This window comes from Rhodanobacter sp. IGA1.0 (assembly GCF_040208325.1).
Taxonomy (GTDB): domain Bacteria; phylum Pseudomonadota; class Gammaproteobacteria; order Xanthomonadales; family Rhodanobacteraceae; genus Rhodanobacter; species Rhodanobacter spathiphylli.
On sequence record NZ_CP157948.1, the window covers coordinates 3,060,620 to 3,118,290 of the forward strand.

Consider the following 57,671-nt stretch of genomic DNA (forward strand, 5'->3'; position numbering starts at 1 on the left):
CGCGGCAGTTGATCCTTCTTCCGGCCCTTCTGGTAAACCTCGACGACTGGCCGCCGCTTCCACTGCCTGGGCGTGCCGTCAAATTCGAAGACACCCGAATTTACCTGCGCGTCGCTGGGCACGAGCGGAGCGAATTTGTCCGGGGATTGTGTTCTCAATTCCCAAATCGACATGTTCAAGCCCTTCTGTACGGGAAAACTCCCGCGATCATGTCCGCACGCATACTCTGCAGCTCGGCCCGGCCGGCAGCCGCCCCGTCAGTGCGTCGACCGAGCAGGCGCGCCGCGACCGTGGCGTGATAGAGCTTGCTGTGAATGGGATCATGTGCTTTCGCCTTTTCCAGGCCTGCGATGTTGGCGCCAGGCGCCCTGGGCAGGAATACGCCATTGTCCGCATCGTCGATGCCGATCCGCCAGTCGAACAAGTATTTGCGAGAGAACTTGGCGAGCCTGTGAGTTCGCGAGACGATGTGATGCGCATCCGTGCCTGGAACAATCTCGCCACGCGCGAGCTGGATGTTGCCAGAAAGCGCCATGCTGTGGTCACCGTTGGCCACTACATCCGCCTGCAATCGCCTGACGGAGACTGGCAGTTTGGTCACGCCATTCTTGTCAAGAACCAGGGATTTGCTTTAGCAAGTGCGCGCGAATTGCGTACCTGGTAGCAATTGACTGCCGAATCACCGCCAAGTACCGCGTTCGACATCAGCGTGAGTTCCATCATTTCATCAGCGGCCAAGCTCAATACGCCTATGGCCGCCCTGGCGGTTCCCTCCTCCATCTCATTCTCTCCAGTTTTTTTGTTCAAACCCGATGGTTACCCGAGCAGCCATCACCATCGCGTTTGATGCCGTGCCGGACCTCGGCTTGTGATCAATCCACAACTTTGGGAAGGCTGGAACCGCCAATGCGAGCTGACGGAGAAGGAGGTGAAGCAGGCCTTCGATGTGGATTGAAGCCGACATCTGGCGGCGGACGGATAGGCCCGGGGATGGATGCCCCGGACTTTTCATGCGTGACCGAAGAGGCCGATCACTACCTGTCGAAGCAAAGTCGCCAGCTCGGCTTGGTCATGCCTGCCAGGCGACTTGACCGGCATCGCCAATCAGCCGGCCTGACTGAACGCCGATCGTCGAGGGCGGATCGGCGCTTCGCTTCGACATGTCGCCGCGACGTTCGATGAGCGTAGACGCGCCATCGAGCCGATACGCGCCATTGGGCTTGATGGAGAAGACGCAATGGTCGGCAGCGGCTAGCGGTATTGCCACCCGGCTTGGTTGGCCGATCGAGTCGTTACGCCGCGCTTTTGACTGCTGATCACTTCGCCTGACTACGCCGGGAGTCCGTTGCAGGCGGGCCACTCGCCCTACCAGATGACGACCGGAGTCAATCGACCACGTCCGCCCGCAATTTGGGCTTTCGTGTTCGTGTTCGTGTTCGTGTTCGTGTCGAAGGATGATTGCGATCCGGTACCGGTCAACGGATGTTGCCGGAAAGCGGAAACCGCGTTCACCCGTGGCCAGAGCAAGCTCATGCAGCTGCCTGAGAACAGTACGACCACGGCTTTTTTACGCGAATTTTATGCTGTTGCCGCATGGCGCTATGCCGTTGTTACAGCCTGACGCCCAGACTGCGCGCCTGATCCGTTCCAGGTACTGCAGATGTTCCAGCTCGCCGCTCCTCACGTCGCACCGGCTTCTGCCGAAGCCCGCGCCACCGACCAGCGCGCATGAGCAACTCTCCGCAGAAACGCCGCCTCGCCGCGCTGGCGCTCGGCGCCGTGGGCGTGGTCTACGGTGACATCGGCACCAGCCCGCTGTACACGCTGAAGGAAGTGTTCGGCGCCCATGGCGTGCCGGCCTCTGCGGCAAATGTGCTGGGCGCGCTGAGCCTGGTGTTCTGGTCGCTGATCATCGTGGTGTCGATCAAGTACCTGCTGTTCATCATGCGCGCCGACAACCGCGGCGAGGGCGGCATCATGGCCTTGCTGGCGCTGGCCCAGCGCAGCGCGCGCCACGTGCCACGCCTGCGCATGAGCCTGATTGCGCTGGGCCTGTTCGGGGCTGCGCTGTTCTACGGCGACGGCGTGATTACCCCGGCGATCTCGGTGCTGTCGGCGGTCGAGGGGCTGAAAGTGGCCGCGCCCGCGCTTGAACGCTGGGTGGTGCCGATCACCATCGGCGTCATCGTCGGCCTGTTCTGGCTGCAGAAGCACGGCACCCACCGCATCGGCGCCGTGTTCGGCCCGGTCTGCGCGGTCTGGTTCCTCAGCATCGCCGGGCTCGGCGTGCTGGGTATCGCCCGCAACCCGGAAGTCCTGCTGGCGCTCAGCCCGCGCTACGGCTTCGACTTCTTTCTGCGCAATCAGGCCGAAGCCTTCTTCGCGCTGGGAGCGGTGGTGCTGGCGGTCACCGGCACGGAGGCGCTGTATGCGGACATGGGCCATTTCGGCAAGCGGCCGATCCAGCTGGCCTGGTTCACCTTCGTGTTGCCGGCGCTGGTGCTGAACTACTTCGGCCAGGGCGCGCTGATCCTGCACGACCCCGCTGCGGTGGCCAATCCGTTCTACCACCTGGTACCGCGGTCCATGCTGTACCCGATGATCGCGCTGGCGACCGCGGCCACCGTGATCGCCTCGCAGGCGGTGATCTCCGGTGCATTCTCGATGACGCGCGAGGCGATGCAGCTGGGCTACATGCCACGCATGCCCGTCGTGCACACGTCACACGAGATGGCGGGGCAGATCTTCGTGCCGTGGATCAACCGGGTCCTGCTGGTCCTGATCGTGGCGGCCGTGCTCGGCTTCCGCTCGTCGGACAACCTGGGCGCCGCCTACGGCATCGCGGTCACCGGCACCATGGTCATCACCACCCTGCTGGCCCTGGTGGTGGCGCGCCATCAGTGGCGCTGGCCTCTTCCCGCGGTGCTCGCCACCGGCGCCTGCCTGCTCACCGTGGACCTTGGCTTCTTCAGCGCCAACCTGGTCAAGGTCGAGCACGGCGGCTGGTTTCCACTGGCGCTGGGCCTGGGCGTTTTCGTGGCGATGACCACCTGGCGCCGCGGGCGCGAGCTGGTGGTGCGCGAAATCCAGCAGGGCGGCCTGGCGCTGGCGCCGTTCATCCGCAACCTGGCGGATCACCCGGCGATACGGGTGCCCGGCACGGCCGTGTTCCTTACCGCCAACCCCGAGTCGATCCCCAGCTCACTGCTGCACAACCTCAAGCACAACAAGGTATTGCACGAACGCAACGTGCTGCTCACGGTGGAGACCCTGGATACGCCCCGGGCCGACCCGGCCGAATGGTTCGAATGGACGGCGCTGGGCGAAGGATTCATCCGACTGCGCTTGCGCTTCGGCTTCGGCGAGGACCCGGATGTACCGCTGCGGCTGGCGCAATGCGGCCCGGCCGGCCTGCCGTTCGACATGATGGAAACCACCTTCTTCGTGTCGCGCGAGACCGTGGTGGCGGGCCGCCACGCCCACGGCATGGCGGCGTGGCGTGACCGCCTGTTCGCCTTCATGGCGCACAATGCGCTGTCCGCGACGGCGTTCTTCCAGATTCCTGGCAACCGGCGCATCGAGCTCGGATCGGAGGTGGAGATATGACGCGACGCCAACCAGCACCCCCCGCACCGGGGCGCCTGCTGCATGCATGAGCCGGCGTCACGCCGCCGGCGCGGTTCGGTCGTGGCCGACTACCTGTTTGCCACGATGGTCACGCTGGCGGCCTTTGCGCTGGCCTTCGTCGCCGACCGCTACCTGTCGATCGCCAACCTGTCGCTGATCCTGCTGACCGCGGTGCTTGCCGTTGCGGTGCGCAAGCGCATGGCCGTGGCCGTCTATACCGCCGTGCTCTGTTTCATCGGCGACAACTTCTTCTTCACCCGGCCGCGCCACACGCTGGCAGTCGCCAGCGCCGACGACGTGCTGGCGATCGGCCTGTTCCTGATCGTCGCCCTGGTCTGCAGCCGCATGGCCACCCGGCTGTCCAGCCAGGTCGTCTCGCTGCGTGCCGCCCAGCTGCGGGCACGCACGCTGTTGCAGCTTGGCAAGCAACTGGCAGCCGCCGCCGATGCAGCAGGGATTCGCCAGGTTGGTTCGCAGGCGCTGACGCAAGCCATCGGTGCGACGGCACGCATGCAGCCTGCCGCCGGGGACCCCGCCGCCAAGGTTGCGTCCGTCGACCCCGGCGCCGGTCTCGACGGCGAATGGGTGATTCCGTTGATCGTTGGCGCGCATGACCATGGTGCGGTCGTGTTTGCGGCGCATGAGCCGGGCGAACCCGATGCCGAGCGGCGCGAGCTGGCCGTGGCCATGGGCCAGGACATCGCCTTGGCACTGGAACGCGCCAGGCTGGCCGACGAGCTGGAGCAGGCCCGCGTGCAAGGCGAGACGGAGCGCCTGCGCAATGCCCTGCTCTCCTCGGTCTCGCACGATCTGCGTTCGCCGCTGGCCTGCATGATCGGCGCCGCCGACACCCTGGCCATGTACGAAACACAGTTGCCGCGGGGCGAACGGCAGGAGTTGTTGCAGGCGATCCTGCACGAGGGCCAGCGGCTCGATCGCTACATCCAGAACCTGCTGGACATGACCCGGCTGGGCCACGGCACCCTGAAACTGCATCGTGACTGGGTCGATGTGACCGAAGTGGTGGTTGCCGCCACCGACCGGCTGCACCGGCTGTTTCCGGAACAGCCGGTGCAGACCGGGCTGCCGCCGGATACGGTGTTGCTCTACGTGCATCCGGCACTGATCGAGCAGGCCCTGTTCAACGTGCTGGAGAACGCCGCGCACTTCTCCCCGCCGGGCGAGGCCGTGCGCATCGAGGCCGGCGCCATGGGCGAGCAGCTGCGGATCGACGTGATCGACCGCGGCCCCGGCATTCCGCCGGACGAGCGCGCGCGCATCTTCGACATGTTCTGTTCGGTCTCGCGTGGCGACCGCGGCAACAAGGGCACCGGGCTGGGACTGTCGATCTGCCGCGGCATGATCGGCGCGCATGGCGGCAGCGTGGAAGCCTTGCCCACGGCCGGTGGCGGCACCACCATCCGCATCATCCTGCCACTGCCACCTGCACCGGAGACCAGCACTTGAACACTGCCGCGCCACGCGTGCTGGTGATCGATGACGAGAGGCAGATCCGCCGCTTCCTCGACATCGGCCTGCGCGCCGAGGGATATCAGGTGCTGCTGGCGGCCAACGCCGCGGAAGGTCTTGCACTCGCCACCACCCAAGCGCCCGACCTGGTCATCCTCGACCTGGGCCTGCCCGACCGCGAAGGCCACGAAGTGCTGGCCGAGTTGCGCCAGTGGAGCTCGGTGCCGGTGCTGATGCTGTCCGTGCGCAACGCCGAGAGCGAGAAGGTGCGCGCGCTGGACAACGGCGCCAACGACTATGTGACCAAGCCGTTCGGCATGCAGGAGCTGATGGCCCGGCTGCGCGCCCTGCTGCGCCACCATCCCGCAACCGCCGCGACCGACGTGCCGCCGCGGTATGACGACGGCCATCTGGCGATCGACCTGGCTCGACGTGAAGTCAGCCTCGATGGCCAAGGGGTCGCGTTGACGCGCAAGGAATACGCCGTGCTCGCGCTGCTGCTGCGCCACGCCGGCCGCGTGGTCAGCCAGCAGCAGTTGCTGCGCGAGGTATGGGGGGCCAGCCACGTGCAGGACACCCACTACCTGCGCATCGTGCTGGGCCGCCTGCGCCAGAAGCTGGGCGATGATCCGGCCGCGCCGCGCTGGCTGAAGACCGAACCGGGCGTGGGATACCGCTTCCTGGAAGGCAGCGGCGAATCGCCGCCTGGCTGAAGTCGTGCAGACCGGCAGCGTCCCTGCCGCACCCACCGGCTCGCGGCCTCGCTGCTTGCCTACATCTCGATCTCTTCGCCGCCAAGGTCCGTGATCATCCGCTCGGCCTGCCGCACCAGCACCTGCGACGATTCCTTGTAGCGGTTCGCGATCTCGCGGATGCCGTCCGCGCAGCCGAGGAAGGCATCGACGACGTCCGGGTCGAAGTGCGTTCCGCGCCCTTCGCGGATGACCTGCACCGCCTCTTCATGGGATATCGCCCGCTTGTAGACGCGCTTGTTGATCAGTGCGTCGTACACGTCCGCCACGGCCATCAGCCTCGCCGAAATGGGAATCTCCTCCCCCTTCAGGCCCTTCGGGTAGCCGCTGCCATCCCACCATTCCTGATGGCTGTAGGCGATCTCCTTGGCATAACGCAGGAAGCCGATCTCCTCGCCGATGGCGAGTTCCGCGTTGGCAATGGCGTTGCCGCCCAGCGTGGTGTGCATCTTCATGATTTCGAATTCGTCCGGCGTCAGCTTGCCCGCCTTGAGCAGAATCCGGTCGGGAATGCCGATCTTGCCGATATCGTGCAGCGGTGCCGACTTGAACAGCAGGTCGATCGTGCCCTCGGTCAGGAAGGCGGCGAAACGCGGGTGACGGGCGAGCTTCTGCGCCAGCAGCTTCACGTAATGCTGGGTGCGCAGGATGTGGTTGCCGGTGTCGTTGTCGCGGGTTTCGGCCAGCGATGCCAGGGCGCGGATCGTCACCTCCTGGATCATCGTGACTTCCCGCGTGCGCCGCTGCACCTCGCGCTCCAGAAACTCGCTCTTGTACTTCAGGAAGTCGCGCGCCGCCTTGAGCTGCAAATGGTTGCGCACGCGCGACTGCACCAGCGGCGGACTGATCGGCTTGGTGATGTAGTCGACGGCGCCCAGCTCCAGGCCGCGACGCTCTTCCTCGACCGAGCTCATCGCGGTCAGGAAGATCACCGGGATGTCCCGCGTCCGCGGGTCCGTCCGAAGCTGCCGCAGCACTTCGTAGCCGTCCATCTCCGGCATCATGATGTCGAGCAGGATCAGGTCCGGCGGCGTCGACGCCTGCGCCAGCTGCAATCCGCGCGCACCACCAGGGGCGACCTTCACCTTGAACTCCCCGCGCAGCACCTCGCTGATCAGGGCGAGGTTTTCCGCGGTATCGTCGATGACCAGCACGACTTCCCGAGTTTCCGATTCGCTCATTGCCTGTCTCCGTTGCTTCGCGGCTGCATTCCCTGAGACCCTGTCTAACATACACCCGAGGGCTCCGGGGAAAGAATCTGTGTTCGGCGAGTCACTGCGAAAGCGCGTCGAGCGCCGTCAGCGCCGCATCGAAGTCGAACGCCGATATGGCGCGCGCCACGTCGTGAAAGACGGATGAATGTGACGCCCCGACGGTGAGGCCGAGGATCTCCTCGATCACCGCAGTGGCCTCCGCGTCGCCATCGAGCAGCAGGATGCGCAGGCGCTGGATCAGTCCCTGCAGGTACTCCGGGTCTGCACCGGCCGACGCGGCCAGCGCCTCCGGTTCGTGCGTGGTCAGGACGGCCAGCCCGGCCAGGACCTCGTCCAGTTCCACGCAGGTGCGCCGCAACAGATCGGCGATGCGGTCCGGCTCCGCATCGTCGATACAGGCAAGCTCGAGTGCGGCGGCACACGCCTGCAGCTCGCGTGCGCCCAGGGTCCCGGCGAGGCCCTTCAGGGTATGCGCCGCCCGCTGCCGATCGACCGGGTCACCCTGCTCCGACGCCTTCACGAAGCGCGTCTCGAAATCCCGCTGACCGTCGCGAAACATCGTCAGCAGCCGCGTGTACAGCGCCACGTCGTCCATCGCCGCGGCGAGGCCGGCCTTCGCGTCGATGCCCGGCAACGGCGGCAGCCGGCCGGCAGTCGGAGCGCTGATGGCGGACGACGCGATGCCCTGCGCCGGCACGGTGCCCTTCCGCGCGACCACCGACGAAGCAGCCGGCCTGATCCACTTCGCCAGCGTCGCGAACATGTCGGCGACGCGCAGCGGCTTGGCGATGTGGTCGATCATGCCGGCATCGATGACCTTCTCGCGGTCGCCGATCATCGCGTTGGCGGTCATCGCGATGATCGGCATGCCCGCCAGCGCCGGCTGGGCGCGGATGGCCCGGCTGGCTTCGTAGCCGTCCATCACCGGCATCTGGCAGTCCATCAGCACCGCGTCGAAACGGCTGTCCCGGCCAAGGATGTCGAGCGCCTCCTGGCCGTGGCCGGCAACCACCACCTCCATCCCGGCCTGGGCCAGGATCTCCCTGGCCAGTTCCTGATTGACGTCGTTGTCCTCCACCAGCAGCACGCGGGCGCCACGCAGCTGACGCAAGGCCTCGCTGTTGCGTTCGGCCTTGCGATGGACGCGGGAATCGACCACCCGGCCTTTGCCCAGCGCCTCGACCACGGCGTCGAACAGCGACGAGAAGGTCACCGGCTTGGTCAGCACGGCCTGCACCCGAACCCCGCTTTTCGCCGCGGCATCGAGTGCTTCATCGCGACCATGGGCGGTCACCATGATGACCGCGGGGAAGGAAGTCATGGCCGTGTATTCCTGCAGGCGGCGAATGGCTTCCACGCCATCCATCGTCGGCATTTTCCAGTCCATCAGCACCACGTCGTAGGGATGGCCGCCGGCTGCCGCTGCAGCTTCGGCAATCATCACCAGTGCCTGGCCACCACCGCTGGCGGTATCGACGTCCACGCCGAACTCGGCGGCTATCGTTGCCAGGATCTCCCGTGCCACGGGGTTGTCGTCGACGATCAGCAAGCGCAATCCGTTGAGATCGTCGGCATACAGTTCGGGGCGAAGCGAGGGCATGGCCTGCACACCCAGCAGCGCATGAAAATGGAAGGTCGAGCCCTGGCCCGGCTCGCTGTCGACCCATATCTCGCCACCCATCATGCCGACCAGCCTGCGCGAAATGGCCAGACCGAGGCCGCTGCCGCCATATTTGCGCGTGGTCGAGCTGTCAGCCTGGGAGAACGACCTGAACAGCGCCGAGACCTGCTCGCTGGTCATGCCGATCCCCGAATCGCGCACCTGGAAATGCAGTTCGACCTGGTCACCCCTCTGGGCAACCCTCTCGACACTGACCACGACCGCGCCCTTCTCGGTGAACTTGACCGCGTTGTTGCCCAGGTTGACCAGCACCTGCCCCAGCCGCAGCGGATCGCCGACCAGCGCGGTGGGCACGTCCGGCGCGATTTCGAACAGCAATTCGAGGTTGCGCTGCTCGGCTTTCAGGCCGACCAGGTTGGCAAGGTTGTCCATCACGTCCTCCAGGCGGAAGTCGACCGACTCCATGGTCATCTTGCCCGCCTCGATCTTCGAGAAGTCGAGGATGTCGTTGATCACCCCCAGCAGGTTCTCGGCGGCGCGGTGGACCTTCTCGATGTAGTTGCGCTGGCGCGGGTCCAGCGCGGTCTGCAGGGCCAGGTAGGACATGCCGATGATCGCGTTCATCGGCGTACGTATCTCGTGGCTCATGTTGGCAAGGAAGTCGCTCTTGGCGCGGGTCGCCTCCTCGGCGATGTCCCTCGCCCGCAGCACCTCGCCCTGGACGCGCTTGCGCTCGGTAATGTCGACCAGCCAGCCGATGATGCCGTCCTCGCCATCGAATGACAGCGGAACATAGGTACCCTGCATGTCGCGAATGCTGCCGTCGCGGACAAACAGGTGGGTCTCCGCGTTCCTGGCAAAGCCGTCGCGCCGGATGATCTCCATCAGGTCTTCGCGTTCGCGCAAGTCCACATACAGACGACGCCAGTCGTCGCCCGGGCCGAGGCCGAAGGTCTTCATGAACCGCGGATTGGCGAACTTGATCTTCCCGTCCACCGAGAAGTCGATATTGATCGGACTGGTGTCGAGGATCTTCTGGAGACGCTCGCGCTCACCCGCCAGCTTGACGGTCTGCTCGCCGACCTTGGCCTCCAGTTCGTCGGCAAAGCGACGCAGCGCCTCGCTCGCGCGAACCTCGATGGTGTTGTCCACGCCGACGGTGGCCACGCCCACTGGCGCCTTTTCACCCGACACCTCGATGGGGAACCGCACCAGCTGGTGGTGTCTGGTCTCGCCCTGGGCATCGGTGAAGCTGATGTCGAATCGCGCGGGCTCGCGCTTCCGCAGCACTTCGTCACGCTGCCGCTCGCGTTGAACCCGATGCTCCGACTCGGTGGTTTCGTAGCCCGCGGCATCGACGAAGATGTCGAGCAGCGGCGCGATCGCATCGAATCGCGAGTTGGTCTGCACATACCTTCCATCGGCGGCCTGGATGCACATGTAGGCGGGGGCGTTGCTGAAAAAACTGGCGAGGCGTGCCTCGCTGCCTTGCATGTCGCGTCGCAGGCGTGCGTCGCGATACGACAGCAGCAGCAACAAGGTCACCGCGGTCGCCGCCAGGGCGTAGACCCAGAACGCCGCGAACCGGGAAGGCCGATACGCTTCGGACTCGTCGATTTCCACGATCAGGCCAAGATTCATTTCCCGCAACCATTGGCCCGCCCCCACCACCGGCACCCGACGGTAGTCGAGGTAGTCGTCCATGAACCAGCTTTCGCCGCCGTTCGAGGCCAGGACTGCCTGCGCCAGCTGCGTCGGCGGATCGCTGTCCAGCGGAAGCGGCAGCTTGCCCGATGTCGCCGGGCGGTCCGATGGCACGCGAGCGTACAACCGGCTGACATGATTGCCCTGCGGCGTCGACAGGTTTCCCTGGAAAGCCGACTCGAAGCGGCTCGGCGTGCGCAAGCGCGCATCGCGACCGATCAGCATCGCCTCGCCGGTCTCCCCCTGCCAGCCTGCCGCCAGCAGGGGGAACAGCAACTTGCGCGGGTTGGAGCCAAGGCAGAAGTAGCCCAGCACCTGCGGCCCGTCAGCCACGGTGCGACAGGCCAGTTGCACGAAGTCGCGGTCGCCTGCGGCCTTCGCCTGCGGTGACAGCTTGGTCGCGCGGAACGGCGCGGACACGGCAAAGCCGTCGGCGGCGAGCCTGGGCAGCATCGCGGTCAGCACTTGCGAGGTGTCGCCGACATGCACCGGCTCATCCACGGCGAGGATCTTTCCCGCGGGGCTGTAGAGCACGTAGATCCTGAAGCCGTACTGGGTCTGGCGCCGGGCCGCCCAGGCGGCGGCCATCGAGCGCGCGCCGGCATCTGCCGGACTCCGCGAAAGTGCCCGGGTGAGGGCGACCAGCTCGGGGTCCTTCACGATGGCAGAGGTAGCCTCGATCTGGTTTCTGTACAGCACCTGCAGCAGATCGGCCGCGGCATCGAGGCTGGCCTTGAGCTGGGAGCGCACCGACTGCTGGTCGAGCACGCGAATCCGGTTGGCCGCCACGACGCTGAACAGCACGATGACGATCGCGCTCGACGCGGCGACCAGGGGCAACCAGTTGCGGAACGCGGTGACGCGATTGCCGCGCTCCCGAACGAACGAAATCACTTCCGGCAGGGACTTCATTGGTGGCCCGGGCCCGCGAGCACACCCGTTGCGAAACCCGCGACCGTCGTGTCGGACACGGCCACCGCCACGGCGGCTGCGCTGCCAGGGATGATGCGCGTCGGCGTGACGCGGCCCATCGACAGGATCGGGACAGCCTTTCCTCGCAGCTTCGTGCCCATGTGACCTCCCCGCAACGCGACCGAGATTGCATGCGCGATCGTGTCACGCGCGCTGCCACTCCACGTTCACATGCCGGTCGTGCATGCGCCATGAAAGTGGGGCTGCGCGCAGCACCCACGCCGGCGCGAGCTCAGGCCGACAGGTGCTCGTACACGATGACCGCGCCCACGCCGATCAGGATGATGCCGCCGATCACCTCGGCGCGTCGACCCACCATCGCACCGAGCACGCGACCCAGCATGATGCCCAGCGTGACCATGGTGAACGTGCACAGGCCAATCACCACGGCAACCACGGCGATCGGCGTGTCGACGAAGGCAAGGCCCACGCCCACCGCCAGCGCGTCGATGCTGGTGGACAGGCCGGTCAGTGCGAGGCCGACGAAGCCATGCTTTCTGGTTTCGTCCACGGGCTCGTCCGCCTCCGGCTTCACGCCGTTCCAGATCATGTGCAGGCCCAGCGCCAGCAGCAGGGCGAACGCGGCCCAGTGGTCCCAGGCCTGGATATAGCGCGAGGCGCCCCGGCCCAGCAGCCAGCCGACGACCGGCGTGATCGCCTCGATGACACCGAAGATCAGACCGGCGCGCATGGCCTGGGACAGCCGCGGGCGCGCCATGCCCGCGCCCTTGCCGATCGCCGCGGCGAACGCGTCGGTGGACATGGCGAAGCCGAGCAGCAGGATGGAAACGGGATTCATGCAATGCCTTGTGGTCGGGCCAGGCGCAACGGCAGCACGACGCGCCCGACCTCCGTGGCGCCGTGAACCGCTGGTCTCGCCAACCGGGATCGGTGTCCTCGCCACGGCGGATGGACGCCGAGCATGTTGACGAAGACGCCTCGTCGCGACGAGGCAGGCTACTCCCCAAGGGGTATGGATGAGCCGGGATGTCCGGCACAACCGTCGGCAAGGGTAACACGGCGGCCGGGGCTGTCGGCATTCCACGCTACAATTGCCGGTTCGCGTCCCCAACGACACATCTCCATGTCCAGCCATCTCCAGGAAACCCGCCGTCGCCGTACCTTCGCCATCGTCAGCCATCCTGACGCGGGCAAGACCACGCTGACCGAAAAACTGCTGCTGTTCGGCGGCGCGATCCAGCTGGCGGGCTCGGTGAAGAGCCGCAAGACGTCGCGCAGCGCCACCTCGGACTGGATGGCGCTGGAGAAGGAGCGCGGGATTTCGGTGACCTCGTCGGTGATGCAGTTCCCTTACGAGGGCAAGATCGTCAACCTGCTCGACACGCCGGGACACGCGGACTTCTCCGAGGACACCTACCGCGTGCTGACCGCGGTGGACTCGGCGCTGATGGTGATCGACTGCGCCAAGGGCGTGGAGGAACGCACGATCAAGCTGATGGAGGTGTGCCGCCTGCGCGACACGCCGATCATGACTTTCATCAACAAGCTCGACCGCGAGGGCCGCTCGCCGATCGAGCTGCTGGACGAGGTGGAGTCGGTGCTGGGCATCGCCTGCGCCCCGCTGACCTGGCCGATCGGCATGGGCAAGCGGCTGAAGGGCGTGTACCACCTGGCGCTGGACGAGGTCCACGTGTTCGAGCAGGGCAAGAATTTCACCCGGCAGGATTCCACCATCTTCAAGAGCCTGGACGCGCCGGGCCTGGTCGAGCGGATCGGCGAGGAAGCCATGCGCGAACTGCGCGAGGAACTCGAGCTGGTGCAGGGCGCGGCGCCCTCGTTCGACCTCGACGAATACCTGGCCGGCCGGCAGACGCCGGTGTTCTTCGGCTCGGCGGTGAACAATTTCGGCGTGCAGCTGCTGCTGGACTTCTTCGTCGAGCACGCGCCGTCGCCGCAGCCGCGCGACACCACCTCGCGGACGATCGAGCCGGAAGAGGAAAAACTGTCCGGCTTCGTGTTCAAGATCCAGGCCAACATGGACCCGGCTCACCGCGACCGCGTGGCCTTCATGCGCGTGTGTTCGGGCACCTACAACGCCGGCATGAAGATGGTGCAGACGCGCACCGGCAAGGAAGTGCGCATCGCCAATGCGCTGACCTTCATGGCCAGTGATCGCGAGATCGTCGAAACGGCCTACCCCGGCGACGTGATCGGCCTGCACAACCACGGCACCATCACCATCGGCGACACCTTCACCGAGGGCGAACAGGTTTCCTTCACCGGCATCCCCAACTTCGCCCCCGAACTGTTCCGTCGCGCCCGGCTGCGCGATCCGCTGAAGATGAAGGCGCTGCAGAAGGGCCTGGCGCAGCTGTCCGAGGAGGGCGCGACCCAGTTCTTCCGCCCCCTGATGTCGAACGACCTGATCCTGGGTGCGGTCGGCGTGCTGCAGTTCGAGGTGGTCGCCTATCGGCTGAAGGACGAGTACAACGTCGACGCCACCTTCGAGCCGGTCACCGTCAGCACCGCGCGCTGGGTGCACTGCGACGACGAGAAGAAGCTGGACGAGTTCCGCGAGAAGAACGCGATGAACCTGGCCATCGACGGCGCCGGCGAACTGGTCTACATCGCGCCGACCCGGGTCAACCTGCAGCTGGCGCAGGAGCGCTGGCCACAGGTGCGCTTCGCCAACACGCGCGAGCACGCGGCGGCCGTCGACGTCTGAATTCCCGGCGGCATGACGGTCGTCACTGGGCAACCCGGCGACTGACCGCTAACCTGCGCTGATTCCAACCGGGGGAAACCAGCACATGCCGCAGCCAGCCATCGCCTTCGTCACGCCCGCCGATGCACCTCCGTGGAAACGCTGGCTGGTGTATTCGGCCGGTGCGCGCATCGTGATCTTCATCGCGCTGTTCATCGCGCTGAGTTTTGCCGCTGGCGCCGTGCTGCACCTGCTGGGTCTGGGCAAGGCCTCACCGCCGCTGGAACGCGCGTTCGGCCAGTTCGTCATCCGCGCCCTGATCCCGCTGCTGGTTTACCTGATCCTGGTGAAATGGATCGAGCGCCGGCGCATGCGCGAACTGGCGCCAGCCACGCTGCTGCCGCAAGGCCTGCTGGGCGTGGCGTTCGGCGTGGTGCTTTTCAGCATCATCGTCGGCGTGATGTACCTGCTGGGCAGCTACCAGGTGACCGGCACCAACCCGGATGCGGCATGGTTGCCGGCCCTGCTGGTGGTGGGGCTGGGTGCGGGCATCGGCGAGGAGATCATGTTCCGCGGCGTGCTGTTCCGCATCGTCGAGGAAGGCATGGGCACCTGGGCCGCGCTGATCATCTCGGCGCTGTTCTTCGGCGCCGTGCACCTGGGCAATCCCGGCGCCACGCTGTGGAGTTCACTGGCGATCGCGATCGAGGCCGGCCTGCTGTTCGGCCTGCTGTACCACGTGACCCGCTCGCTGCCGCTGTGCATGGGCCTGCACGCGGCGTGGAACTTCACCCAGGGCACGATCTACGGCATCCCCGTTTCGGGCACTGACGCTGACGGCTGGCTGGTATCCACCCGCAGCGGCCCGGACTGGCTCAGCGGCGGCGTGTTCGGGGCCGAGGCTTCGGTGGTCGCGCTCGCGCTGTGTTCACTGTGCACGGTGGGCCTGCTGGTGATGGCCCTGCGTCGGGGTTCGATCGTTCCGTTGCGCTCACGCCGCTGAGCGGCAGGCGGCGAAACCGGTGGCTGGCCCGGAGCTGAATTCGCCACGGCACGCGGTTGGGGTTTGGTCGGCGTAGCGGCTACCCTGAGGACGGGTCGCCGACCGGCGACCCCACCTCGCCGGTATCGGACACCGCCATGGCCACCCACAATTCGCAGCAGCCCGGTTACCGCAGGAAGATCTCGTGGCTGGCCAACCAGCCACTGACGCGCAAGATGATGCTGGCCATCGGCCTGCTGCTGGGCGTGTTCCTGGTCGCCAACGTGGTGACCCTGCACTCCCTGCAGACGCAGGAGAGCAACCGGCGCTGGGCCGGCCACACCTATCAGGCCCTGCTGCAGATCGACACGGTGCAACGCGCCGCGCAGACCGCCCAGGTGGGCGCGCGCGGCTTTCTGCTGACGGGGTCGGACAACGAGCTCGCATTGTTCCGGAAGTCCACGCGCGAGCTGGACCTGCGCATTCGCGGGTTGCGCCAGCTGGTGGCGGACAACCCCCTGCAGCAGGGCCGGCTCGACGCCGTGGCCGCCATGGCCGGCCGCTGGCAACGCCAGGTGGTCGATCTGGGCATCACACCGTTGCAGCGGCTGGACCCGGGCGCCCCGGACGCCGCCCTGGAACGTCAGCGCATCCAGGCCGGATACATCGCCGGGCGCACCGTGCGCGTCGAGGAGATATCCGCGGTGCTGGACCAGATGGCCGACGAGGAAAGCCGTCTGCTGGCCCTGCGCAACCAGCAGCTGGACCTGACCCTGCGCAACACCAAGGCGCTGAACGCGCTTTCCATCCTGCTCGGCATCCTGCTCGGCATCACCGTCATCCGGCTGACCTCGCAACTGGTGATCCGCCCGCTGCGGCGCCTCACCGACCAGATGACCCAGCTGTCCCACCACAACCACGACTTCGAGATACGCCGGCTGGATCGCCGCGACGAGGTGGGCGAGATCGCCCGCGCGCTGCAGGTGTTCAAGCAGATGTCGCTGGACACCGCGGCGCGCTCCTGGATCCGCTCCAGGGTGGCGGACATTTCCCAGGTGCTGCTGCAGGCCACCACCCACAAGGACTTCGCCCAGTGGCTGACCAGCGAAGTGGTGCCGCTGTGCAACGCGGGCCTGGGACTGTTCTACTCGTTCGATGACGCGCGTCATCGGCTGGACCTGCTGGGCAGTTACGGCTTGCGCCTCAGCAACCGGTCCGCCGACCAGTACATGCCCGGCGAGGGCCTCGTCGGGCAGTGCGCGGTGGATCGCAAGGCGATCATCCTGGACCAGGTGCCGGCCGACTACCTGCACATCGATTCGGGCAGCGGCGAGGCGGTGCCCACCCATCTCGCGATCCTGCCGGTGATCTATCGCGAAACCCTGATCGGCGTGCTGGAACTGGCCAGCTTCGCGGCGCTGACCGCCCTGCAGAGGCAGCTGCTGGACGAGTTGCTGCCGATCGTGGCGCTGGCGCTGGAGAACCTCAACCAGGCCGTGCATACCCAGGACCTGCTGCAGCAGACGCAGGAACAGGCGGACGAGCTGCGCCTGTCCGAGCTGGTGATGCGCCAGCAGAAGGAGGTGCTGCACGAAAGCAACGCCACGCTGCAGGCGAAGACCGCCGAGCTGGAGGAGCAGTCGAAGCGCCTGATCGCCTCCGAGGAGGAACAACGCGTGCAGGCCGAGGAGCTGCGCTCCTCCAACGAAGAGCTGCGCGACATGACGGACAGCCTGAACCGGCAGAAGGTCGTGCTGGAGGAGTTGCAGCAGGAAACCGCGGAAAAGGCGGCCGAGCTGGCGCGAGCCAGCCAGTACAAGTCGGAATTCCTGGCCAACATGTCGCATGAGCTGCGCACGCCGCTGAACAGCCTGCTGATCCTGTCGCGCAGCCTCGCCGACAACGACACCGGCAACCTCGACGACGAGCAGATCGAATCGGCGCAGATCATCCACGACGCCGGCAACAGCCTGCTGCACCTGATCAACGACATCCTGGACCTGTCCAAGGTCGAGGCCGGCAAGATGGAGCTGATGGTCGAGGAGGTTTCCCTCGCCGAGCTGGGCAGGCGCTTGCAGCGCAACTTCACCCATGTCGCCAGCAACAAGCAGCTCGGCTTCGAGATGACGATCGACCCGGGGTTGCCCGACGTCATCGCCACCGATGGCGGCAAGGTCGAGCAGATCGCCAACAACCTGCTCAGCAATGCGTTCAAGTTCACCGCCAGCGGGGCGGTGACACTGCACATCGGCCGTCCGCAGGCTGACCTGGAAATGCCTGCGGCGCTGTCCGGCCAGCCGCTGCTGGCGATCACCGTGAGCGACACCGGCATCGGCATTCCGCCGGACAAGCTCGAGCGCATCTTCAACGCGTTCGAGCAGGTCGACGCCAGCACCAGCCGCCAATTCGGCGGTACCGGCCTGGGCCTGGCGATCTCGCGCAAGATGGCGCAACTGCTGGGTGGCGACGTGGTGCTGCGCAGCGACGCCGGACGCGGCAGCCAGTTCACCCTGTTGCTGCCGGAAACCCCGCCGGCCACCACTGCACCCGTCGTCGAGACGGAAGCCGCCCACGCGACGCAAGCCCGTCGCATCGCCCCGCCGGCGCTGCTGCCCGCCGCCATCGAGGACGACCGGCAGTCGCTGCTGCCGGGCCAGGTCACCATCCTGGTGATCGAGGATGACCCCGCTTTCGTGCGCATCCTGATCGACCTGATCCATCGCCGGGGCTATCGGGCGCTGGCCGCGCTGGACGGCGAATCCGGCCTGCAGCTGGCGCGCGAACATCACCCGTCGGGCATCCTGCTGGACGTGTCACTGCCGGTGATGGACGGCTGGACGGTGCTCGATCGGCTCAAGGTGGATGAGGCAACGCGCTCGATCCCCGTCCATTTCGTGTCGGTCAGCGACGTCGGCAGGCGCGGCATGGAACGGGGCGCGGTCGGCTTCCTGACCAAGCCGGTCAGTCGCGAGGCGATTGCCGAGGCCCTGGATCGCCTGCTGCGCTTCGGCGAGGGCAAGCGCCGCCGGTTGCTGGTGGTGGAGGATGACGCCGCCTCGCGCAAGGCCATCCGCACCGCGCTGCGTGGCCACCACGTGGAGCTCGATGAGGCGGATTCGGCCGAGGACGCGCTGCCGAAGATCGCCGAGGTCAGCTACGACTGCATCGTGCTGGACCTGGGCTTGCCGGGCATGTCGGGCCTGGAGTTGATGGAGCACCTGTCGGACCGACCGGAAGCGATGCCGCCGGTAGTGGTGTACTCGGGGCGCGAACTGGACCCGGCCGAACAGCTGAAACTGCGCCGGTACGCCGACGCCATCGTGCTCAAGGGCGCCCGTTCCAGCGAACGCCTGCTGCAGGAAGTGGGCGCCTTCCTGCAGGACATCCCGCGACCCGCAGCGACGCCCGCAACGACGGAGGCGGCTCCGACAGCCACGCTGGCCGGCCACCGCGTGCTGCTGGTGGACGACGACATGCGCAACCTGTTCGCGCTGTCCAAGGTGCTGCGCGGCTGGGGCCTGCAGGTCGAGATGGCCCAAGACGGCTACAAGGCGCTGGCCGCCTTGCAGACCGGCGAGCGGCCCGACCTGATCCTGATGGACATCATGATGCCGGGCATGGACGGCTATGCGACGATACGCAACATCCGCGACATGGCCGACTTCACGACGCTGCCGATCATCGCCGTGACGGCGAAGGCGATGACCGGCGACCGCGAGCTGTGCCTGCAGATGGGCGCCAACGACTATCTGTCCAAACCGATCGACATCGACAAGCTCGCCATCATGCTGCGCCATTGGCTGACGAGCGAGCCATCGTGAGCGCCAGCCGCGAGAGGCCGCAGCAAGCGCTGCCCGGCAGCAGCGCACTGGTGGAAGAAGACCGGGTTTACGCGGAACCACGACCGCATCGGCTACGGTGCCCTTCCGGACGCGGGGAGCAGCGGGCATGACCAGCGAATCGATGAAGCCGAAGATCCTGATCGTCGACGACACGCCGGCGAACCTGGTGGCGATGCGCCGCCTGCTCGCGCACAGCGGCGCGCAACTGTTCGAGGCGACCAGCGGCAACCAGGCGCTGGCGCTGTGCCTGGATCACGAGTTCGCGCTGATCCTGCTCGACGTCAACATGCCGGACATGGACGGTTTCGAGGTGGCCAGCCTGCTCGGCGACACCGAGCACCTCAGCGGGACGCCGATCATCTTCGTCACCGCCGCCTACGCCGACGACCTGAACCGGCTCAAGGGGTACCACTCCGGCGCGGTGGATTACATCGCCAAACCGATCAACGACGTGATCCTGCAGTCCAAGGTGCGCGTTTTCCTGGAGCTCCATTCCGCGCGGATGAAACTGCGCGAGGCGATGGCCGAGCTGGCCGATCGCAACGAGGAGCTGCAACGCGAGATCACCGAGCGCAAGCTGATCGAAACCATGGTGCGCCACCAGGCCAGCCACGACCCGCTCACCGGCCTGCCCAACCGCATCCTGTTCCGTGACCGCCTGCAGGGAGCGATCCAGCGCGCCAACCGGCACCACATCAGCTTCGCCTTGGCCTGCATCGACATTGACGGGTTCAAGGGCGTCAACGATCGCCACGGCCACGCCGCCGGCGACGCGCTGCTGCAGGAGATCGCCAGTCGCCTGCCCACGCACCTGCGCAGCAACGACACCGTGGCCCGCCTGGGCGGCGACGAGTTCGCACTGGTGCTGGAGGAAATCGACGACCCGCAGATGGCGCTGCAGTTGTGCGAGAAACTCTGCGCCGCACTGGGCGAGCCCTACAGCCTGCGCGTCAACGGCGAGCGGGTCGAGGTTCGCGTCGGCGCCAGCATCGGCATCGCGCCATACACCCCGAGCGGACAGGCCGATGCGGAAGAGCAACTGATGCAGGCGGCGGACAACGCCATGTACGAAGCCAAGCGCAACGGCAAGAACCGCTGCGTGCTGGCAAGGACGTGAAACGCACCGCGCCACCCGTCAGGTGGCGCGGCGATCTTTCAGACCTGGCGATCTTTCGGACTTAGTGGCCGGCCGAATTCTGCGGACGGATCTTGAGTGCGCGCAGCTCGTCGGTGTCGAAGTCATCCACCGAGATGAACTCGAACACGCCTTCGCGCACGCGACGCAGCAGGCCCGCTTCGGCCTCGGAGATCACCCCGGCCTGCTGCGCCTCGGCGAGCTGGCCCAGATAGTCGTGCGCGGCGAACTGGCCCGACTTCAGCGCCTTGCCGAACTTGCGGTCGACCGGCTCGGCGGCGATCACGTCAGGCAGCAACGCCTTCATGCGGCCGATCGTGTTGTTCGCCGTGGGCGTGGTGTAGACCCAGGCGGTGAGGCGTTCGAGAGCCTCGTTCGGCGCGGTGAGCAGCGCGGCCACGCGACGGCCCAGGCGATCGGACGGCGGCACTTCGCGACGACCCAGCGGGAACACCAGCACGCGCAGCAGCCATGCCACCGGGCGCACCGGGAAGTTGCGGATCGCGCCATCCAGCGCGTTCTGGATCAACCACATGCACTGGTGGAAACCCCAGGCCAGGAACGGGCGATCCGCTTCCGGCCGGCCGTTGTCCTCGTACTGCTTGAGCATGGCGCTGGCGATGTACAGGTAGCTGAGCACGTCGCCCAGGCGTGCGGACAGCTTCTCCTTGAACTTCAGCTTGCCGCCCAGCACGCCCATGAACACGTCGGCGCACAGCGCCAGCGCGGCGGAGTAGCGATCCAGCTTGCGGTAGTAGCGGCGCGTATAGGCGTCGCCGGCGGTCTCGCCGATGCTGGCGCCACTCAGGCCCATCGCCAGGCTGCGCACCGCGTTGGAGATGCCGAAGCCGATGTGGCCGAACAGCAGGCGATCGAACACCTTCAGCTGCTCGCCGCGATCGACGATCGACAGCGCCTGCATTTCCTTCAGCACGTAAGGATGGCAGCGGATCGCGCCCTGGCCGAAGATCATCAGGCTGCGCGTCATGATGTTGGCGCCCTCCACCGTGATCGCGATCGGCACCGCCGACCAGCCACGCCCGGCGTAGTTGCTCGGCCCCAGCTGCACCGCCTTGCCGCCGTGCACGTCCATGGTGTCGCTGGCGATCTGCCGCGCCCATTCGGTGGCGTGATACTTCGCGATCGCCGACGGCACCGCCGGCTTCTCGCCGCGATCAACCGCGGCCGCGGTGGCACGTGACAGCGCTGCGGTGGCATAGGTCAGGCCGCCGATGCGCGCCAGCGCCTCCTCGACGCCCTCGAAACGAGCCACCGCCAGACCGAACTGCTTGCGCATGCGGGCGTACGCGCCGGTGGCCAGCGCCGAGGCACGCATGCCACCGGTGGCGTTGGACGGCAGCGAGATCGCGCGGCCCACCGACAGGCACTCGACCAGCATGCGCCAGCCGTGACCGGCCATCTGCGGGCCGCCGATCAGCACCGACAGCGGCGCGAACACGTCCTTGCCGCGCACCGGTCCGTTCTGGAACGGGATGTTCAGCGGGAAGTGGCGACGACCGATTTCCAGTCCCGGCGTGGCGCGCGGCAGCAGCGCCAGGGTAATGCCGAGGTCTTCCTTGTCGCCGAGCAGATGCTCCGGGTCGAACATGCGGAAGGCCAGGCCGACCACGGTGGCCACCGGCGCCAGCGTGATGTAGCGCTTGTCGAAGCTGAGCCTGATGCCCAGCGTTTCCACGCCGTCGACAAGCTGCTTGCAGACGATGCCGGTGTCGGGGATCGAGGTGGCGTCGGAACCGGCGTACGGGCCGGTCAGCGCGAAACACGGGATTTCCTCACCCACGGCAAGCCGCGGCAGGTAATGATTCTTCTGCTCGTCGCTGCCGTAGTGCAGCAGCAGTTCGGCCGGCCCCAGCGAGTTCGGCACGGCCACCGTCGAGGCGACCGTGGCCGACATGCTGTTGAGCTTCTGCAGCACCGCCGAATGCGCCAGCGCGGAGAACTGCAGGCCGCCGTACTGCTTAGGGATGATCATGCCGAAGAAGCGGTTCTTCTTGATGAAGTCCCACACGTTCGGCGGCAGATCGGCCAGCTCGTGGGTGATCTGCCAGTCGTCGATCATCGCGCACAACTGTTCCACCGGGCCGTCCATGAAAGCCTGCTCTTCCACGCTGAGCTCCGGCTTCGGCTGCTTCAGCAGCTCGTGCCAGTCCGGCTTGCCGGAGAACAGCTCGCCCTCGAAGCCCACCGTGCCCGCTTCCAGCGCGGTCTGCTCGGTCTCGGACAGTTTCGGCGTGACCTTGGCGAACATCTTCAGCAGCGGCGCGCTGATCTGCCTGCGGCGGAAGTCGACCAGCAGCAGCGGCACGGCGATCGCCAGTTCGATGATCAGCAAGATCGCCGTGGTCCACGGCGCATGCACCAGCAGGCCGACCACCAGCGTGGTGACGATGGTGGCGATCGCCCACGTACGCAGGCTGGTGCGATGGTAGGCGCAGGCGCCGGTGGCAATCAGCGCCGCCAGCAGGGTCAGTAGCACGGACATCTCAACACCTCATTGCGATTGAACGGCGGCGGCGAGCCGGCCGACGGGTAATGAATCAAGACTCTGCACGAAGCGCACGACCTCGCGCGTGAAGGCATCGTTCGCGTCACCGGCCACCATGTGCGTGGCGTGCGGCAACTCGACGTGTTCGGCGTGCGGCACCAGTTGCAGGAACTCGTCGACCGTGGCACGCGACACCACGTCGCTGCGGGCGCCGGACAGCAGCAGCACGGGCACGGAAATCTTCATCGCGGCGGCCTGCAGGCGAGGCTGATAGCGCTCGCTTTCCTGCACCAGATCGCCCGCCAGCAGGGCCGGGTCCCAATGCCAGCGCAGCCGACCGTCGGCACCTTCGCGCAACAACGGGCGCAGCTGCTGTTCGCTCTTGCGCTCGCGTCGCTGCGGCAGGTATGCGGCGATCTGCTCGGCCGCATCGGCATAGTTGTCGAAGCCGTCCGGGTGCGCCTGCATGAAGGCCAGGATGCGTTCCACGCCGGCGGTTTCCCAGCGCGGGGTGATGTCGACCAGCACCAGGGCGCGAAACGGCGAAGGATGGATCTCGCCGGCCAGCACCATGCCGAGCAGACCGCCCATCGACGCGCCTACCAGGATCGGCGGCTGCGGTTGTGCATGGGCCAGGCGCAGCAGGTCATCGGCGAACTGGTCCATGTGATAGCCGGCCCCGTGGGGAACGCGATCGCTTTCGCCATGACCACGGCTGTCGAACGTCACGCAGCGGCAACCCGCCTCGGCCAGTGCCATCGCTGCGCCCGTCCAGGCATGGCGGGTCTGGCCGAAACCGTGGGCAAACAGCAAGCCGGGATCGCCATCGGCATGGCGGATCTCCACCGCCAGATCCAGGTCGGCGACGGGGAAGCGGGAGCAGGCAGCGGCGTGGCGATCACTCTGAACCATACGTATGAGTATGGATTGCCTCGGCGAACCTCGTCAACCGTGCCGCCAGCGTGGGCCGCGGAGCCCGCGCCCGGGCTCCGCGGCCCCACACATTACAAATGCACGGCGTCTGGCTACCATACGGACATGAATGTCAGCAGCAAGCCAGAACGTACCCGGCTGTCCGCCGAAGATTGGGAACTTGCCGCCCTGCAGCTGATCGCCGAACAAGGCGTGGGCGCGCTGGCGGTGGAAGCTCTCGCCCGCCAACTCGGCGTCACCAAGGGCAGCTTCTACTGGCATTTCCGCACCCGTGAAGCGCTGCTGCATGCGGCACTGGAACGCTGGGAACAGTACGGCGAGCGCGAAGTGCTGGGGCAGATCGAACAGATCAGCGACCCGCGCAAGCGGCTGCCGGAACTGTTCCGTCGGGTCGCCCACGAACTGCAGCCGCACCGCGTGTACGCCGCGCTGCTGAAAGCGCTGGATCACCCCCAGGTGGTGCCGGTGATGGCGCGGGTGTCGCAGCGCCGGATGGAGTTCCTGACCACGGCCTACCGCGAATCCGGCCTGCCGCCGCCGCAGGCCCTGAACCGGGCCCGGCTGACCTACGCCGCCTATGTCGGATTCCTGCAACTCAACTTCACCCTGGGACTGCCGCGACTGAACCTGGAAGAGTTCGACGCCTATGTCGAACACATGATCGCGACCCTGATTCCGGCCTGAACGGAAAGCGCTGGAAAAGCCCCGAACGGCGCCCTCTGGCGCCGTTTTTTGTTGCATGCAGCCTTGCAATACCAGTGCCTGCAAACTACCGTTTCAGATCAATTTTTCAAAAAACCTCAAGAGGACACGATGGCCAGCAAGCTGGAAGCGCTCGCGCAGTGGGTCGATGAAGTCGCCGCCCTGACCCGGCCCGCGAAGATTCACTGGTGCGACGGCTCGGATGCCGAATATCAATCCCTGGTGCAGCAGATGCTGGCCGACGGCACCCTGATCGAGCTGAACCAGCAGACCCATCCGGGTTGCTACCTGCACCGCTCCCATCCCACCGACGTGGCCCGGGTCGAACACCTCACCCTGGTCTGCCACCCGAATCAGGAAGACACCGGCCCGAACAACCACTGGATGGACCCGGCCGAGGCGCACGCGAAGATCGATGCCCTGTTCGACGGCTGCATGGAAGGCCGCACCATGTACGTGATCCCGTACTGCATGGGACCGATCGACTCGCCGCTGTCGCGCTGCGGGGTCGAGATCACCGACAGCCCGTACGTGGTTGCCAACATGAAGATCATGACCCGCATGGGCGCCGCCGCGCAGGCCCGCATCGAGCGCGATGGCAGCTTCGTCAGGGGCCTGCACTCGAAAGGCGAGCTCGACCCCGAACGCCGCTGGATCATGCACTTCCCGGCCGAGCTGTCGATCAAGTCCTACGGCTCGGGCTACGGCGGCAACGCCCTGCTGGGGAAGAAATGCCACGCGCTGCGCATCGCCTCGAACCAGGCCCGCACGGAAGGCTGGCTGGCCGAGCACATGCTGATCGTGGGCATCGAGAACCCGCAGGGCGAAACGCACTACGTCGCCGCCGCCTTCCCGTCTGCCTGCGGCAAGACCAACCTCGCCATGCTGATTCCGCCGGAAGGCTACCGCCAGGCCGGCTGGAAGGTGTGGACGGTGGGCGATGACATCTGCTGGATGCGTCCCGGCGCAGATGGACGGCTGTACGCGATCAACCCGGAAGCGGGCTTCTTCGGCGTGGCGCCGGGCACCAGCAACGCCACCAACCCGAACGCACTGAAGAGCATTTCGCACGACACCATCTTCACCAACGTCGCGGTCACCGCCGACAACCAGCCGTGGTGGGAAGGCCTGCCCGGCACGCCGGTCACCGACTGGCAGGGGCGTCCATATGACCCGGCCAATGGCCCGGCCGCCCATCCCAACTCCCGCTTCACGGTCAGCGCGCGCCAGTGTCCGACCTGGTCGGAAATGGCCGAAGCGCCCCAAGGCGTGCCGATCAGCGCGATCGTGTTCGGCGGCCGCCGCCCCTCGCTGCTGCCGCTGGTGATGGAATCGCGCGACTGGACGCACGGCGTGCTGATGGGCGCCGCGATGGGTTCGGAAACCACCGCCGCCGCCACCGGCGCGGTCGGCGTGCTGCGCCGCGACTCGATGGCGATGAAGCCGTTTGCCGGCTATCACTACGGCGACTATTTCGCGCACTGGCTGTCGTTCGACCAGCCGGGCGCGAAGCTGCCGAAGGTGTTTCACGTCAACTGGTTCCGCAAGGGCGCCGACGGCAAGTTCCTGTGGCCGGGCTTCGGCGACAACCTGCGCGTGCTGGAATGGATGATCGATCGCGCCGAAGGCCGCGTCAGCGGTGTGGAGACGCCGATCGGCATCCTGCCGGCCGAGGGCGAACTGAAGCTGGACGGCCTCAGGCTCGACCAGGCGCACCTGGACGAACTGCTCGACGTGGACCTGGCCGGCTGGCAGGCCGAACTGGCCGCCATCGGCGACTACCTGCAGACCTTCGCCCCGCGCCTGCCCGAGTCGTTGCAACGAGAGCAGCAGCGGGTTGCCGACGCACTGGACAGGGTCAGCGAGCAGCCGCGCCGCGAAGCGACGGCGTCCTGAAGTGACCGATCGCGGGCAGGCCGCCACGACCTGCCCGCGCGGCTTCAAACCCTTTCGCGCGGTGGCGCATCCAAGCTGGCAAGATGAACGCCGCCTGCCCCGCTCTCGGAAGCACCATGTCGCCTGCCCCAGCGGGAACCAACGACAGCGATGACGTGCGCGCCGCCGCTGCCGGCGACCGCCGCGCATTCCAGCGGCTGTACCAGTTGCACGTGGGACGTGTGCACGGCGCGGTGTACCGGCTCGCCGGCTACGACCACGCGCGCGCCGAGGATCTCACCCAGGATGCCTTCATCCGCGCCTGGCAGAAGCTGCCGGGCTTCCGCCATGAAAGCGCGTTCGGCACCTGGCTGTACCGGCTGGCGGTGAACGTGGCGCTGATGGACATCCGCGCCCGCGGCGCCGATCCGGTCAGCATGATGGACGAGGAAGACCTGCCCGACGCCGGCGGCACGCCGTTCTGCGCCGCCGAGCGCGAGGAACTGGAACACGCCGTGGGCAAGCTGCCGCCGCGTGCCCGCGCAGTGCTGGTGCTGCACGACGTCGAAGGCTGGAAGCACGAGGAAATCGGTGCCGAACTGGGCATGGCGGTGGGCACCTCGAAAGCGCAGTTGCACCGCGCCCGCGGCCTGCTGCGCAAGGTATTGGGAGAAAGCTCATGAATGAATTCGAATGGCGTCGACAGATGCGCGAGCTGTGCCAGCCGATGTCACCATCGCGTGACCTCTGGGCGGGCATCGACTCGGCGCTCGATCAGGCCGAACACCGCGACGTCAGCGCAGGCAACCATGCCCCCGCGCATCGGCGACGCTGGCTGTTCGGTGCGGCACTCGCCGCATCGCTGCTGCTGGCCGCCGGCATCGGCTGGCACGCCACGCGCGGCCCGGCCGACATGGTGACCACCCGGGTCGCCGCGAGCACCACCTCGTGGAAGCCATCCGATCCACGCCTCAGCGGCGCCGCCATCGAACTGGACGCCGCCCGCATGGAACTGCAACTGGCGATCCGGCAGGCGCCTGACTCGCTCGCGCTGCACCGTCTGCTCGGCCGCACCGAACAGCAACAATCCCAACTTCGCCAACTGGCCAACCAGTCCGGCTGATACATCAAGGAACAAGCATGAAAACCGCACGCTATCTTCCGTTGCTGCTGTGCCTCTGCATCGGCCAGGCCCTGGCCGACACGCCGATCAACCTGCACCACGACGCCTCGGCTACCGCCAGGGTCAGCATCAGCAATGTCGCCGGCACGGTGAACGTGATCGCCTGGGATCGCAATGAGGTGCAGGTCAGCGGCCGCCTCGGCGAGGGCGCCAAGCCATTGGCGATCACCGGCAGCAAGGATCGCCTGGAAATCAAGGTGGAACCCAAGGGAAGCTCCGGCGGCTGGTTCAACTGGGGCGGCGACAACAACATGTCCGCCACCACGCTGGAACTGCATGTACCCAGGGCCGCCTCGCTCGAGGTCGACGTGGTCAGCGCACCGCTGGTGATCGACGGCATGGATGGCGGCAGCATCGAGGTCAATACCGTGAGTGGCAAGGCGCGCATCAATGCACGCACGCCCTCGCTGACGGTGGACAGCGTCAGCGGCGGCATCGAGCAGGCCGGGCATGCGGACAAGGTCGAGCTGCAGACCGTCAGCGGCGACATCCTCGCTCCCTCACTCGGCAACCAGGTCGAACTGCAAACCATCTCCGGCCGCATCCAGGCCAGCGGCGGGCCCTGGCAGAAACTCACGCTCAGCACGGTGTCGGGCAACGTCCAGTTGAACGGCGGGCTGACCGCCGACGGCAGCATCAATATCGACAGCATGAGTGGCGACGTGCAATTGCAGGTTCCCGCCGGCACGAATGCAAGCCTGCACGCCACCAGCTTCAGCGGCAATCTGCGCAGCGACTTCGGCACGGCAACCCAACCCGAACACGGCCCGGGCAGTTCGCTCGATGCCCGCCTGGGCAACGGCCAGGGCAAGATCAACGTCGAGACCTTCAGCGGTGACCTGCGCGTGCGCCGGCAGGACTGAACAGGTCGGCGTGGCCCTGCCCGCGCCATGCACAAATGAAAACGCCGTCGCGCAAGCGACGGCGTTTCTGTTCCGGTGAGATCCTGGCTGCGGCAAAAGCCGCCGCTCAGAGATCCTGGTGGTACTGCACGTAGGGCGTACGCGACTGGTCCGGCTCGGGACCCGCCGGCGTATTGGCCGGCGTGCCGGAGGACCACAGGTTCTGCGCGCCGACGCTCAGCGAGCCGCGCCACGGCAGGCGCCAGGTCACGCCCAGATCGATGCTGTTCCAGCGGCGATCGGCATTGAGGTCGCCAGGGATGGCCACCTGTGGTTGCATCGTGCGGCCCGTCAGCACACCGCTCAACGAGCCGTGATCGACGCCGAAGCTCAGCGCCTTCTGATCCAGCGTGTCGACGCCGAGCAGGTTGCCGGGAAGCAGATGGATGCGACCGACGCTGGCACCCAGGTCGATGCCGCTCTTGCTGCCCAGCGCGAGACGGCCGCGGGCATTGAGCTGTGCGCTGTTGTCGAAACTGGAAAGGCCATCCACGCCCGGCGCCGCACCCGGCAGGACGCGCGGCAGGACATTGCCCGCGTTCGGCGCGCTGTTGGTGCCCACGCTGACGCCCACGCTGTAGCGGTCGGTCGCATAGGTGGCGCCCACTTCGCTGCCGCGCAAACGCTGCCCCGGATGGGTCCAGGAAAGCTCGCTCACCTCGGCATGTGCCTGCAGGCGGGGGCCGAGTCCGTATTCCACGCCGGTGCTGGTCACGCTGGAGCCGTCCAGCACCCGCAACGCCAGCGGCGAATGGCTGGCCATGGCTTCGGCCGTGCTGCTGCGATCGGTCTTCAGCGACAGCACATGGCCATCGGCCGTGCGCCACAGCGGTACCATCGTGCCCGCGTCCGCCCGGGTGGCGGAAGCCGCCGGCTGCGCCAGCAAGGCATCGGCCACCCCGCTGTCGGCGCCCACGGACTGACCGGCCGCGGCAAGCGGCAAGGCAAAGGTCAGCAGGAGGGCGGAGAGACGGCGCATGGTCGGAACCGGTGACTCACTCGAACAGAAGCGTGATTGGGGGCAAGTGTACCCCGTTTTACGTTTTGCTAACACCCTGAAAAGCTGCCGAAACGCACATATCGGGGACTCGGCGAGCACGTTCGACCCCCGGCCGGCGCGGGGGTTCCCCGGGCTGACGCTGGCGGGGCAGCGGGTTTACACGATATAAAGGCGTGTCATCCCGGCTCAACCAGGTCGTCCCGGAAGCAGCCTTAGCCTCATGAGCGCCACACCGACGATCCGTCCCTCTCCGTCACCGCCGGTGTCGCGAGACCCTGCGGCCTTGCACGCGGCGGTCGAACGCCTGTTCGAGGCGGCGGATGCGGCTGGCGTGATGGAGATCTGCGAGCTGGTGCTGACCCATTTCGGGGTCCAGGGGCATCTGCGCTGGCGCCGGCGCGACGAACAGGTCGCGCACCTGGCTGGCCAGCTGGATCTCGCCGAAGACCCGCAAGGTTCGCGCACCCTGATCCTGGAATGGCCCGACCTGCCGCTGGCCGAGGTCACTCGCGACCAGCTGGAGTGGCTGGGTCGGCTGGCCGACATCCGCCTGCGCCAGCTGGCCGAGACCAGCCGCCTGTACGAGGCCATTTCGCGCCTGGCCCTGGCCGAGCGCCTGCAACGCGCGCTCTACGCCATCGCCGAACAGGCGGGCGCCGGGCACGACATGCCCGAGATGATGCGCTCGCTGCATGCCATCGTCAGCAGCCTGATGTACGCGGAAAACTTCTACATCGTGCTGTACGACGCGGCGACCGACACGGTTCGCTTCCCCTATTACGTCGACATCGCCGACACCGATCCGCCGCCGCCGGACCAGAGCGTGCCGATGCACGAGCTGCTGCACAGCCTGACCTGGAACCTGTTGCAGGAAGGCCGGCCGCTGATGGGTTCCATCGACGAGCTGAGGCAGCAGTTCGGCGACCGCTTCGTGCTGGTCGGCCCCAGTTGCGAGCACTGGCTCGGCGCACCGCTGCTGCGCGCCGGTCGCGTGGTCGGCGGCATCGTGATGCAGAGTTATCGGCCGGACACGCACTATTCGCGGCACGACCTGGACCTGCTCAATTACGTGGCCCAGCACGTGCAGACGGCGCTGGAACGGCGCGAGGCGCACATCGAACTGGGCCGCCGCGTCACCGACCGCACGGCGGCGCTGCGCGAGGCCAACCGCGTGCTGCGCCAGCAAGTGCTGCAGCGTCAGCGCGGGGAACGCCTGCAGGCGGCGCTGTTCCGCATCGCGGAACTGGCCAACACCGCCGAAAGCCTGGAGAAGTTCTACGCCGCCACCCACCAGGTGATCAGCGGGCTGCTGTACGCGCGCAATTTCTACATCGCCCTGGTCGACGAGGAAAGCGGGCAGCTCACCTTCCCGTATTCGGTGGACGACATCGACAACGTGCGTCCACCGCGCGCGCACGGTCGAGGCGCCACCGAATATGTGCTGCGCCACGCGAAGCCGCTGCTGGCAACGCCGGCCGAGATCGAGCGGCTCAGCGCGCTCGGCGAGATCAGCCACTTCGGCACCCGTTCGGTGTGCTGGCTTGGCGTGCCGCTGATCTGGGGCGGCAAGGCGACCGGCGTGCTGGCGCTGCAAAGCTACTCGCCCGAACACACCTACAACGAGCGCGACCAGGAACTGCTGACCTTCGTCAGCTACCACATCGCCAACGCGTTGCAACGCAAGCAGGCGGCGACCTCGCTGAAGCAGGCCTACGCCGGGCTGGAACGCCGCGTCACCGAGCGCACCCGCGCCCTGGCACTGGCCAATCGCGACCTGCGTGAACAGATCGCCGAGCGCGAGCGGGTCGAGCGCCGGCTGAAGTACGAGACACTGCACGACTCGCTGACCGGCCTGCCGAACCGCACCCTGTTGCTGCAACGCCTCGAACAGGCAATGCAGCGTTACATCGCCAATCCGAACGAACAGTTCGCGGTGCTGTTCATCGACCTGGACCGCTTCAAGGTGATCAACGACTCGGTCGGGCACCTGGTCGGCGACGACCTGCTGTTCCAGGTGGGTGGCAGGATTCGCGCCTGCCTGAAAACGCGCGACGTGGTGGCGCGGCTGGGTGGCGACGAGTTCGCCGTGCTGCTGGAAGGCATCGTGGACACCGCCAAGCCGATGCTGATCGCCGATCGCATCATCAGCGAACTGCAGACGCCGTTCCGGCTTGGCACCAAGGAGATCTTCACCTCGGCGTCGATCGGCATCGCGCTGTCCAGCCCGCATTACCGCCAGCCCGAGGAACTGCTGCGCGACGCCGACGCGGCGATGTACAACGCCAAGGATGGCGGTCGCCATCGTGCAGCGATGTTCGACGACCGCCTGCGCCGCGAGGCGTTGTCGCTGCTGGACATGGAAAGCGACCTGCGCCACGCGCTCAGCCGCAACGAATTCGAGCCGTTCTACCAGCCGATCGTGGAACTCTCCGACGGACGCGTCACCGGTTACGAGGCGCTGCTGCGCTGGCATCATCCCGAACGCGGCCTGCTCTCGCCGGGCGATTTCCTGTTGATCGCCGAGGAATGCGGCTGCGCCGAGGCGATCGACTGGCAGATCTTCGAGCAGGTGTGCACCCAGGCCGTGCGCCTGATCGGTACCGAAGGCTTCATCAGCATCAACGTGTCCGGCCGGCACTTCCGGGTGGCCGATCTCGACCAGCGCCTGCTGGCGCTGTTCAACCAGTACGCCGTGCCCACCCGCTGCATCCGCATCGAGGTCACCGAGCACGCGCTGCTGGAGAATCCGACCCAGGTCAAGCAGATGCTGCAGAACCTGCGCAGCCACGGCGTCGGCATCGCGCTGGACGACTTCGGCACCGGCTATTCCTCGCTCAGCTATCTCCACCAGTATCCGTTCGAGACGCTGAAGATCGATCGTTCCTTCATCACCGAGCTGCCGCCGGACGACACCGAGACCCAGGGCTTGGCGCTGGTGCGCGCGATCCAGGTGCTGGCCGATTCGCTGCAGATGAAGGTGATCGCCGAAGGCATCGAGGAAGAGTCGCAACGCCAGGCGCTGATGCGCGTGGGTTGCCGTTACGGCCAGGGATTCCTGTTCGCCCGGCCACAACCGGCCAGCACCTGGCTCAGTGCCGAAAAACCCCTGCTGCTGGCCTGAAGCAGTTCACTGCGCGGTACCTGGCGCCGCTGGCGCCGCACTGTCACTGAGCAGATGCTCGGCATCGATGCGGTCGAAGTGGTAGCGCTGCGCGCAAAACTCGCAGATCACCTCGATCTCGTTGTCGCGGGCCAGCAGGGCCGCTTCCACTTCCTCGCGACCCAGCGAACGCAGCATCGCCGTCACCCGTTCGCGGCTGCAGCTGCATCCGAATGCCAGCGGCCGAGGTTCGAACAGGCGCACCGACTCCTCGTGATAAAGGCGATACAGCAGCTGCTCCGGCGCAACGCCCAGCAATTCCTCCACGCCCAGGGTCGCGGTGAGCTGCAGCACGCGGTTCCAGGCGTCCTCGTCGTGCACGGCGTCGATGCCACCCTCGCCCGGCAACTTCTGCAGCATCAGTCCGACGGCATGTTCGCCATCGGCGGCCAGCATGATGCGCGCCGGCAACTGCTCGGACTTCACGAAGTAGTCCTCCAGCGAATCGGCCAGACCGGCGTGCCGCAACTCGACCAGGCCCTGGTAACGCTGGCCGCGATCCACATTGCCGATGGTGATTGCCATGATCGCATCGGACAACGCGTCCAGGGCCAGCGGTGCAGGCAATGGTTCATTCCAGCGAGCCAGTCCGCGCAGATGCCCCTGATCATTGCATTCGGCAAACAGCAGGCGCAGCGCGCCGGAGCTCTTCAGTTCCAGCGACAGCGCGCCATCGAGCTTGATGTTGCCGGTAAGCAGCGCGCTGGCCGCCAGCGCCTCGCCAAGCAGGCCGCGCAGCGGCAGCGGATATTCCGCGCGCGCCGCCACCTCGCGCCAGGCCGGCCCGAGCCGGACCAGCGCCCCGCGCACGCCGGCGCGTTCCAGCAGGAAGCGATGCAGCACGTCCTGGACGGGCAGGTTTACGTCTTCGACAGGCAGGTTTTCCACAATCGGGGATTCCGTTTCGATTCAATCGGCCGAGATGGGGTCGCCATGGCGCCCGCACAACGCCCCTTATACTGCCAGCCATGCCCGCCTTGTTCAGTCGCCTCCCGTTTCGTCGCCTGCTGCGATCGCTCGCCATTCTGCTGCTCGGCTGGCTGGCGCTGAGCTGGCTGCTGGTGCTGGTGTTGCGCTTCGTGCCGCCATGGACCTCGGCCGTCATGCTGGAACGGCAGCTCGGTGCCCTGATCCATGGCGAGAAGGACTTTCACCTGCGCCAGCACTGGGTCCCGTGGGAGCAGGTTTCGCCCTGGGTGCCGCTTGCGATGGTGGCCGGCGAGGACCAGAAGTTTCCCTATCACCACGGATTCGACCTCGACTCGATCCAGGACGCGCTCGACGCGGCCGATGACGGCAAGCGCCTGCGCGGGGCCAGCACGATCAGCCAGCAGACCGCCAAGAACCTGTTCCTGTGGAACGGCCGCAGCTTCGTGCGCAAGGGCCTGGAAGCGTACTTCACCGTGCTGATCGAACTGACCTGGCCCAAACAGCGCATCCTCGAGGTGTACGTGAACATCGCCGAGCTGGGCGACGGCGTCTACGGTGTCGGCGCGGCCAGCGAGATCTATTTCCACACCCCACCGGCACGACTGGGGCCGGCCCAGGCCGCCCGCCTGGCCGCGGTCCTGCCCAGCCCGCGCCGCATGCACGCAGACCGGCCCAGTGCCTACGTGCAGCGCCGGACGAACTGGATCCAGCAGCAGATGATGCAGTTGGGCGGAACCGGCTACGTCGAGGGCCAGGCTCCGGCACATCCGCCACGGCGGGGCCGTTGAGCCCGGCGGCAGGCATGGGCTCGCTGCTGCGCGCCACGATTCACAACTTCACTACACGCGCGAACCAAGGCGGCGCTAGACTCGGCACCGGGCAGCCCGTCCGTAGCCGAATGGGGATCCGCGCATGAGCCAGGTCAAACATCTTCTGCAAGGCAAGGGCAATGCGATCTACCGCGTTGCACCGGAAACCCCCGTCCTCGAAGCGATCAAGCACATGGCCGAGCATCGCGTCGGTGCGCTGCTGGTGATGCATGGCGAGAAGCTGGTCGGCGTGATGTCCGAGCGCGACTACGCGCGCAAGGTGATCCTGCAGGGCCGCTCCTCCTCGCAGACCGCGGTGTCCGACATCATGACCGGCACCCCGCTCACCGTTGGCCCCGACACCGACGTGTTCGACTGCATGCGCCTGTGCACAGACAGCCGCATCCGCCACCTGCCAGTGGTGGAAGGCGACACGGTGGTCGGGGTGATCTCCATCGGCGACCTGGTCAAGGCGGTGATCGACGCCCAGGCCGAACAGATCGAGCATCTGGAGCGCTACATCACCAGCTGAGATTCGGGAGAGCCCGCCTCAAAGCGGCGCTTCCGCATCCGTGTTCGCGCGCACCCTTTCTTCCGGCTCCAGGTCCGGCGACCAGCCTGCACGGCGGGACACCAGCGTCGCCAGCGCCGCCACACCCGCGCCGGCGAGCGCCAGTCCGCCGATGCCCCAGCCCAGCATCCGCAGCCAGCTCACCGCACTGGTCACCACCAGGTCACCGAAGCGCCACACCGCGGTCTCGACGAAGTTCTTGCCCTTGTAGCGCATCTCGCGCGGCACCCGCGTATACAACGCATCCACCGCGGGCTTGGTCATGCCGTAGGCAAAGCCGCGCGTGATTACCAGCATCACCGCCAGCAACAGCGGTACACTGTAGCCGAAGAACGAAACGCTGCCGCTGCCGATCAGCGCCACCGCAGCCAGCAAAACCAGATTCACCAGCGACGGCACGACCAGGCCCCAGCCGGCGCCGCGACGCACCAGCAGCCACGGCGTGATGCTCAGTTGCAGCGCCGCGCCGAGCAGGTTGGTGGCCAGATCCAGATTGTTGTAGAACGCCGTGCGCGCCACGGCATCGGCGAAATTCGCCTTGGCGTAATCGGCCACCATCGCGTACGCCAGCGTGCCGATGCCGTCACCGAACAGCATCAGCAAGGCCATGTAGCGCAGGAAGGGATGTGACCACAGCTGCTTGATGCCGGCCCACAACGAGCCGCCGATCACCTCGTCGCCCTGGCTGCCGGGCTGACGATCGTGGCTGGCGGAAAGACGCAGCAACAGGATCATCGATGCGGTCAACGACACCGATGAAACCAGCAGCAGTGGCGCGACGCCGATCAGATGCACCAGCAGCTTGGTCACCAGCGGCCCGAAGATCGCACCGGCCATGCCACCCAGCGCGATCAGCGAGAACACGCGCCGCGCCTGGCCGCTGGAGAAGATGTCCGCCATGAAGCTCCAGAACAGCGACACCACGAACAGGTTGAACACGCTGACCCAGACGAAGAACACCACGCCCAGTTCGCGCGCACCGATCCGGTCCTGCGCCATGAAGGCCGGCACGAACGCGAGCAGGCACACGATGAAGAAGCTGTAGCTCCAGCCCAGCAGCTGGCGACGCGGAAAACGCGCCACCAGGGCGCCGAACAGCGGCGTCATCAGCAGCATCACCACGAACACCGCGCCGTAGAACAACGGCAGCGACTGCGAACCGACCGCACCGCTCAACTGGTCACGCACCGGCCGGATGATGTAATACGAAGTCATCACGAAGAAGAACGCCAATGCGGAGAGCATCGGCGCTGCAGCTTGTTTCACCATGGTCCGACGGTACAGACTCACTTCGCACATCCGGCGTGGGGCGCGGCAAGCCTAGCACGCGACCATGTTCACTCTTCGGGGGCAGCAGCTTGATGGATCGCCATGACTACATCATCGTCGGCGCCGGCTCGGCCGGCTGCGTGCTGGCCAACCGGCTCAGCGCCAACCCGGCCACGCGCGTGTTGCTGCTGGAGGCGGGCCCGACCGACTGGAACCCGCTGATCCACATGCCCGCCGGCATCGCGCGGCTGGCCAACAATCGCCGCCTCAACTGGAACTACCGCACCGAAGCGGAGCCTGCGCTCAACCAGCGCCGACTGTGGTGGCCGCGCGGCAGGACGCTGGGCGGTTCCAGCTCGATCAACGCGATGTGCTACATCCGCGGGGTCGCCGCCGATTACGACGAGTGGGCCCGGGTCACTGGCGACCCGCGCTGGTCGTGGAACGAGGTGCTGCCCTGGTTCGTGCGCAGCGAAGACAACAGCCGCGGCGATAGCCCATTGCACGGCATGCACGGTCCGCTCGGCGTATCCGACCTGCGTCACGTCAACCCGTTGTCACGGGTGCTGATCGAGGCGACCGCCAGTGCGGGGCATCCGCGCAACGACGATTTCAATGGCGTCGGCCAGGCCGGCTTCGGCCTGTACCAGGTCACCCAGCGTGACGGCGCCCGCTGCTCGACGGCAGCGGCGTTCCTGAAACCGGTGCGCGGTCGCGCCAACCTGCAGGTGCGCACGGGCGCGCTGGTCGAGCGCGTGCTGATCGAGCACGGCCGCGCCATCGGCGTGCAGTTGCGCCGCGGCCGGCACGGCACGGAACGGATCGAGGGCGGCGAGGTGATCCTCGCCGCGGGCGCGATCAACTCGCCGCAACTGCTGATGCTGTCGGGACTGGGCCCGGCCGATCACCTGCGCAACCACGGTATCGCGGTGCAGGCGGACCTGCCCGGCGTCGGCGGCAACCTGCAGGACCATCTGGACATCTGCACGCTCGATGGCAATGCGACCCGGATCAGCTATGACCACCTCAACGAACTGTCCGCGGGCCTGCGCTGGTTGCGCCACCGCGATGGACCGGGCAGTTCCAACGTGGCCGAGGCCGGCGGTTTCGTGCGCAGCCGCTTCGCCGGCGACGAGCGTTGCGACCTGCAGTTCCATTTCGTGCCGGCACTGCTCGACGATCACGGCCGCCACCGCCTGCCAGGCTACGGCTATACGCTGCACGCCTGCTACCTGCACCCGCGCAGCCGCGGCCGGTTGCGCCTGCACTCGGCCGATCCGGCGCAACCGATCGCGATCCACGCGAATTACCTGGGCGACCCGGAAGGCCATGACCTGAAGCTGATGATCGAGGCCGCGCGGCTGTCGCGCGAGATCCTGGACCAGCCTGCATTCGCCCCCCATCGTGGCGCCCCGGTGTTTCCCGAACGCCGCATCGACACCGACGCCGAATACACCGACTTCATCCGACGCAAGGCGGAAACCATCTATCACCCGGTCGGCACCTGCCGCATGGGCAACGACGATCACGCGGTGGTCGACAGCGAATTGCGCGTGCGCGGCATCGATGGCCTGCGCGTGGTCGATGCCTCGGTGATGCCGGCGCTTCCCACCGGCAACACCAATGCACCGACGATCATGATCGCCGAGCGGGCGAGCGCGTTGCTGACGGGAAGCGGCGCGAGTCAGGCAGTGGCCTGATTCACCCCGTCACCGAGCGGCACCGGACAATGCAGGCTGGCGCAGATCACGCGCAGCAGTTCGGCTTCTTCCACGCTGACCAGGTCGTCGGCGTTGATTGCCGCCACGAGAGCCTGGATCACCAGCTCCTTGGCGATCGGCAGGAGGTCGTCCAGATCGTCCAGCGCGCGCTCGAACGGCGCCTGCCAGGCCGCTGGCGGCGGCGTCCATTCGATCGCCTCGCCGGGAAAGACGCTCTGCATCGCCACCAGCCAGGCGCGCCGCGCGCGGGCTTCGTCGGAACAACCGCCCGCGGCAACCACGGCGCAGACCATGATGACGCTGGCGCGGCAAGCCGGCAGCTTCTTCGCGCCATCGACCGGCGCACGTCGAGGCTGCTGCGCCTCGCTCAGCTGCAGGCGCAGCAGCCGGGCCAGACAATACTCGTTGAGGTCGACCCGGCCATCGGCATGGACCAGCGCATCAAGCGTGTTCTGCACGGTCTGCTGACGCGCCGGCGGCAACTGCTTCAGCGCGGGGAAGGCCAGCGAGGCCAGCGGCAGCCGGGCAATCGGCGGCAGCTTCACCACTTCAGCGGCGAGGCCCTGCACCGCCTGGTGCACATCGTCGCCAAAGGCATCGGCGATGATGCGCCGTTGCGACGGCTGCGGTCCAGCCGCTGAGGCGGTCAGCGCCAGCACCACCGCAAGCGCCGACTCGGGCTGCTGCGCGGCTTCCCGCAAGCGCGTAGGCAGCGCCTGATGCAATGCCGCCGCGCGCTGGAACTGTCCGCCGGCCGGCGTGCCCGCGCTCGCCAACGCACCGGCCAGCAGCGACGGCACGACGGGAGGGATCGCCGCTCCGGGAATGACCCCGGCACGCATCGCTGCCACAGCCGGTGCCGATGCCGACAAGGGGCTGGCCGCAGCTGGCATGGCCGCGCGCTGCATCGCCACGCCAATCCGGACCAGTTCCTCTTCGCGAAAACCCGGTTCCAGTGCACGAATGCGCTGCAGCAGCGGCGGGTGGGTGGCGAACAGCGCATTGAAACGGCCGGCCTCGCCGAACAGCATGTGTGCCACCTCCTGCTTGTTCGCCATCTGCAGGCGCGAGCCCTCGCCGAGCGCCGCGATCTTCTTCAGCGCGCCGGCAATGCCGTCGGTCTGGCGGGTGAACTGCACGGCCGAGGCATCGGCCAGCGCCTCGCGCGAACGCGACACCGCAGCCTGGATCAGCCGCGCGAAGAAGTAGCCGATGTAGCCGACCACGATCAGCGCCAGCCCGATCAGCACCACCTGCCCGCCACCGCCACGCCGACTGCTGCGGCCACCGCCGAACCCGATCACCCGCCGCCCTGCGATCGCCAGCACCAGGACGCCGAACAGCAGGCCCATCAGCCGGATGTTCAGTCGCATGTCGCCGTTCAGCACATGGCTGAACTCGTGCGCGATCACGCCCTGCAATTCATCGCGGGTGAGCTGGTCCAGGCAACCGCGGGTCACGCACACCGCGGCGTCCGATGCCGAGTAGCCCGCGGCGAACGCGTTGATGCCGGGCTCGTCCGCCAGCAGGCAGATGTCCGGCACCGGCACACCGGCCGCAATCGCCACTTCCTCGATCACGTTGCGCAGCTGGCGCAATGCGGGGTCGCGGGTATCGACCGGTACCACCACCGCGCCCACGCTTTCGGCGACGGCCCTGCCGCCGCCGGACAGGCTCCTGATGCGGAACCACGAACTGAGCCCGATGCCGGCGATCACCGCCAGGCTGCTGCCGAGCAGCAGCGGCAGGTTTGAGCGCGCCGGCCCGCCGTCCACCGGGTGATGACCCAGCGTGAACCACACCACGGCATCGATCGCCGCCACGATGGCGGCCACCGCCAGCACGAACAGCACGACCAGGCGCCGGCTGCTGCTACGCACGCGAGCCTGCTGCGCAAAGAAATCCATGGAGACTCCCGGACCCGCTTCGTGGCGTGAGCCACGAAGCGACAGCGATCAGCTGAAGGACACCTTGGGCACGTCGCGCGCGGCGGGATTCTCGATCTTCAAGGGTTCGGCGGCGGCGAAACCGAAACTGTTGGCCACGAACGAGGCGGGAAACACTTCGCGCCTGTTGTTGTAGGTCAGCACGGAATCGTTGTACGCCTGCCGCGCGAAGGCCACCCGGTTCTCGGTCGAGGTGAGTTCTTCGGACAGCTGCATCATGGTCTGGTTCGCCTTCAGGTCGGGATAGGCCTCCTGCAGCGCGAACAAATGACCCAAAGTCTGTGTCAAAGCATTTTCACTGCTGGCCAGCTGCTGCATCGCAGCCGCATCACCCGGCCTGGCCTTGGCACCGGCCAGCCCGTTCACCGCGGCGTTGCGCGCCTGCACCACGGCCTCGAGGGTACCCCGCTCGTGGGCGAGGTAACCCTTGGCCGTCTCGACTAGGTTCGGGATCAGGTCATGCCGGCGCGTCAGTTGCACGTCAATCTGCGCAAACGCGTTCTTGTAGCCGTTGCGCGAAGTCACCAGTCCGTTGTAGATCGCCACGAAGTACAAGACAATCAGAACGACGACAATCAGAACAATGATCAGACCCATCGACAAATTCCCCACCCTGAGGCGCATCCCCACGCCGGAACCAGATCAGAATACCATGCAGTTTCACAAGCTCTTCTTGCTGGTCGCAGGCGCTCTCGGGCTGGCCTGCGCGCCGCTTTGCGCGCAGGCGGCGCCCTCTTCCGCCGCATCGGCGCCAGCGCCCACCAGCGTGAGTCAGGCACCGCAGAAGTTGCCGGCGGCACGCGTCAAGCAGACACTCGCGGACTACCAGCGCTGGCTCAATCGCGTCGCGCAACGCGATGCGGTCGCCGGGCTCGCCACCGCCGTGGTGATCGATGGCAAGGTGGTCTACGAGGGCACGATCGGCTACACCGATGCCACCACGAAGGATCCGATCACGCCGCATACCGTGTTCCGCCTGGCATCGCTGTCCAAGGCCTTCGCCACCGCGATCACCGGCCTGCTGGTCGACGACGGCAAGCTCGGCTGGGACACGAAGCTGCTCGACGTGCTGCCGTATTTCAAGCTGAAGGACATGCAGGCTGCCGCGCAGGCCACCGTCGGCGACATCCTGGGGCAGCGGCTGGGCCTGCCGCGCAACACCTACGACAACATGCTCGAAGGCGACACCTCCTACGAGGAACTCGTGCGCAAGCTGGACGAGGTCGACATGGTCTGCGGCGTCGGTCAGTGCTACGGCTACCAGAACGTCGCCTTCAGCATGATCGGCGACGTGGTGCTCGCGCGTACCGGCGACTTCTTCTATCACCAGGTCGACAAGCGCATCTTCTATCCGCTGGGCATGACCACTGCGAGCTATGGACGCGCCGCCCTGGAATCCAGCAAGAGCTGGGCGCGACCGCATCGTGGCAGCAGCCGCGGCTGGATTCCGTTCGATCCGAACGAGACCTACTACCGGGTGGCTCCCGCCGCCGGCGTCAACGCCAGCATCCGCGACATGGAGAAATGGCTGATCGCGCAGATGGGCGGACGCCCCGACGTGTTGCCGCCTTCGCTGCTCGACGTCCTGCACGCGCCGGGCGTGTCCACGCCCAGCGAACTGCACGCCACGCCCTGGCGTCGCGCACGGCTTGCCGACGCCCACTATGCACTGGGCTGGCGCGTGTACGAGTACGGCGGTGAAACCCTGATCTATCACGCCGGCGCCGTAGCCGGCTACCGCACCATGATCGGCTTCTTCCCGAAATATCGCGCCGGCGTGGTCACCTTGTGGAACTCCACCGGCCCCACGCCCAGCGGGCTGATGCCGATGGTGCTGGACGACCTGCTCGGCCTGCCACACGTCGACTGGGCCGAAATCGAAGGACCCGCAAAGGCCGCGGCGCCGACCAAGGCCAGGAACCCGAAGCACCGGCCGCGCGCGCGCCACCGGCCGGCACGCAAGCACTGAGAGCTCGCGGCGTTGGCGCAAGGCGGTTCTCGCTCGCGCCGTGACCGCGGCATTCAGGCGAGTGTGGACATGCACCTGGCTCGCCATGGAAGAAAGCCGCGGGAAGCCACCTTCTTCGCGAACCCGGATTTCCGCCGGCCGAAAAAAAGGCGGCGCATGCAGGGCATGCGCCGCCAGTTCATCGCTCACTTCCGGATCAGAGCTTGAACTCGATCCGCTGCTGCTTGATGCTGGAAACCGCCTCACCGTTCTTCATCGCCGGCGTGAAGCGGTAGCGCTCCACGGCATCGATGGCCGCACGGTCAAATACATGGCGCGGCTGCGATTCGAGCACCTTTACGTCACTGGTCTTGCCGTCAGGATCGACGGTGAACGTGACCACGACCCAACCCTGCTGGCGCGTGCGCATGGCCGCGGTGGGATAGCGTGCCGGAGCCGCCTTCACCAGCACGGCGGCGGCGTTGGTCCCGGTCGCGCCGGACTGATCCGCACCGGCGGCCGCAGCGCCAGTCGAGTCGGTGGCGTTGGCTGCCGTCGAGGTCTGCTGACTCGCCTGTTGCGCCGCGCGCGCCTGTTGCGCCTTCTGCTGTTCGGCGGCCAGCGCCTTCTGCTGTTCGGCCAGCTGATCGGCGGCAGCCTTGTCCGCCGCCGCCTTCTGCGCGGCAAGCTGCGCCGCCTTCTCCTGATCCAGGGCCAGCTGTTGCTGCTTGTCCAGGGTCTTGCGCTGGGCATCCAGCTTGGAACGCAGGATGGTCAGCGTGAAGTTCGCCGGATCCGCCTTGGCCAGCAGATCGATCTGGCGCTGGGCCTCGTTGAAGTCACGCGAGTTGATCGCCTGCTCCGCCGAATTGGCTGCGAACGGGAACGTCTCGCGCAAGGCATCCGAAGCGACCTTGTTGCCCGGCTCCTTCTCCAGCACGCGCAGGTAGAACTCGAAGGCATTGTTGCCGGACGGCGCCAGATAGCGCTGCTCGTTCATGGCGGTGCGCGCCTCGGCGAGCAGCTGGTTCAAGTCCATCGCCGCCACGTTGGCCGGTGGCGGCGCCGCCCGCGTTGCAGTGGAAACCGGCGTGGACGGATGGCCACCCGAGTCGGCCATCACCAGATCCTGGTGCGGCTTGATGATGAGGAACCACGCGCCTACGGCAAGCAGGACAACGATGGCGATGACGGCAATCATGGTGGGGCGAATGGCCCCGCGCGCATGCCGGCGCGCATCAAGTATGTATCGGGTATCCATGGTCTCTCACTGAGTGTCGACAGATACCCGCGCTTTTTCCCCCTGTACACCCAGGAGCGACGAATCCCCCGGATTCACCGCGGCGCGGATGTGCAGAAGGTAACTCCAATGGGACAGCACGGCAAATGGCCCGCGAATTCAGGGCCGGGGAACGAGGCCTCGCCTGCCGGCACGTCGGGGTGCGGACCAACTGGCCCGGGTGTCGCGCCGGACTTTTCGTCGCCGGAAACGAAGCGTCCCGGCCAGGCCGGGACGAATCTTTCGAAGTGCTCTCCCCGCGCTGGGCACCGCGGGGAGAGAAGTCGATGGCTTGTCTTATTGTTGGGTGACGCGGGTTACTTACTTCTTCGCTTTGGCTTTGGCGGTCTTGGTGGCCTTCACCACCTTGGCCGGTGCAGCTTTCTTGGCGGCAGCCTTCTTCGGCGCAGCCTTCTTCGCAACCTTCTTCACGGCAGCTTTCTTGGCAGCAGCCGGCTTCTTGGCAGCAGCCTTCTTGGCGGCCGGCTTCTTGGCGGCAACCTTCTTGGCTGCCGGCTTCTTCGCTACCGGCTTCTTGGCGGCAGCCTTCTTGGCGGCAACCTTCTTCACGGCGGGCTTCTTGGCGGCGGCCTTCTTGGCGGCCGGTTTCTTTGCAGCGGGTTTCTTGGCAGTGGCCATGGTTCGTCTCAGCTCCTCATCAGTTGGCAGTGGTTGCCCAGTAAAAGCGTGCAGGAACGCTTCGACCAACACGTCACTGTTGGTAGCGTGCCGAAGATTGTTCACTTGACGGTGGGTGCGCAAATCAGAAAGCCGCCGCAATACATGCAGCGGAATCGAGACAGTGATCTTGCGTACTGCATTCGCCTTTTCACCGTGTTCGACGTACGGCTTGATGAATTTGGTTGTTGCCATAAAACGCATTCCCCGTGATCTGTTGCGAAAGCTATCCCTGAAGATTTCTGGTGTCAATTGATTTCAATCATGAAATCAACCGGCCCGACCGGCCGCAATCCGCCCGGAACCACCACGCGATGCGGCCTGCGGGACTTGGCGGCATCTTTCAATTGGACGTCCATACGTCCAAACAAAATTTGGTCAACATTTGACCAATGCCTTGAAAGCCTTGTACTGCAAGGCTTTCGACATGCGCGGCTGAAAAAAGTCGAAAATCGGTTGCACGAATGCGCAAGTCCGGCGCAAGACCAAACGGCCATCGCGACGTCGCCGCTGGCAGATGAACGGAACGCGACTGAAATCTTTTCTGCCAGGCGCCGGAAGATGACTCCGACCCAGGACCGGACAGCCTCGGAACGCATCGTCGCCCGGCCGAGGCATCCGGACTTCCTCACCAGGGACGATGCATGAGCACGCGCTTGCCGACCGATCGATCGTCGTCGCGTTCCGTTCGACGACTGCGCGAGGAAGATCTGCCGATGAAAATCCTGGCGGGAACTCCGCGCCAACTTCCCCGTGATTTCGTCGTGATCCGCATCACCCGTTCCCGAAGGATGCCGCGGTATCCATCTTGTGCCGAATGACTCCGGCGCGGCACGACGAACCATCCGGAGTGGCCAGACCGTTACCCCGAAAACGACGCCGGCCGCGAAAGCGGCCGGCGGGTCGGGACTCGACGAATGAAGGACTCAGTGGTCTTCGTTCTCGACCAGATCCTGGTAGTCGTTCGCGTCCAGCAGTTCGTCGAGCTCGGCACGGTCACTGGGACGCACCAGGAAGATCCAGCCTTCACCGAAGGCATCCTCGTTGATGGTTTCCGGCTTGTCGTTGAGCAGCTCGTTGACCTCGACGATCTCGCCCGAGACCGGTGCGTAGATGTCCGAGGCAGCCTTCACCGACTCCACCACGGCTGCGCCGGTGCCGGCCTTCACCGCCGAACCGACTTCCGGCAGCTCGACGTAGACAAGGTCGCCAAGCTGGCCCTGCGCGTGATCGGAGATGCCCACCCGAACCAGGCCGTCGTCCTCGACGCGGGCCCACTCGTGGGACTTGAGAAATTTCAGATCGCCGGGAATCTCGCTCATGATGGGTTCCACTCATTGGGTTGGGTTGCAGGCGATGATTCTAGCCACATCCGCCTGCGGGAAGAATGTGCCGCGAGCAGCACGCGCACGACGACAGCCTAGATCCCTTCGCAGGGTTTGCCGTCGCGCACGAAGGGATATTTCACCAGACGCACCGGCACCTCGCGACCGCGGATGTCGACGCGCACGTCGCCCGGCTCGCCGGCGGGAATGCGCGCGAACGCCACTGCCTTGTTGAGGGTGGGCGCAAAGCTGCCCGAGAGGATCTCGCCCTCGCCGTTCGCGGTCAGCACCTTCTGGCCGTGACGCAGCACGCCCTTGTCATCCAGCACCAGCCCGACCATCACGCGCGGCACGCCGGCAGCCTTCTGTTGTTCCAGTGCGGCGCGACCAATGAAGTCGCGTCCCTCGTCCAGCGCGATGGTCCAGCCCAGGTTCGCCTCCCACGGCGTGACAGTCTCGTCCATGTCCTGACCATACAGGTTCATGCCGGCTTCCAGGCGCAAGGTGTCGCGTGCGCCGAGGCCGGCCGGTGCGACACCTGCCGCAGCCAGCGCTTCCCACAACGCGACGGCATGCTCGGCGGGAACCACGATCTCGAAACCGTCCTCGCCGGTGTAACCGGTACGCGCCACGAACAGCGGCATGCCGTGCGGCCCCTGCGCCGCAGCGGCGGCAAACTTGCCGAGCTTCTCGATGCGCTGGCGATCCACTTCATGCAACAGCCCCAGCACCTTGGCCCGGGCAGCCGGACCCTGCACCGCGATCATCGCGAACTCGGGGCGTTCCTTCACCTGCACCTCGAACGCCTGCGCCTGGCGCTCGATCCACGCCAGGTCCTTGGCGCGGGTGCCGGCGTTGACCACCAGCCGGTAGAACTCGTCGCCCAGGTAATACACGATCAGGTCGTCGATTACCCCGCCACGCTCGTCGAGCATGCAGGAGTACAGCGCCTTGCCGTGCACCTTCAGCTTGTCGACGCTGTTGGCCAGCAGGTGGCGAAGGAAGTCGCGTACGCGCGCACCATGCAGATCGATCACCGTCATGTGCGAAACGTCGAACATGCCGGCTTCACGGCGTACCGCGTGATGCTCCTCGATCTGCGAGCCGTAGTTGATCGGCATGTCCCAGCCACCGAAGTCGACCATGCGTGCACCGAGTGCGCGATGGGTGGCATTGAGTACGGTCTTCTCGGTCATTGCGACGCAGCCTTGCGGGGGGGGGGGGGAATGCGCCATTATCCCCGCCGACACCCGGCAATCCAAGCCGAGCCCACGTCTGCTCGCTCCAGGCCCGGCCGGCTGGCGATGACCTGCTCGGCCAGGGCATCGGCACTGACTTCCGCCACCTCGGGCGTTGCATGGCGCGCATCGATGCCGGTGAATCGCAAACGCGCCGGATCGTGCCTTGCGGCACAGCCGCCGGGGCGCGTCGCCCCATGCCGCCAGCGAGGCATCCATGAACACCTGGATGATCCCGCCCGGTCGAACACGTCGCGCGCGGAACGGTCACCCGGTGCGGAAGGCCGCCTGTACTTCGCGCATGATGCGAACGCCGCCGGCTCGAGCTCGTCCAGCTGCAATGGCGATGGAATCGGCAATCATGTCGTCCCCTCGGGCACGGCAGCTTCGCGATGCGGCATCAGCAGCCGCGTCGGTGCGGCAGGCACCGCGTGTCAGCCGTTCTTCAGGCAAGCACCGGGTAGGCGGGGTCGGCATCCAGCGTCGCGGCGCATACCGCCGCCAGTTCAAGCAGGCGCAGATCCGAACCGCGCGCCCCGACCAGTTGCAGTCCCACCGGCATGCCGTCTGGCAGCGTCCCCATCGGCAGGCTCACCGCGGGGCAACCGGCCAGGCTGGCAAAGCTGGTGAGGTCGGCCTGCGAATCAGGCACCGGACCATCCAGCGGGAACGCACCCTGGGGCGTGGTCGGCATGACCAGCACGTCGACCTGGGAAAACAGCCGGCGCATTTTCAGCGTGGCCGCGTCGAGCACGCGATCGGCCACCGCGTAATCCGCCGCGCTCTTGCGGCCGGCGTAGCCGAGCATCTGGCGGAAGCGATCCGACACGGGACGCTCGGTATTGGCCAGGTCGGCGGCGAAGGTGCCGAGCATCTCCGCCTCCATCAGCAACAGACCGGCGCGGCGCGTGCGGGCGAAATCCCAGTCGGCAAAATCCACCGTGCGCCGATCGCCCAGCGCATGCGAGAGCTTCGCCAGCGCCGACTCGAACACCTCGATCACTTCCGGCTGCACGCCCACGCCAGCGAGATCGGGCAGCAGGCCGGCGCGCAGGTTGCCCGGCTCCCAGTCCGGCAGGGCGAACGCGACGCGACGGCGGCGCGAGCGCGCATCGTCGGCATCGTAGCCGGCCAGCACCTGCAGCAGGACGGTCAGGTCGTCGGCGCTGCGCGCCAGCAGGCCGACGGCATCCAGTCGCCGCGCCGCCGGCACCAGGCCACGCGCGGAAATTTCGCCATGTGTCGGCTTCAACGCATACAGGCCGCAGTAGCTGGCCGGGATGCGGATCGAGCCGAGGCTGTCCGAACCCACCGCGGCTACCGCCAGGCCCGCGGCGACAGCCGCCGCTGCGCCGCCGGAAGAGCCGCCGGCGGTGTAGCCGTGCCGATGCGGATTGTGGGTGGCACCGAAGTGCGGATTGTCGGTGGTGGCGCCCAGCGCACCTTCGTCCATGTTGGTCTTGCCCACCAGCAGCGCACCGGAGGCACGCAGCCGCGCCACCACGTGGGCATCTTCCTGCACCGGCTTGCCGCGACCGGGAAGGCCGACCCGCGTAGGCCAGCCGGCAATGTCGAAGTTGTCCTTCACCGCCAGCGGAATGCCGTCCAGTCGTCCGATCACGCCGTCGCGACGACGCCGGTCGGCCAGGTCAGCCTGATCCTGCAGCAGGCCCGAGCGCTGATCGACATAGGCATGCAGTTCCGGGTCCAGCCGTTCGATCGCTTGCTGGTAGACATCGGCCAGCGCCCGCGGCTGCACCCGGCCCGTGGCCAGCCAGTGCAGCAACTGGCAAAGCGAGGCACGACGCAAGTCGAGATCGGCGATCGGCGGCATCGAATTCATGAAAACTCCCTGAGATATGCCCCGATTATCGCCGCGTCCGGTGAAGTGAATGCAAGCGGTGGCGCAGCACGCGTTGCCGCGCAGCGCCCGAAACCGGACAATGGCCGCCTGATCCATACCCCGACGCACGGCAACCGCCTGCGCCTTCACCTCGCATCCCGGAGTCCGCCATGAGCGAACGCGAAACCATGGAATACGACGTCGTCGTCGTCGGCGCCGGTCCGGCGGGACTGTCATTCGCGATACGGCTCAAGCAACTGAAGCCCGACGTGAACGTCTGCGTGATCGAGAAGGCCTCGACCATCGGCGCGCAGATCCTGTCCGGCGCGGTGATCGAGCCGCAGCCGCTGGACGCCCTGCTGCCCGGTTGGCGCGACCGGCCACCACCTATTTGCGTGCCTGCAGGCGACGACGAATTCTGGCTGCTCGGCAAGGACGGCGGCCGCAAGCTGCCGGTACCGCCGGGCATGCGCAACCACGGCAACTTCATCGTGTCGCTGGGCGCGATGTGTGCGTGGCTGGCCCCCCAGGCCGAGGCGCTCGGCGTGGACGTGTTCCCCGGTTTCGCCGCCGCCGACAACATCTACAACGAAGACGGCTCGGTGGCCGGCGTGCGCATCGGCGACATGGGCGTGGCGAAGGACGGCACGCACAAGCCCGGTTACACCGAAGGCATCGACATCAAGGCGAAAGTCACCGTACTGGCCGAGGGGGCCCGGGGCAGCCTCACCAAGCAGCTGATCAAGCGCTTCAAGCTGGACGCCGACAGCGATCCGCAAGGCTATTCCATCGGCATCAAGGAGCTGTGGCAGCTGCCTGCCGGCCGCGTCACGCCGGGCAAGATCGTGCACAGCTTCGGCTGGCCCGCCGACACGCATACCTATGGCGGCAGTTTCATGTACCACCTGGACAAGGATCGCATCGCGCTCGGCTACATCAGCGGGCTCGATTACAGCGACCCGGAATACAAGCCGTGGGAGGCCTTCCAGCAGTGGAAGAATCACCCGATGGTGAAGCCGCTGCTGGAGGACGGCACGATCCTGTCGGCCGGCGCGCGCGCCATCGTCACCGGCGGCTGGCAGTCGCTGCCGAAGTGCGAGATGCCCGGCGCGATCCTGATCGGCGACACCGCCGGCCTGCTCAACGTGCCCAAGGTGAAAGGCACCCACCAGGCACTGAAGAGCGGCATGCTGGCGGCCGAGCATCTCGCCGCGAACGGCCTGGACGCCACCGGTTTCGACGCGAAGTTGCGCGGTTCGGACGTGATGGCCGAACTGAAAAAGGTGCGCAACATCAAGCCCGCGTTCAAGAAAGGCCTGTGGTTCGGACTGCTCAATGCGGCGTGGGAAACCGTCACCGTCGGCCTGTCGCCGTGGACGCTGAAGAACAAGGCCGACTGGTCCTCGCTGCACAAGCTCGGTGCCCAGGAAGAACCGAAGCGCGATTACCTGCAGCGCACGCTGGCCCCGCGCGACCGCCTGGCCGGCGTCTACTTCGCCGCCACCGAGCACGACGAAGACCAGCCGATCCACCTGCACGTGGCCGACACCGACATCTGCGCCACGAAGTGCGTCGAGGAATACGACAATCCCTGCACCCGCTTCTGTCCCGCCAACGTCTACGAGATGGTGGCCGATGAAAGCCAGCCGCACGGCAAGCGCCTGCAGATCAACGCGGCCAACTGCGTGCACTGCAAGACCTGCGACATCAAGGACCCGTACGAGATCATCACCTGGGTCACGCCCGAAGGTGGTTCCGGACCGAATTACCAGAACCTCTGACTGATCGAGGGCAGTCCGCTGACCGGCAACCTGCACTGGCGCCTGAAGCGCCTCGGCTACCTGTGGCAACGCACGCGTTCCAGCATCGCGTTGCGCGGCTGGAGCGGCACGCTGGCGCGCATGCGCCAGGAATTCCAGGCGCGTCCCGCGTTCGACGAGGCGTTGGCGCTGTTGCCACTGGACGAGCCGTTCGCGCCCTTTGCATTGCCCGTCAGCGGGCAGCCTCGTGTCTCGGTGATCATCCCGATCCACGGCAAGCTTGCCCATACCCTCGCCTGCCTGCGTTCGCTGGCGCGACATGGCGCACGGACGGCTTTCGAAGTGATCGTGGTGGATGACGCGTCGCCGGACGACAGCGCCGCGACACTCGCCCGGATCGCCGGCCTGCGCCTGCTGCGCAATGCCACCAACCTCGGTTTCGTCGGCAGCTGCAACGCGGGCGCGGCCGTTGCCACCGGCGAGTTCCTGCTGTTCCTCAACAACGACACCCAGGTCACGCCGGGCTGGCTGGATGCGCTGCTGCAGTGTTTCGCCGATCACCCCGACTGCGGCATCGCGGGCAGCAAGCTGGTGTATCCGGACGGTCGCCTGCAGGAAGCCGGCGCGCTGGTGTTCGCCGACGGCAGCTGCTGGACCACCGGTCGCTTCGAGCCGCGCCAGGCCGCGACGTTCCGCTGGCGTCGTGAAGTCGACTACGTCTCCGGCGCGGCCCTGCTGATCCGCCGCGAGGTCTTCCGGCAGGTTGGCGGTTTCGACCTGCGTTACGCCCCGGCCTACTACGAGGATGTCGACCTGGCGTTCGCCGTGCGCCGGCTCGGCCTGCGCGTGTACTACGAGCCGGCCAGCACGGTGATCCACTGCGAAGGCATCAGCGCGGGCACCGATCCCGATCGCGGCATGAAACGCCACCAGCGCCTCAACCAGCTGACCTTCGTCGACAAATGGGCCACCGAACTGGCAGCCCAGCCACCGGTTGGCACGGCGGTGGAACGGGCGATCCGCTGGCGCCAGCGCGGCCTCGTGCTGGTGGTGGATGCGATGACGCCGGAACCGGCGCGCGACTCGGGCTCGCTGCGGCTGTGCGCGATCCTGGGCCTGCTCGACGGACAAGGCTGGGGCACCGTGTTCCTGCCCGACGACGGCCGCGCCAGTCCCGCGGAAATCGATGCACTGGGCGCGCTGGGCTGCGAGGTGCTGTGCCGGCCCGCGGTCGCCGACCTGCCGCATTGGCTGCGTCGGCACGGCCACGAGCTGCATGCGGTGATCCTGTGCCGCCACACGGTGGCAGGCCAGTACATCGCCGCCGTCCGGCGCCACGCGCCGCAGGCCCGGCTGATCTTCGACACCGTGGATCTGCACTTCCTGCGCGAGGGCCGCGCTGCCGAAGTGGGTGGCAGCGCAGCGATGGCCCGCCAGGCGGAAGCGGCACGCCGCAGCGAGCTGGCCCTGATCGAACAGTCCGACGTCAGCCTGGTGGTAAGCCCGCACGAACGGGACTTGCTGGCGCAACTGCTGCCCCGGGCGCGGGTGGAGCTGCTGTCGAACATCCACACCGTGCAGGCTTGCCGGCGCGGCCACCACGAGCGGCGCGACCTGGTCTTCATCGGCGGCTACGGCCACCCGCCGAACAGCGACGCGCTGCGCTGGATCGCCACGGAAATCCTGCCGAAACTGCGCGAGCTCTCACCGGAGATTACCGTGCACGTGCTGGGCGACATGCCCGACGCCGCACGGCGCGAGCTGGCCGTGCCCGGCATGGAACTGCATGGGCGCGTCACCGAGCTGACACCGTGGCTGGATGCGTGCCTGGCTTCCATCGCACCGCTGCGCTTCGGTGCCGGTGTGAAGGGGAAGATCAACATGGCGATGAGCCATGGCGTGCCGGTGATCGCCACGCCGGTGGCGGTCGAAGGCATGCAACTGGGCGATGGTCGCGACGTGCTGGTAGCCAGCGACGCCACCGGTTTCGTCGAGGCGGTCCTGCGGCTGCAACGTGACGAGGCGCTCTGGCGGCAACTGTCGGCCGGTGGACAGGACAACGTGCGCAAGCACTTTTCGCCCGAGGCCGCCGACGCCACCCTGCGCCGGGTGCTGGATTGACCACCGCTCTTCCAGCGCCGATGCTGCGGCATTGCCTCTGATCCTCCGTCATGCCCTCCTCTCATTTCGCCAAGCGACTCCTGTTCACCGCGCTGCGTGCCGGCTTCCGCCTCACGCCGATGCCGGCGACCACGCGTGACCGGCTGCGCCAGCGATTTCTGGACCACCACGCCGATCTGCTGCCGCCCGGTCCGCGCGGCCAGGCGGGCAGCGGCTCGCAGGTCGAACACCGGCTGCGCACCAGCGCGGACGCACGCGCCATCGGCTTCGCGCCGCATCGCGCCGGCAACCTGCCGGCATCGCTGCCAGCCACCGTGGTCGCGTTCTACCTGCCGCAGTTCCATCCGATTGCGGAGAACGACGCCTGGTGGGGCGCCGGCTTCACCGAGTGGCACAACGTGACCCGCGCCCTGCCGCAATTCGAGGGACACGCGCAGCCTCGCCTGCCCGGCGAACTGGGCTTCTATGACCTGCGCCAGCCCGACGTCATGCGCCAGCAGATGACGCTGGCCCGCGAGTACGGCGTCGGTGCGTTCTGCAGCTATTTCTACTGGTTCGCCGGCAAGACCCTGCTGGAGCAGCCGCTGCGGCAATGGCTGGCCGATCCCGCGCTCGATCTGCCGCTGTGCCTGTGCTGGGCGAACGAGAACTGGTCGCGCCGCTGGGACGGTCGTGCGGACGATGTCCTGATCGGCCAGCAACACAGCGCCGCGGACGACCTTGCCTTCATCGCGCATGTCGCACGCTATCTCGCCGACCCGCGTTATCTGCGCGTGGACGGCAAGCCGCTGTTGCTGGTCTATCGGCCCGGCTTGCTGCCGGACGCCAAGGCCACCGCCGCGCGCTGGCGCGAGTGGTGCCGCGTCAACGGCATCGGCGAGATCCAGCTGGCATACGTGCAGAGTTTCGATCGCGTCGATCCGCGCACGATCGGTTTCGATGCCGCCGTCGAATTCCCGCCGAACAACACCACGCTCGACCCGATCACGGCCAGGCAACGCCTGCTCAATCCGGACTATCACGGCGACGTGCATGACTGGCGCGAACTGGCCCGGCAGTCGATGGCGCAAGCCGATCCGCCGTATCCGCGCTATCCCGCGGTCAACCCGGGCTGGGACAACGAGCCGCGGCGCAGCGGGCGCGGCCGGGTGTTCGCGCATGCCTCGCCACGCGGCTACCGCGACTGGTTGCGTCATGCGGTGGCCACCGCGCGACGGCGCTTTCCGGCGCAACCGCTGGTCTTCGTCAACGCCTGGAACGAATGGGCCGAAGGCGCGGTGCTGGAACCGGACAGACGCCTCGGCCACGCATGGCTCGAAGCCACCCGCAACGCACTGCAGGCTGAAGCGACCCCGGACGCGCGACCCTGCGCGGTGATCCACATCTGGTACCCCGAACTGCTGGACGAGCTGGTCGCCGCGCTGCGCGCCAGCACCATCGACTGGCGCCTCGTGATCACCACCGCGCACGAGCGCGAACAGGCGGTGCGCGAGCGCGCCGGTCAACTTGGCCTGGACGCCGAGATCGACGTGTTCGAGAACCGCGGGCGCGACATCCTGCCGTTCCTGCACGTGGCCAACCGCCTGCTCGACGAAGGCGTGACCACGGTGCTCAAGCTGCACGGCAAGCGCTCCACCCATCGCCAGGACGGTGAGGCCTGGCGCCGCGAACTGCTCGACAAGCTGCTCGCGCCGGAACGGGCCAGTCGCATCGCCGCCGCCTTCCGCGACGACGCGGAGCTGGGCGTGGTGCATGCCGAAGGGCACCTGCAACCGCTGGACTATTACTGGGGCGCCAACCAGGACAACGTCGACTACCTCACCCGCCGCCTGGGCATTGCGGCGCCGGACGTGGAGACCGACCGTTTCATCGCCGGCAGCATGTTCTGGGTGCGGCCGGCGGCGTTTCGCCCGCTGCTCGACGCGCACCTGGAAATGGCGGGCTTCGAGCCGGAGGCGGGCCAGCTCGATGGCACGCTGGCCCATGCGATCGAGCGGGTGTTCAGCCTCGCCGCGCGCAGCGGGGGATTCACCGTGAAAAGCGCGGCCGGGCTGCTGGGGCTGGCCGACACCGTCCCCGGACCGTATCCCTATGCCCGGCGAAGTGGCTGAGACCGCGTCGCATCGCCGCAGGCCCGCCCGTTTCGTACGAATGTTTGATGGCGGTTAGAATGGGCGTTCCCGGGTCCCGGCAGGGACAGTTCACGAGGCAAGGAATCACAGATGAAAATTCTGGTCGGCTACAAGCGCGTCGTTGATTACAACGTGCGCATCCAGGTCAAACCCGACGGCAGCGGCGTGGTCACCGACGGCGTGAAGCTCTCGGCCAATCCGTTCGACGACATTGCGCTGGAAGAGGCGCTGCGGCTGCGCGAGAAAGGCGTCGCCGACGAGGTGATCGTGGTCGGCATCGGCCCGGCCGATCTCACCGCGCACCTGCGCAACGGCCTGGCGATGGGCGCCAATCGCGCCATCCACGTGACCACCGCCGATGCCGTGCAGCCGCTGACCGCCGCCCGCGTGTTCCTGAAGCTGGTCGAGAAGGAGCAGCCGGGCCTGGTGATCCTGGGCAAGCAGGCGATCGACGACGACGCCAACCAGACCGGCCAGATGCTGGCCGCGCTGTGGGATCGCCCCCAAGCCACCTTCGCCAGCCAGGTCGAGATCGCCGACGGCAAGGCCACGGTGACGCGCGAGGTGGACGCCGGCCTGGAAGTGATCGAGGCCGAGCTTCCCGCGGTGATCACCACCGACCTGCGCCTCAACGAGCCGCGCTTCATCAAGCTGCCCGACATCATGAAGGCCAAGAGCAAGCCGATCGACACGATCGAGTTCGGCTCGCTCGGCGTCGAGGCACACGACCACCTCAAGACCACCCACCATGCCGCGCCGGCCAAGCGCAGCAAGGGCGTGATGGTAAAGGACGCGGCCGAACTGGTCGCCGCGCTGAAGCAGAAAGGGCTTTTGTGATCGTCCCTGATCAGGCCCCGGCCATCCATGGCCGGACTTTCAAATAAAGCTCCCACGCTCCAAGTTTGAGGAAAACCCCATGAGCAAGATCCTGGTCATCGCCGAACACCTCGGCGGCAAACTCAACTCCGCCACCGCACGCGCCGTGAGCGCTGCCGTCGCCGTCAAGGGCGAGGCGATCGACGTGCTGGTGCTGTCGGACGCACCCGATGCGATCGCTGCCGAGGCCGCGCAGATCGACGGCGTGAGCCGCGTGCTCACCGTCGCCAGGCCCGAGAACGCGCATCCGCTGGCCGCCGTGCTGGCGCCGCAGATCGCCAAGGCCGCCGCCGGCTACAGCCACGTGTTCGTGCCGTCCACCACGTTCGGCAAGGACATCGCCCCGCGCGTCGCCGCCCTGCTCGGGGTGGCCCAGGTCAGCGACGTGATGAGCGTCGAGGCCGCGCACACCTTCAAGCGCCCGATCTACGCCGGCAACGCCATCATCACGGTCGAGGCCGATGCCGCCCACACCGTCGTGGCGACCATCCGCTCGGCCTCGTGGCCGGCCGCCGCCACCGGCACCGGCAGCGCGCCGGTCGAGGCACTGGCCATCGACGTCGCCCTGCCCGCGCATACACGCTTCATCGAACTGAAGCAGGGCAGCAGCGACCGCCCCGACCTGCAGAGCGCGAGCAAGGTCGTCTCTGGCGGCCGCGGCGTGGGCTCGAAGGAAAACTTCGACATCATCTTCAAGTTCGCCGACCGGATCGGCGCAGCCGTGGGCGCCTCGCGCGCCGCCGTCGACGCCGGCTACGTGCCCAGCGACCTGCAGGTCGGCCAGACCGGCAAGATCATCGCGCCCGAGCTGTACATGGCGATCGGCATCTCCGGCGCCATCCAGCACCTCACCGGCATCAAGGACGCCGGCACCATCGTGGCGATCAACAAGGATGCCGAGGCGCCGATCTTCGAAATCGCCGACTTCGGCCTGGTGGGTGACCTGTTCAAGATCATCCCGGAGCTGGAACAGGCACTGGGCTGAGGGGCGTTGCGGACATGAAGCTCAAGGAAATTTTTCTCATGGACATGCATGCATGACGCCTCTTGCCGGGCCGGGTTGGCCAGACATGGAATCATGATCAGCCTGAAGAGGCGCATCGCCGACCGTTTTCATACTTCGCGACTGGCGCGAAGCTCCGTGGTCGTCCTGCTGGTCATGCTCCTTTGCCTGGCGACCTGGGCGACGGACAGGCGTTCGCTTCATCTCCAGCTGCTCACTTACGCGGGAAGTCTGGGGTTCATCGCAAACTCCGTTCCGGTGGTTCTGCTGTTTTTCATGGTACTCGTGGTCAGTCGACGGGTGATCTTCACGTCGTTGATCGTTTCCGCACTGATGGGAGCCGTGTACAGAATAAACGCCATCAAGCTTGAAACCCTTCAGCAACCGATCGCCTTCAGCGACGTCTACTTTCTTCGACAGGTAAACGCATCCGTCATCCACCTGCTGTCCCACTATCTGTCGGCCAGGATCTTCCTGTTCGCAGTCGTTTCGCTGGTGATCCTCGGTGGAATGTATTTCTGGGAACGCCCGCTGCTGAACCTGAAGCGACTCTCCCGTATCGTGAGCGCTCTGCTTCTGGCTCTTGTCGCTTTCGGTCTGTATCGAGGCGTTTCGCCTGCGCGCAAGCTCTATGACCGAAATGTCCTCCGCATCGCTCCATGGGCTCCGGCAGCCTCCGAGCTCCATGCGGGGTTGCTGGGCACACTTGTCTACCAGGCCATCGAATCCTCCACTGCACTGCGCGAACCTGTCGACAACGCCGCCATCACGCGTCTCGCCAGGCTGGAGGTTCCCGACGCCGGCGCACCTTCGCCCGTCGCCTCGCAGAAGCCCGATATCATCGTCATACAAAGCGAGTCGTACTTCGATCCTTCGACGCTTGCAGGGATCGACGACACCAGCCGACTCCTGCCCGTGCTGGCGAGAGCGCGCTTGGCCGGCTCGGTGGGTCAGATGAGGGTCCCCACGTTCGGCGGCGGCACATTGCGCACCGAATTTGAAACCCTGACCAGCGTTCCTCTGGCGGCCTTTCCAAAAATCGAATTTCCCTATCTCCAGATCCACGACAAGACCATGCCGAGCCTGGTCCGCGTGCTCAAAACGCAAGGGTATCTTGCATACGCCGTCCATCCCAACGATGCCAATTTCTGGAATCGTGAGCGGACATTCCAATCCATGGGTTTCGATGCCTTCTACAGCCGCAAGGACTTCCCGGCCGATGCGCCCGAGGACGGCTGGGCGATTGCCGATTCCTCGTTCACGGAAAAAATGGAGCAGCTGCTGGATCGGGAAAGCCGCCCCGTGTTCATCATGGGGATAAGCATGGAGGGTCACGGCCCTTACCTGGAAAATCCCGTTCTGGACAAGGCCATGCGTGATTCCATCCCGGTTCCGTCGACGTGGCCGGAAAATGCCGCCAAGGAATACCGCAACTACGCGTATCACATCCACCACGCCGACCACGAACTTGGGCGTCTCTGGGATTACCTCGAGCGACGAAAGCGTCCGTATATTCTCGTCTTCTACGGGGACCATCTCCCCGGCTTTTCGAAGGTCTATACCGCCGCGGGCGGATTTGACGACCATCAACCGGCATCGACCCAAATGGTGCCGTGGGTCATGGTGTCGAACCTTGGGCTCAAGATGCCAGGCCAACCCATTTACTCCTGGATGACCGGCGGCACGATCCTATGCAGCTTTGCAGGCCAGGGAAACGATTACTACGCCATGATCCAGAAGGCGCAGCGGCACCAGGCAGAGCGCCGAATGGCATCGCTGGACAGGGAAACTCTCGAAGGCATCGAATCCCTTTCGAGACTTTACCTGCGAGGTGAGGCGATGCCCGGGAATGTCAAGGAAAGCGCAAGGCAGTCGTTCTGCGCCGCAACCGGGGTGACCAACCCGTGAGTGCATGGAAATGGTCCGCTTTCGCGTTTTCCACCGCGGCTCTCCTCTCCGGTTGTCATCGCGTGGAAT

The 57,671-nt window shown here is 66.6% G+C and carries 44 protein-coding genes (1 of these 44 cut by a window edge); 26 read left to right on the forward strand and 18 right to left on the reverse strand.

Going from position 1 to position 57,671, the window contains the following annotated elements:
• Positions 1–173, reverse strand: the 5' end (the start) of a protein-coding gene (locus ABNK63_RS13870; RefSeq protein WP_007807663.1) for a hypothetical protein. Its footprint begins 373 nt before the window's first position; 173 of the gene's 546 nt are visible here — the first part of the coding sequence; it begins with the start codon at positions 171–173; the stop codon falls past the left edge of the window.
• 2 nt (positions 174–175) lie between these two features.
• A complete protein-coding gene (locus tag ABNK63_RS13875) occupies positions 176–601 on the reverse strand; it encodes an AHH domain-containing protein (RefSeq protein ID WP_350015959.1) in 426 nt (141 codons plus the stop codon).
• 744 nt (positions 602–1,345) lie between these two features.
• On the opposite strand from ABNK63_RS13875, the gene ABNK63_RS13880 reads away from it, so the two are divergent.
• From ABNK63_RS13880 to ABNK63_RS13895, 4 genes are all read left to right on the forward strand, one after another.
• Complete coding sequence (locus ABNK63_RS13880) at positions 1,346–1,621, forward strand: hypothetical protein (RefSeq protein ID WP_350015960.1); 276 nt, start codon at positions 1,346–1,348, stop codon at positions 1,619–1,621.
• Positions 1,622–1,728: 107 nt separating this feature from the next.
• A complete protein-coding gene (locus ABNK63_RS13885) occupies positions 1,729–3,606 on the forward strand; it encodes a potassium transporter Kup (RefSeq protein WP_350015961.1) in 1,878 nt (625 codons plus the stop codon).
• Between the two features lie 42 nt (positions 3,607–3,648).
• The gene (locus tag ABNK63_RS13890) at positions 3,649–5,094 is read left to right on the forward strand and encodes an ATP-binding protein (RefSeq protein ID WP_350015962.1); all 1,446 of its coding nucleotides are present in this window, start codon (positions 3,649–3,651) and stop codon (positions 5,092–5,094) included.
• Positions 5,091–5,810, forward strand: coding sequence for a response regulator transcription factor (locus ABNK63_RS13895; RefSeq protein ID WP_350015963.1), 720 nt, complete (start codon positions 5,091–5,093; stop codon positions 5,808–5,810). Before ABNK63_RS13890 ends, ABNK63_RS13895 begins: the two co-directional genes overlap by 4 nt.
• Positions 5,811–5,869: 59 nt before the next feature.
• On the opposite strand, the gene ABNK63_RS13900 is transcribed toward ABNK63_RS13895, so the two are convergent.
• From ABNK63_RS13900 to ABNK63_RS13915, 4 genes are all read right to left on the reverse strand, one after another.
• Positions 5,870–7,030 carry a two-component system response regulator gene (locus tag ABNK63_RS13900; protein WP_007807651.1) on the reverse strand — a complete coding sequence of 387 codons (1,161 nt, stop codon included), beginning with the start codon at positions 7,028–7,030 and terminating at the stop codon, positions 5,870–5,872.
• Positions 7,031–7,121: 91 nt separating this feature from the next.
• Positions 7,122–11,282 carry a response regulator gene (locus tag ABNK63_RS13905; protein WP_350015964.1) on the reverse strand — a complete coding sequence of 1,387 codons (4,161 nt, stop codon included), beginning with the start codon at positions 11,280–11,282 and terminating at the stop codon, positions 7,122–7,124.
• A 14-nt stretch (positions 11,283–11,296) separates the two neighbouring features.
• On the reverse strand, positions 11,297–11,461 hold the full coding sequence (locus tag ABNK63_RS13910) for a hypothetical protein (RefSeq protein ID WP_350015965.1): 165 nt from the start codon (positions 11,459–11,461) through the stop codon (positions 11,297–11,299).
• A gap of 131 nt (positions 11,462–11,592) precedes the next feature.
• Positions 11,593–12,159, reverse strand: a complete 567-nt coding sequence (locus ABNK63_RS13915; RefSeq protein WP_007807647.1) for a manganese efflux pump MntP family protein — start codon at positions 12,157–12,159, stop codon at positions 11,593–11,595.
• A gap of 285 nt (positions 12,160–12,444) precedes the next feature.
• Between ABNK63_RS13915 and ABNK63_RS13920 the strand changes: the two genes are divergently transcribed.
• From ABNK63_RS13920 to ABNK63_RS13935, 4 genes are all read left to right on the forward strand, one after another.
• Positions 12,445–14,046, forward strand: a complete 1,602-nt coding sequence (locus ABNK63_RS13920; RefSeq protein ID WP_007807645.1) for a peptide chain release factor 3 — start codon at positions 12,445–12,447, stop codon at positions 14,044–14,046.
• An 85-nt stretch (positions 14,047–14,131) separates the two neighbouring features.
• On the forward strand, positions 14,132–15,028 hold the full coding sequence (locus ABNK63_RS13925; RefSeq protein WP_350015966.1) for a type II CAAX endopeptidase family protein: 897 nt from the start codon (positions 14,132–14,134) through the stop codon (positions 15,026–15,028).
• 137 nt (positions 15,029–15,165) lie between these two features.
• Entirely contained in the window at positions 15,166–18,828 is a 3,663-nt protein-coding gene (locus tag ABNK63_RS13930; protein ID WP_350015967.1) for a response regulator, read from the forward strand.
• A gap of 127 nt (positions 18,829–18,955) precedes the next feature.
• The gene (locus tag ABNK63_RS13935; protein ID WP_350015968.1) at positions 18,956–19,966 is read left to right on the forward strand and encodes a diguanylate cyclase; all 1,011 of its coding nucleotides are present in this window, start codon (positions 18,956–18,958) and stop codon (positions 19,964–19,966) included.
• A gap of 61 nt (positions 19,967–20,027) precedes the next feature.
• On the opposite strand, the gene ABNK63_RS13940 is transcribed toward ABNK63_RS13935, so the two are convergent.
• Together ABNK63_RS13940 and ABNK63_RS13945 are read right to left on the reverse strand one after the other, a co-directional pair.
• Positions 20,028–22,487 (reverse strand): acyl-CoA dehydrogenase, encoded by a 2,460-nt coding sequence (locus tag ABNK63_RS13940; RefSeq protein ID WP_350015969.1) that lies wholly within the window; start codon positions 22,485–22,487, stop codon positions 20,028–20,030.
• A gap of 9 nt (positions 22,488–22,496) precedes the next feature.
• Positions 22,497–23,402, reverse strand: coding sequence for an alpha/beta hydrolase (locus ABNK63_RS13945; protein ID WP_007807635.1), 906 nt, complete (start codon positions 23,400–23,402; stop codon positions 22,497–22,499).
• 126 nt (positions 23,403–23,528) lie between these two features.
• Between ABNK63_RS13945 and ABNK63_RS13950 the strand changes: the two genes are divergently transcribed.
• The 5 genes from ABNK63_RS13950 (at position 23,529) to ABNK63_RS13970 (ending at position 28,046) form a co-directional block, all read left to right on the forward strand.
• A complete protein-coding gene (locus ABNK63_RS13950) occupies positions 23,529–24,107 on the forward strand; it encodes a TetR/AcrR family transcriptional regulator (protein WP_007807633.1) in 579 nt (192 codons plus the stop codon).
• A gap of 129 nt (positions 24,108–24,236) precedes the next feature.
• Entirely contained in the window at positions 24,237–26,021 is a 1,785-nt protein-coding gene (locus tag ABNK63_RS13955) for a phosphoenolpyruvate carboxykinase (GTP) (protein ID WP_350015970.1), read from the forward strand.
• 116 nt (positions 26,022–26,137) lie between these two features.
• Positions 26,138–26,683, forward strand: a complete 546-nt coding sequence (locus tag ABNK63_RS13960) for an RNA polymerase sigma factor (RefSeq protein WP_007807630.1) — start codon at positions 26,138–26,140, stop codon at positions 26,681–26,683.
• Positions 26,680–27,123: a hypothetical protein gene (locus ABNK63_RS13965; protein WP_007807628.1), complete on the forward strand. Its 444-nt coding sequence runs from the start codon at positions 26,680–26,682 to the stop codon at positions 27,121–27,123. Before ABNK63_RS13960 ends, ABNK63_RS13965 begins: the two co-directional genes overlap by 4 nt.
• 17 nt (positions 27,124–27,140) lie before the next feature.
• Positions 27,141–28,046, forward strand: a complete 906-nt coding sequence (locus ABNK63_RS13970) for a DUF4097 family beta strand repeat-containing protein (protein ID WP_350015971.1) — start codon at positions 27,141–27,143, stop codon at positions 28,044–28,046.
• A gap of 106 nt (positions 28,047–28,152) precedes the next feature.
• Here ABNK63_RS13970 and ABNK63_RS13975 read toward each other — a convergent pair whose 3' ends face one another.
• On the reverse strand, positions 28,153–29,064 hold the full coding sequence (locus tag ABNK63_RS13975; protein ID WP_007807624.1) for a hypothetical protein: 912 nt from the start codon (positions 29,062–29,064) through the stop codon (positions 28,153–28,155).
• 241 nt (positions 29,065–29,305) lie between these two features.
• Between ABNK63_RS13975 and ABNK63_RS13980 the strand changes: the two genes are divergently transcribed.
• Positions 29,306–32,206 (forward strand): EAL domain-containing protein, encoded by a 2,901-nt coding sequence (locus ABNK63_RS13980; protein WP_350015972.1) that lies wholly within the window; start codon positions 29,306–29,308, stop codon positions 32,204–32,206.
• Positions 32,207–32,212: 6 nt separating this feature from the next.
• On the opposite strand, the gene ABNK63_RS13985 is transcribed toward ABNK63_RS13980, so the two are convergent.
• Positions 32,213–33,133, reverse strand: a complete 921-nt coding sequence (locus ABNK63_RS13985; protein ID WP_007807620.1) for an Hsp33 family molecular chaperone HslO — start codon at positions 33,131–33,133, stop codon at positions 32,213–32,215.
• A gap of 80 nt (positions 33,134–33,213) precedes the next feature.
• Between ABNK63_RS13985 and mtgA the strand changes: the two genes are divergently transcribed.
• On the forward strand, positions 33,214–33,963 hold the full coding sequence (mtgA, locus tag ABNK63_RS13990; RefSeq protein WP_007807619.1) for a monofunctional biosynthetic peptidoglycan transglycosylase: 750 nt from the start codon (positions 33,214–33,216) through the stop codon (positions 33,961–33,963).
• Between the two features lie 124 nt (positions 33,964–34,087).
• On the forward strand, positions 34,088–34,516 hold the full coding sequence (locus ABNK63_RS13995) for a CBS domain-containing protein (protein WP_007807618.1): 429 nt from the start codon (positions 34,088–34,090) through the stop codon (positions 34,514–34,516).
• Positions 34,517–34,534: 18 nt separating this feature from the next.
• Here the strand turns inward: ABNK63_RS13995 and ABNK63_RS14000 are convergent, their stop codons facing one another.
• Positions 34,535–35,800 carry an MFS transporter gene (locus ABNK63_RS14000; RefSeq protein WP_007807617.1) on the reverse strand — a complete coding sequence of 422 codons (1,266 nt, stop codon included), beginning with the start codon at positions 35,798–35,800 and terminating at the stop codon, positions 34,535–34,537.
• Between the two features lie 116 nt (positions 35,801–35,916).
• Between ABNK63_RS14000 and ABNK63_RS14005 the strand changes: the two genes are divergently transcribed.
• Entirely contained in the window at positions 35,917–37,524 is a 1,608-nt protein-coding gene (locus ABNK63_RS14005) for a choline dehydrogenase (RefSeq protein ID WP_350015973.1), read from the forward strand.
• Here the strand turns inward: ABNK63_RS14005 and ABNK63_RS14010 are convergent.
• Both ABNK63_RS14010 and ABNK63_RS14015 read right to left on the reverse strand, forming a co-directional pair.
• Complete coding sequence (locus tag ABNK63_RS14010; protein ID WP_350015974.1) at positions 37,509–39,452, reverse strand: M48 family metallopeptidase; 1,944 nt, start codon at positions 39,450–39,452, stop codon at positions 37,509–37,511. The genes ABNK63_RS14005 and ABNK63_RS14010 overlap by 16 nt on opposite strands.
• A gap of 48 nt (positions 39,453–39,500) precedes the next feature.
• The gene (locus ABNK63_RS14015) at positions 39,501–40,088 is read right to left on the reverse strand and encodes a LemA family protein (protein WP_007807614.1); all 588 of its coding nucleotides are present in this window, start codon (positions 40,086–40,088) and stop codon (positions 39,501–39,503) included.
• A 55-nt stretch (positions 40,089–40,143) separates the two neighbouring features.
• On the opposite strand from ABNK63_RS14015, the gene ABNK63_RS14020 reads away from it, so the two are divergent.
• Positions 40,144–41,460 (forward strand): serine hydrolase domain-containing protein, encoded by a 1,317-nt coding sequence (locus ABNK63_RS14020; protein WP_350015975.1) that lies wholly within the window; start codon positions 40,144–40,146, stop codon positions 41,458–41,460.
• A 196-nt stretch (positions 41,461–41,656) separates the two neighbouring features.
• Here ABNK63_RS14020 and ABNK63_RS14025 read toward each other — a convergent pair whose 3' ends face one another.
• Positions 41,657–42,700 carry an energy transducer TonB gene (locus ABNK63_RS14025; RefSeq protein ID WP_350015976.1) on the reverse strand — a complete coding sequence of 348 codons (1,044 nt, stop codon included), beginning with the start codon at positions 42,698–42,700 and terminating at the stop codon, positions 41,657–41,659.
• A 339-nt stretch (positions 42,701–43,039) separates the two neighbouring features.
• Positions 43,040–43,591: a met regulon transcriptional regulator MetJ gene (gene metJ / locus ABNK63_RS14030; RefSeq protein WP_082542781.1), complete on the reverse strand. Its 552-nt coding sequence runs from the start codon at positions 43,589–43,591 to the stop codon at positions 43,040–43,042.
• A 69-nt stretch (positions 43,592–43,660) separates the two neighbouring features.
• Here metJ and ABNK63_RS14035 point away from each other — a divergent pair, with 69 nt between their 5' ends.
• Complete coding sequence (locus ABNK63_RS14035) at positions 43,661–44,044, forward strand: hypothetical protein (RefSeq protein ID WP_350015977.1); 384 nt, start codon at positions 43,661–43,663, stop codon at positions 44,042–44,044.
• Positions 44,041–44,217, forward strand: coding sequence for a hypothetical protein (locus ABNK63_RS14040; protein ID WP_157582088.1), 177 nt, complete (start codon positions 44,041–44,043; stop codon positions 44,215–44,217). The genes ABNK63_RS14035 and ABNK63_RS14040 overlap by 4 nt, the downstream gene beginning before the upstream one ends.
• Positions 44,218–44,322: 105 nt before the next feature.
• Here ABNK63_RS14040 and gcvH read toward each other — a convergent pair whose 3' ends face one another.
• The 3 genes from gcvH to ABNK63_RS14055 form a co-directional block, all read right to left on the reverse strand.
• Positions 44,323–44,718: a glycine cleavage system protein GcvH gene (gene gcvH / locus ABNK63_RS14045; RefSeq protein WP_007807610.1), complete on the reverse strand. Its 396-nt coding sequence runs from the start codon at positions 44,716–44,718 to the stop codon at positions 44,323–44,325.
• Positions 44,719–44,816: 98 nt separating this feature from the next.
• Entirely contained in the window at positions 44,817–45,917 is a 1,101-nt protein-coding gene (gene gcvT / locus ABNK63_RS14050; protein WP_007807608.1) for a glycine cleavage system aminomethyltransferase GcvT, read from the reverse strand.
• A 487-nt stretch (positions 45,918–46,404) separates the two neighbouring features.
• Positions 46,405–47,802: an amidase gene (locus ABNK63_RS14055; protein ID WP_007807606.1), complete on the reverse strand. Its 1,398-nt coding sequence runs from the start codon at positions 47,800–47,802 to the stop codon at positions 46,405–46,407.
• A gap of 170 nt (positions 47,803–47,972) precedes the next feature.
• On the opposite strand from ABNK63_RS14055, the gene ABNK63_RS14060 reads away from it, so the two are divergent.
• The 6 genes from ABNK63_RS14060 to ABNK63_RS14085 all read left to right on the forward strand — a co-directional run bounded on the left by ABNK63_RS14060 (position 47,973) and on the right by ABNK63_RS14085 (position 57,602).
• The gene (locus tag ABNK63_RS14060) at positions 47,973–49,583 is read left to right on the forward strand and encodes an electron transfer flavoprotein-ubiquinone oxidoreductase (RefSeq protein ID WP_007807604.1); all 1,611 of its coding nucleotides are present in this window, start codon (positions 47,973–47,975) and stop codon (positions 49,581–49,583) included.
• Between the two features lie 90 nt (positions 49,584–49,673).
• A complete protein-coding gene (locus ABNK63_RS14065) occupies positions 49,674–51,683 on the forward strand; it encodes a glycosyltransferase (protein WP_350015978.1) in 2,010 nt (669 codons plus the stop codon).
• A gap of 50 nt (positions 51,684–51,733) precedes the next feature.
• Positions 51,734–53,794 carry a glycoside hydrolase family 99-like domain-containing protein gene (locus ABNK63_RS14070; protein ID WP_350015979.1) on the forward strand — a complete coding sequence of 687 codons (2,061 nt, stop codon included), beginning with the start codon at positions 51,734–51,736 and terminating at the stop codon, positions 53,792–53,794.
• Between the two features lie 111 nt (positions 53,795–53,905).
• Positions 53,906–54,652 carry an electron transfer flavoprotein subunit beta/FixA family protein gene (locus ABNK63_RS14075; RefSeq protein WP_204109583.1) on the forward strand — a complete coding sequence of 249 codons (747 nt, stop codon included), beginning with the start codon at positions 53,906–53,908 and terminating at the stop codon, positions 54,650–54,652.
• 79 nt (positions 54,653–54,731) lie between these two features.
• Positions 54,732–55,676 carry an FAD-binding protein gene (locus ABNK63_RS14080; protein ID WP_007807598.1) on the forward strand — a complete coding sequence of 315 codons (945 nt, stop codon included), beginning with the start codon at positions 54,732–54,734 and terminating at the stop codon, positions 55,674–55,676.
• Between the two features lie 93 nt (positions 55,677–55,769).
• Entirely contained in the window at positions 55,770–57,602 is a 1,833-nt protein-coding gene (locus tag ABNK63_RS14085; RefSeq protein WP_040673167.1) for an LTA synthase family protein, read from the forward strand.
• Positions 57,603–57,671: the final 69 nt, after the last annotated feature.

Excerpts from the sequence above, each read along its gene's own strand:
- ABNK63_RS13885 (WP_350015961.1), top strand. The coding sequence starts at position 1,729 with ATGAGCAACTCTCCGCAGAAACGCCGCCTCGCCGCGCTGGCGCTCGGC.
- ABNK63_RS13890 (WP_350015962.1), top strand. The coding sequence starts at position 3,649 with ATGCATGAGCCGGCGTCACGCCGCCGGCGCGGTTCGGTCGTGGCCGAC.
- ABNK63_RS13900 (WP_007807651.1), bottom strand. The coding sequence starts at position 7,030 with ATGAGCGAATCGGAAACTCGGGAAGTCGTGCTGGTCATCGACGATACC.
- ABNK63_RS13910 (WP_350015965.1), bottom strand. The coding sequence starts at position 11,461 with ATGGGCACGAAGCTGCGAGGAAAGGCTGTCCCGATCCTGTCGATGGGC.
- ABNK63_RS13915 (WP_007807647.1), bottom strand. The coding sequence starts at position 12,159 with ATGAATCCCGTTTCCATCCTGCTGCTCGGCTTCGCCATGTCCACCGAC.
- ABNK63_RS13920 (WP_007807645.1), top strand. The coding sequence starts at position 12,445 with ATGTCCAGCCATCTCCAGGAAACCCGCCGTCGCCGTACCTTCGCCATC.
- ABNK63_RS13925 (WP_350015966.1), top strand. The coding sequence starts at position 14,132 with ATGCCGCAGCCAGCCATCGCCTTCGTCACGCCCGCCGATGCACCTCCG.
- ABNK63_RS13930 (WP_350015967.1), top strand. The coding sequence starts at position 15,166 with ATGGCCACCCACAATTCGCAGCAGCCCGGTTACCGCAGGAAGATCTCG.
- ABNK63_RS13935 (WP_350015968.1), top strand. The coding sequence starts at position 18,956 with ATGACCAGCGAATCGATGAAGCCGAAGATCCTGATCGTCGACGACACG.
- ABNK63_RS13940 (WP_350015969.1), bottom strand. The coding sequence starts at position 22,487 with ATGTCCGTGCTACTGACCCTGCTGGCGGCGCTGATTGCCACCGGCGCC.
- ABNK63_RS13945 (WP_007807635.1), bottom strand. The coding sequence starts at position 23,402 with ATGGTTCAGAGTGATCGCCACGCCGCTGCCTGCTCCCGCTTCCCCGTC.
- ABNK63_RS13950 (WP_007807633.1), top strand. The coding sequence starts at position 23,529 with ATGAATGTCAGCAGCAAGCCAGAACGTACCCGGCTGTCCGCCGAAGAT.
- ABNK63_RS13955 (WP_350015970.1), top strand. The coding sequence starts at position 24,237 with ATGGCCAGCAAGCTGGAAGCGCTCGCGCAGTGGGTCGATGAAGTCGCC.
- ABNK63_RS13960 (WP_007807630.1), top strand. The coding sequence starts at position 26,138 with ATGTCGCCTGCCCCAGCGGGAACCAACGACAGCGATGACGTGCGCGCC.
- ABNK63_RS13965 (WP_007807628.1), top strand. The coding sequence starts at position 26,680 with ATGAATGAATTCGAATGGCGTCGACAGATGCGCGAGCTGTGCCAGCCG.
- ABNK63_RS13970 (WP_350015971.1), top strand. The coding sequence starts at position 27,141 with ATGAAAACCGCACGCTATCTTCCGTTGCTGCTGTGCCTCTGCATCGGC.
- ABNK63_RS13975 (WP_007807624.1), bottom strand. The coding sequence starts at position 29,064 with ATGCGCCGTCTCTCCGCCCTCCTGCTGACCTTTGCCTTGCCGCTTGCC.
- ABNK63_RS13980 (WP_350015972.1), top strand. The coding sequence starts at position 29,306 with ATGAGCGCCACACCGACGATCCGTCCCTCTCCGTCACCGCCGGTGTCG.
- mtgA (WP_007807619.1), top strand. The coding sequence starts at position 33,214 with ATGCCCGCCTTGTTCAGTCGCCTCCCGTTTCGTCGCCTGCTGCGATCG.
- ABNK63_RS13995 (WP_007807618.1), top strand. The coding sequence starts at position 34,088 with ATGAGCCAGGTCAAACATCTTCTGCAAGGCAAGGGCAATGCGATCTAC.
- ABNK63_RS14000 (WP_007807617.1), bottom strand. The coding sequence starts at position 35,800 with ATGCTCTCCGCATTGGCGTTCTTCTTCGTGATGACTTCGTATTACATC.
- ABNK63_RS14005 (WP_350015973.1), top strand. The coding sequence starts at position 35,917 with ATGGATCGCCATGACTACATCATCGTCGGCGCCGGCTCGGCCGGCTGC.
- ABNK63_RS14010 (WP_350015974.1), bottom strand. The coding sequence starts at position 39,452 with ATGGATTTCTTTGCGCAGCAGGCTCGCGTGCGTAGCAGCAGCCGGCGC.
- ABNK63_RS14015 (WP_007807614.1), bottom strand. The coding sequence starts at position 40,088 with ATGGGTCTGATCATTGTTCTGATTGTCGTCGTTCTGATTGTCTTGTAC.
- ABNK63_RS14020 (WP_350015975.1), top strand. The coding sequence starts at position 40,144 with ATGCAGTTTCACAAGCTCTTCTTGCTGGTCGCAGGCGCTCTCGGGCTG.
- ABNK63_RS14025 (WP_350015976.1), bottom strand. The coding sequence starts at position 42,700 with ATGGATACCCGATACATACTTGATGCGCGCCGGCATGCGCGCGGGGCC.
- metJ (WP_082542781.1), bottom strand. The coding sequence starts at position 43,591 with ATGGCAACAACCAAATTCATCAAGCCGTACGTCGAACACGGTGAAAAG.
- ABNK63_RS14035 (WP_350015977.1), top strand. The coding sequence starts at position 43,661 with ATGAAATCAACCGGCCCGACCGGCCGCAATCCGCCCGGAACCACCACG.
- ABNK63_RS14040 (WP_157582088.1), top strand. The coding sequence starts at position 44,041 with ATGAGCACGCGCTTGCCGACCGATCGATCGTCGTCGCGTTCCGTTCGA.
- gcvH (WP_007807610.1), bottom strand. The coding sequence starts at position 44,718 with ATGAGCGAGATTCCCGGCGATCTGAAATTTCTCAAGTCCCACGAGTGG.
- gcvT (WP_007807608.1), bottom strand. The coding sequence starts at position 45,917 with ATGACCGAGAAGACCGTACTCAATGCCACCCATCGCGCACTCGGTGCA.
- ABNK63_RS14055 (WP_007807606.1), bottom strand. The coding sequence starts at position 47,802 with ATGAATTCGATGCCGCCGATCGCCGATCTCGACTTGCGTCGTGCCTCG.
- ABNK63_RS14060 (WP_007807604.1), top strand. The coding sequence starts at position 47,973 with ATGAGCGAACGCGAAACCATGGAATACGACGTCGTCGTCGTCGGCGCC.
- ABNK63_RS14070 (WP_350015979.1), top strand. The coding sequence starts at position 51,734 with ATGCCCTCCTCTCATTTCGCCAAGCGACTCCTGTTCACCGCGCTGCGT.
- ABNK63_RS14075 (WP_204109583.1), top strand. The coding sequence starts at position 53,906 with ATGAAAATTCTGGTCGGCTACAAGCGCGTCGTTGATTACAACGTGCGC.
- ABNK63_RS14080 (WP_007807598.1), top strand. The coding sequence starts at position 54,732 with ATGAGCAAGATCCTGGTCATCGCCGAACACCTCGGCGGCAAACTCAAC.
- ABNK63_RS14085 (WP_040673167.1), top strand. The coding sequence starts at position 55,770 with ATGATCAGCCTGAAGAGGCGCATCGCCGACCGTTTTCATACTTCGCGA.